Source organism: Streptomyces sp. NPDC046821, assembly GCF_040645335.1.
Lineage (GTDB): Bacteria > Actinomycetota > Actinomycetes > Streptomycetales > Streptomycetaceae > Streptomyces.
On record NZ_JBEYYB010000020.1, the window covers coordinates 1 to 57,211 of the forward strand.

At 70.6% G+C, this 57,211-nt stretch carries 51 protein-coding genes, 2 tRNA genes and 1 pseudogene (1 of these 54 cut by a window edge); 13 read left to right on the top strand and 41 right to left on the bottom strand.

The features are described from left to right. Positions 1-448 precede the first annotated feature (448 nt). The gene (locus tag ABZ893_RS32425; protein ID WP_361411221.1) at positions 449-1,831 is read right to left on the bottom strand and encodes a glycine--tRNA ligase; all 1,383 of its coding nucleotides are present in this window, start codon (positions 1,829-1,831) and stop codon (positions 449-451) included. A 201-nt stretch (positions 1,832-2,032) separates the two neighbouring features. Between ABZ893_RS32425 and ABZ893_RS32430 the strand changes: the two genes are divergently transcribed. The 4 genes from ABZ893_RS32430 to ABZ893_RS32445 are packed head-to-tail and all read left to right on the top strand — an operon-like array spanning position 2,033 to position 5,160. Continuing rightward, positions 2,033-2,989 carry a metal ABC transporter substrate-binding protein gene (locus tag ABZ893_RS32430; protein ID WP_361411223.1) on the top strand — a complete coding sequence of 319 codons (957 nt, stop codon included), beginning with the start codon at positions 2,033-2,035 and terminating at the stop codon, positions 2,987-2,989. 26 nt (positions 2,990-3,015) lie between these two features. Next, a complete protein-coding gene (locus ABZ893_RS32435; RefSeq protein WP_361411225.1) occupies positions 3,016-3,798 on the top strand; it encodes a metal ABC transporter ATP-binding protein in 783 nt (260 codons plus the stop codon). Between the two features lies 1 nt (position 3,799). Then, positions 3,800-4,696 carry a metal ABC transporter permease gene (locus ABZ893_RS32440; RefSeq protein ID WP_361411227.1) on the top strand — a complete coding sequence of 299 codons (897 nt, stop codon included), beginning with the start codon at positions 3,800-3,802 and terminating at the stop codon, positions 4,694-4,696. Between the two features lie 59 nt (positions 4,697-4,755). Further along, a complete protein-coding gene (locus ABZ893_RS32445) occupies positions 4,756-5,160 on the top strand; it encodes a transcriptional repressor (RefSeq protein WP_361411229.1) in 405 nt (134 codons plus the stop codon). Between the two features lie 91 nt (positions 5,161-5,251). On the opposite strand, the gene ABZ893_RS32450 is transcribed toward ABZ893_RS32445, so the two are convergent. The 6 genes and pseudogenes from ABZ893_RS32450 to leuA form a co-directional block, all read right to left on the bottom strand. Continuing rightward, positions 5,252-6,085 (bottom strand): isoprenyl transferase, encoded by an 834-nt coding sequence (locus tag ABZ893_RS32450; RefSeq protein WP_361411231.1) that lies wholly within the window; start codon positions 6,083-6,085, stop codon positions 5,252-5,254. 23 nt (positions 6,086-6,108) lie between these two features. Next, entirely contained in the window at positions 6,109-6,858 is a 750-nt protein-coding gene (gene recO, locus ABZ893_RS32455) for a DNA repair protein RecO (protein ID WP_361411233.1), read from the bottom strand. 53 nt (positions 6,859-6,911) lie between these two features. Next, a pseudogene (locus ABZ893_RS32460) lies at positions 6,912-6,986 on the bottom strand (DNA repair protein RecO); the annotation flags it as partial. A 42-nt stretch (positions 6,987-7,028) separates the two neighbouring features. After that, positions 7,029-7,244 carry a hypothetical protein gene (locus ABZ893_RS32465; RefSeq protein ID WP_361411235.1) on the bottom strand — a complete coding sequence of 72 codons (216 nt, stop codon included), beginning with the start codon at positions 7,242-7,244 and terminating at the stop codon, positions 7,029-7,031. 490 nt (positions 7,245-7,734) lie between these two features. Beyond that, positions 7,735-8,394 carry a TerB family tellurite resistance protein gene (locus ABZ893_RS32470; protein ID WP_361411383.1) on the bottom strand — a complete coding sequence of 220 codons (660 nt, stop codon included), beginning with the start codon at positions 8,392-8,394 and terminating at the stop codon, positions 7,735-7,737. 251 nt (positions 8,395-8,645) lie between these two features. Then, entirely contained in the window at positions 8,646-10,364 is a 1,719-nt protein-coding gene (gene leuA / locus ABZ893_RS32475) for a 2-isopropylmalate synthase (RefSeq protein ID WP_361411237.1), read from the bottom strand. A gap of 291 nt (positions 10,365-10,655) precedes the next feature. Between leuA and ABZ893_RS32480 the strand changes: the two genes are divergently transcribed. The 4 genes from ABZ893_RS32480 to ABZ893_RS32495 all read left to right on the top strand — a co-directional run bounded on the left by ABZ893_RS32480 (position 10,656) and on the right by ABZ893_RS32495 (position 14,723). Then, positions 10,656-11,729, top strand: a complete 1,074-nt coding sequence (locus ABZ893_RS32480; protein ID WP_361411239.1) for a M4 family metallopeptidase — start codon at positions 10,656-10,658, stop codon at positions 11,727-11,729. Positions 11,730-11,798: 69 nt separating this feature from the next. Then, positions 11,799-12,065 (top strand): protealysin inhibitor emfourin, encoded by a 267-nt coding sequence (locus tag ABZ893_RS32485; protein ID WP_361411241.1) that lies wholly within the window; start codon positions 11,799-11,801, stop codon positions 12,063-12,065. A 70-nt stretch (positions 12,066-12,135) separates the two neighbouring features. Continuing rightward, positions 12,136-13,476: a GH1 family beta-glucosidase gene (locus ABZ893_RS32490; RefSeq protein WP_361411243.1), complete on the top strand. Its 1,341-nt coding sequence runs from the start codon at positions 12,136-12,138 to the stop codon at positions 13,474-13,476. Further along, positions 13,473-14,723: an MFS transporter gene (locus ABZ893_RS32495; RefSeq protein ID WP_361411245.1), complete on the top strand. Its 1,251-nt coding sequence runs from the start codon at positions 13,473-13,475 to the stop codon at positions 14,721-14,723. Before ABZ893_RS32490 ends, ABZ893_RS32495 begins: the two co-directional genes overlap by 4 nt. Before the next feature lie 66 nt (positions 14,724-14,789). Here the strand turns inward: ABZ893_RS32495 and era are convergent, their stop codons facing one another. The 7 genes from era to ABZ893_RS32530 all read right to left on the bottom strand — a co-directional run bounded on the left by era (position 14,790) and on the right by ABZ893_RS32530 (position 20,704). Further along, positions 14,790-15,752 carry a GTPase Era gene (gene era / locus ABZ893_RS32500; RefSeq protein ID WP_361411247.1) on the bottom strand — a complete coding sequence of 321 codons (963 nt, stop codon included), beginning with the start codon at positions 15,750-15,752 and terminating at the stop codon, positions 14,790-14,792. 151 nt (positions 15,753-15,903) lie between these two features. After that, a complete protein-coding gene (locus ABZ893_RS32505; protein ID WP_361411249.1) occupies positions 15,904-16,254 on the bottom strand; it encodes a cytidine deaminase in 351 nt (116 codons plus the stop codon). A gap of 36 nt (positions 16,255-16,290) precedes the next feature. After that, positions 16,291-16,644, bottom strand: a complete 354-nt coding sequence (locus tag ABZ893_RS32510; protein ID WP_361411251.1) for an MmcQ/YjbR family DNA-binding protein — start codon at positions 16,642-16,644, stop codon at positions 16,291-16,293. Continuing rightward, positions 16,641-17,933, bottom strand: a complete 1,293-nt coding sequence (locus ABZ893_RS32515) for a hemolysin family protein (protein ID WP_361411253.1) — start codon at positions 17,931-17,933, stop codon at positions 16,641-16,643. Before ABZ893_RS32515 ends, ABZ893_RS32510 begins: the two co-directional genes overlap by 4 nt. Beyond that, a complete protein-coding gene (gene ybeY, locus ABZ893_RS32520; protein WP_361411255.1) occupies positions 17,930-18,427 on the bottom strand; it encodes an rRNA maturation RNase YbeY in 498 nt (165 codons plus the stop codon). The genes ABZ893_RS32515 and ybeY overlap by 4 nt, the downstream gene beginning before the upstream one ends. Before the next feature lie 10 nt (positions 18,428-18,437). Then, the gene (locus ABZ893_RS32525) at positions 18,438-19,472 is read right to left on the bottom strand and encodes a PhoH family protein (protein ID WP_361411257.1); all 1,035 of its coding nucleotides are present in this window, start codon (positions 19,470-19,472) and stop codon (positions 18,438-18,440) included. Positions 19,473-19,612: 140 nt separating this feature from the next. Further along, entirely contained in the window at positions 19,613-20,704 is a 1,092-nt protein-coding gene (locus ABZ893_RS32530) for a PfkB family carbohydrate kinase (protein ID WP_361411259.1), read from the bottom strand. 447 nt (positions 20,705-21,151) lie between these two features. On the opposite strand from ABZ893_RS32530, the gene ABZ893_RS32535 reads away from it, so the two are divergent. Then, positions 21,152-22,561 (top strand): MFS transporter, encoded by a 1,410-nt coding sequence (locus tag ABZ893_RS32535; protein WP_361411261.1) that lies wholly within the window; start codon positions 21,152-21,154, stop codon positions 22,559-22,561. Here the strand turns inward: ABZ893_RS32535 and ABZ893_RS32540 are convergent. The 8 genes from ABZ893_RS32540 to hrcA form a co-directional block, all read right to left on the bottom strand. Further along, positions 22,522-23,526 carry an adenosine deaminase gene (locus ABZ893_RS32540; protein ID WP_361411263.1) on the bottom strand — a complete coding sequence of 335 codons (1,005 nt, stop codon included), beginning with the start codon at positions 23,524-23,526 and terminating at the stop codon, positions 22,522-22,524. The two genes, ABZ893_RS32535 and ABZ893_RS32540, sit on opposite strands and share 40 nt — an antisense overlap. A gap of 21 nt (positions 23,527-23,547) precedes the next feature. Next, positions 23,548-24,456, bottom strand: a complete 909-nt coding sequence (locus ABZ893_RS32545) for a ribonuclease Z (protein WP_361411265.1) — start codon at positions 24,454-24,456, stop codon at positions 23,548-23,550. Positions 24,457-24,475: 19 nt separating this feature from the next. Further along, the gene (locus tag ABZ893_RS32550; RefSeq protein ID WP_361411267.1) at positions 24,476-24,829 is read right to left on the bottom strand and encodes a histidine triad nucleotide-binding protein; all 354 of its coding nucleotides are present in this window, start codon (positions 24,827-24,829) and stop codon (positions 24,476-24,478) included. Between the two features lie 66 nt (positions 24,830-24,895). Next, entirely contained in the window at positions 24,896-25,288 is a 393-nt protein-coding gene (locus tag ABZ893_RS32555; RefSeq protein ID WP_361411269.1) for a VOC family protein, read from the bottom strand. Between the two features lie 20 nt (positions 25,289-25,308). Next, the gene (locus ABZ893_RS32560; protein WP_361411271.1) at positions 25,309-26,052 is read right to left on the bottom strand and encodes a 16S rRNA (uracil(1498)-N(3))-methyltransferase; all 744 of its coding nucleotides are present in this window, start codon (positions 26,050-26,052) and stop codon (positions 25,309-25,311) included. Further along, positions 26,049-27,122, bottom strand: coding sequence for a nitronate monooxygenase (locus ABZ893_RS32565; RefSeq protein ID WP_361411273.1), 1,074 nt, complete (start codon positions 27,120-27,122; stop codon positions 26,049-26,051). The genes ABZ893_RS32560 and ABZ893_RS32565 overlap by 4 nt, the downstream gene beginning before the upstream one ends. A gap of 194 nt (positions 27,123-27,316) precedes the next feature. After that, complete coding sequence (dnaJ, locus tag ABZ893_RS32570) at positions 27,317-28,453, bottom strand: molecular chaperone DnaJ (protein WP_361411275.1); 1,137 nt, start codon at positions 28,451-28,453, stop codon at positions 27,317-27,319. Beyond that, positions 28,454-29,470 (bottom strand): heat-inducible transcriptional repressor HrcA, encoded by a 1,017-nt coding sequence (gene hrcA / locus ABZ893_RS32575; RefSeq protein WP_361411277.1) that lies wholly within the window; start codon positions 29,468-29,470, stop codon positions 28,454-28,456. 134 nt (positions 29,471-29,604) lie between these two features. Between hrcA and ABZ893_RS32580 the strand changes: the two genes are divergently transcribed. Both ABZ893_RS32580 and ABZ893_RS32585 read left to right on the top strand, forming a co-directional pair. Then, on the top strand, positions 29,605-30,336 hold the full coding sequence (locus ABZ893_RS32580) for an MBL fold metallo-hydrolase (RefSeq protein WP_361411279.1): 732 nt from the start codon (positions 29,605-29,607) through the stop codon (positions 30,334-30,336). Positions 30,337-30,371: 35 nt separating this feature from the next. Then, the gene (locus ABZ893_RS32585; RefSeq protein WP_361411281.1) at positions 30,372-31,244 is read left to right on the top strand and encodes a DUF3097 domain-containing protein; all 873 of its coding nucleotides are present in this window, start codon (positions 30,372-30,374) and stop codon (positions 31,242-31,244) included. Between the two features lie 74 nt (positions 31,245-31,318). Here ABZ893_RS32585 and hemW read toward each other — a convergent pair whose 3' ends face one another. From hemW to lepA, 4 genes are all read right to left on the bottom strand, one after another. Continuing rightward, entirely contained in the window at positions 31,319-32,551 is a 1,233-nt protein-coding gene (gene hemW / locus ABZ893_RS32590; protein WP_361411283.1) for a radical SAM family heme chaperone HemW, read from the bottom strand. A 721-nt stretch (positions 32,552-33,272) separates the two neighbouring features. Continuing rightward, complete coding sequence (locus ABZ893_RS32595) at positions 33,273-35,117, bottom strand: SpoIIE family protein phosphatase (protein ID WP_361411385.1); 1,845 nt, start codon at positions 35,115-35,117, stop codon at positions 33,273-33,275. 459 nt (positions 35,118-35,576) lie between these two features. Then, the gene (locus ABZ893_RS32600; RefSeq protein WP_361411285.1) at positions 35,577-37,466 is read right to left on the bottom strand and encodes an AMP-binding protein; all 1,890 of its coding nucleotides are present in this window, start codon (positions 37,464-37,466) and stop codon (positions 35,577-35,579) included. Between the two features lie 398 nt (positions 37,467-37,864). Beyond that, on the bottom strand, positions 37,865-39,730 hold the full coding sequence (gene lepA, locus ABZ893_RS32605) for a translation elongation factor 4 (RefSeq protein WP_361411287.1): 1,866 nt from the start codon (positions 39,728-39,730) through the stop codon (positions 37,865-37,867). Positions 39,731-39,983: 253 nt separating this feature from the next. Here lepA and rpsT point away from each other — a divergent pair, with 253 nt between their 5' ends. Next, the gene (gene rpsT / locus ABZ893_RS32610) at positions 39,984-40,250 is read left to right on the top strand and encodes a 30S ribosomal protein S20 (protein ID WP_361411289.1); all 267 of its coding nucleotides are present in this window, start codon (positions 39,984-39,986) and stop codon (positions 40,248-40,250) included. A 444-nt stretch (positions 40,251-40,694) separates the two neighbouring features. Here rpsT and holA read toward each other — a convergent pair whose 3' ends face one another. Continuing rightward, complete coding sequence (gene holA, locus ABZ893_RS32615; protein ID WP_361411291.1) at positions 40,695-41,681, bottom strand: DNA polymerase III subunit delta; 987 nt, start codon at positions 41,679-41,681, stop codon at positions 40,695-40,697. Positions 41,682-41,738: 57 nt separating this feature from the next. On the opposite strand from holA, the gene ABZ893_RS32620 reads away from it, so the two are divergent. Continuing rightward, positions 41,739-41,984, top strand: a complete 246-nt coding sequence (locus tag ABZ893_RS32620) for a hypothetical protein (protein ID WP_361411293.1) — start codon at positions 41,739-41,741, stop codon at positions 41,982-41,984. A gap of 83 nt (positions 41,985-42,067) precedes the next feature. On the opposite strand, the gene ABZ893_RS32625 is transcribed toward ABZ893_RS32620, so the two are convergent. The 14 genes from ABZ893_RS32625 to ABZ893_RS32690 form a co-directional block, all read right to left on the bottom strand. Then, positions 42,068-42,949, bottom strand: coding sequence for a YceI family protein (locus tag ABZ893_RS32625; protein ID WP_361411295.1), 882 nt, complete (start codon positions 42,947-42,949; stop codon positions 42,068-42,070). A gap of 422 nt (positions 42,950-43,371) precedes the next feature. Next, a complete protein-coding gene (locus ABZ893_RS32630; RefSeq protein ID WP_361411297.1) occupies positions 43,372-46,020 on the bottom strand; it encodes a ComEC/Rec2 family competence protein in 2,649 nt (882 codons plus the stop codon). Further along, a complete protein-coding gene (locus tag ABZ893_RS32635; protein WP_361411387.1) occupies positions 46,017-47,096 on the bottom strand; it encodes a ComEA family DNA-binding protein in 1,080 nt (359 codons plus the stop codon). Before ABZ893_RS32635 ends, ABZ893_RS32630 begins: the two co-directional genes overlap by 4 nt. 252 nt (positions 47,097-47,348) lie before the next feature. After that, entirely contained in the window at positions 47,349-48,194 is an 846-nt protein-coding gene (locus ABZ893_RS32640) for a DegV family protein (protein ID WP_361411299.1), read from the bottom strand. A gap of 63 nt (positions 48,195-48,257) precedes the next feature. Continuing rightward, positions 48,258-48,935 carry a hypothetical protein gene (locus ABZ893_RS32645; protein WP_361411389.1) on the bottom strand — a complete coding sequence of 226 codons (678 nt, stop codon included), beginning with the start codon at positions 48,933-48,935 and terminating at the stop codon, positions 48,258-48,260. A gap of 229 nt (positions 48,936-49,164) precedes the next feature. Further along, positions 49,165-52,047, bottom strand: coding sequence for a leucine--tRNA ligase (gene leuS, locus ABZ893_RS32650; protein WP_361411301.1), 2,883 nt, complete (start codon positions 52,045-52,047; stop codon positions 49,165-49,167). A 266-nt stretch (positions 52,048-52,313) separates the two neighbouring features. Beyond that, positions 52,314-52,386: transfer RNA gene (locus ABZ893_RS32655), tRNA-Ala, on the bottom strand. 163 nt (positions 52,387-52,549) lie between these two features. Beyond that, positions 52,550-52,783, bottom strand: coding sequence for a hypothetical protein (locus ABZ893_RS32660; RefSeq protein ID WP_361411303.1), 234 nt, complete (start codon positions 52,781-52,783; stop codon positions 52,550-52,552). A gap of 340 nt (positions 52,784-53,123) precedes the next feature. After that, positions 53,124-53,196 (bottom strand) — tRNA-Ala (locus tag ABZ893_RS32665). A 99-nt stretch (positions 53,197-53,295) separates the two neighbouring features. After that, entirely contained in the window at positions 53,296-53,949 is a 654-nt protein-coding gene (locus ABZ893_RS32670) for a histidine phosphatase family protein (RefSeq protein WP_361411305.1), read from the bottom strand. Continuing rightward, positions 53,946-54,404, bottom strand: a complete 459-nt coding sequence (gene rsfS / locus ABZ893_RS32675; RefSeq protein ID WP_361411307.1) for a ribosome silencing factor — start codon at positions 54,402-54,404, stop codon at positions 53,946-53,948. Before rsfS ends, ABZ893_RS32670 begins: the two co-directional genes overlap by 4 nt. Positions 54,405-54,556: 152 nt before the next feature. Continuing rightward, positions 54,557-56,329: a LytR C-terminal domain-containing protein gene (locus ABZ893_RS32680; protein WP_361411309.1), complete on the bottom strand. Its 1,773-nt coding sequence runs from the start codon at positions 56,327-56,329 to the stop codon at positions 54,557-54,559. A gap of 16 nt (positions 56,330-56,345) precedes the next feature. Beyond that, positions 56,346-57,008 (bottom strand): nicotinate-nucleotide adenylyltransferase, encoded by a 663-nt coding sequence (gene nadD, locus ABZ893_RS32685; protein ID WP_361411311.1) that lies wholly within the window; start codon positions 57,006-57,008, stop codon positions 56,346-56,348. A 49-nt stretch (positions 57,009-57,057) separates the two neighbouring features. After that, positions 57,058-57,211, bottom strand: partial view of a hypothetical protein gene (locus ABZ893_RS32690; RefSeq protein WP_189492240.1) — the 3' portion only. The gene runs 11 nt beyond the window's last position; only the last 154 of its 165 coding nucleotides appear in the window; the start codon falls outside the window, past its right edge; it ends in the stop codon at positions 57,058-57,060.

The following is a 57,211-nucleotide window of genomic DNA, read 5'->3' on the forward strand; positions in this document are numbered from 1 at the left end:
CTTTCAGGTTTCCGCTCCGGCCTTTCGGCTTTCGCGTTTCCCTTTCCGGCGGTTCCGACTCTATCAGATCCTTTCGGGCCTGATTCCCAGTCGGTCGGGTTTGTCTTTCCGGCTGTTGGGCCGTTCCGACGTCCCAAACATTAGCGGAACTTCCCGGCGGTTCCTAATCGGGCCGCCACCTCCACCGTGAATTGAATTCGGGCACGCCGAATTCACTCCCGGAGGGAGAGAGTGCTGCTTGGTTGGGTGCCGCTTCAGCGGCGGAGGTGCTGTCACGGGGCCGAACGGCCGGGTGACAACTCGGAGGACTCTAGAGAGGTAGCGGCCCCATGTCAATTCGGGTCGGCGCGGGCCCCGCGCCGTCCCCCGGGAGACGCCGAAGCGGCCCGGGAGCGTGGTGTTCACGCTCCCGGGCCGCTTCTGTTTGGTGCGGGTCCCCTAGGGGAGATCAGCAGCCGATGAGGCGCGCGGCCAGGTAGCCCTCGATCTGGTCGAGGGAGACGCGCTCCTGCTTCATGGTGTCGCGCTCGCGGACGGTCACGGCGTTGTCCTCGAGGGTGTCGAAGTCGACCGTGACGCAGAACGGCGTACCGATCTCGTCCTGGCGGCGGTAGCGGCGGCCGATGGCGCCGGCGTCGTCGAAGTCGATGTTCCAGTTCTGGCGCAGCGCCGCGGCCAGACCCTTCGCCTTCGGGGACAGCTCCGGGTTGCGGGACAGGGGGAGGACCGCGACCTTGACCGGGGCGAGGCGGTGGTCGAAGCGCATGACCGTGCGCTTCTCCATCTTGCCCTTGGCGTTCGGGGCCTCGTCCTCGACGTACGCGTCGAGCATGAAGGCGAGCATCGAGCGGCCGACGCCGGCCGCGGGCTCGATGACGTACGGGGTGTAGCGCTCGCCGGCTTCCTGGTCGAAGTAGGAGAGGTCCTGGCCCGACGCCTTGGAGTGCGCGGACAGGTCGTAGTCCGTGCGGTTGGCGACGCCCTCGAGCTCGCCCCACTCGCTGCCGCCGAAGCGGAAGCGGTACTCGATGTCAGCGGTGCGCTTCGAGTAGTGGGAGAGCTTCTCCTTCGGGTGCTCGAACCAGCGCATGTTCTCCTCGCGCATACCGAGGCCGGTGTACCAGTTCCAGCGCTGCTCCATCCAGTACTCCTGCCACTTCTCGTCCTCGCCCGGCTTGACGAAGAATTCCATCTCCATCTGCTCGAACTCGCGGGTGCGGAAGATGAAGTTGCCCGGCGTGATCTCGTTGCGGAACGACTTGCCCATCTGGGCGATGCCGAACGGCGGCTTGCGGCGCGAGGTCTGCTGGACGCTGGCGAAGTTGGTGAAGATGCCCTGGGCGGTCTCGGGGCGCAGGTAGGCGATGGAGCCGCTGTCCTGCGTGGGGCCGAGGTGCGTGGAGAGCAGGCCCGAGAACTGCTTGGGCTCGGTGAACGTGCCCTTGTTGCCGCAGTTGGGGCAGTTGAGGTCGGTGAGGCCGTTCTCCGGCAGCTTGCCGTGCTTGGCCTCGTACGCCTCCTCCAGGTGGTCGGCGCGGTAGCGCTTGTGGCAGGAGGTGCACTCGGTCAGCGGGTCGGTGAAGGTGGCGACGTGGCCGGAGGCCTGCCACACCTCGGTCGCCAGGATCACCGACGAGTCGATGCCGACGACGTCCTCGCGCGAGGTGACCATGTAGCGCCACCACTGGCGCTTGAGGTTCTCCTTCAGCTCGACGCCCAGCGGCCCGTAGTCCCAGGCGGCGCGCTGACCGCCATAGATCTCGCTGCACGGGTAGACGAAGCCACGGCGCTTGCTCAGGCTGACGATGGTGTCGATCTTGTCGGCGGCCACGGTGCTCTCTTCATTACGACGACGACGAAGCGGATGCTGCTTCAGAGCGAAATGCGAATGCTTCAGGTTACCGGCGGCCTGGGGGCCCGGATCAAATCGGTTAGGGGTCCGGATGCCGCGGTGGGGTGGGATGCCCGTTTCGATGTGATCGTGGCGACGGCTTGTTGACAATCGTTTCCATCTTTGTTGAAAATGACTGTCATGAACGTACGCCGACTCATACCCACCGCCGCCGTCGCCACCGTCACCGCGCTCGGCCTCGCGGCCCTCACCGGCTGCTCGACAGCCTCGGGTGACGGCAGGAACAGCGACGGCAAGCTCGCGGTCGTGGCGTCGTTCTATCCGATGCAGTACCTCGCCGAGCAGATAGGCGGCGACCACGTCGCCGTAACCAATCTGACCAAGCCCGGCGTGGAGCCGCACGATCTGGAGCTCAGTGGCCGGCAGACCGCGCGGATGCAGGACGCGGGCGTCGCCCTCTATCTCAAGGGTCTCCAGCCGGCCGTCGACGACGCGATCGCCCAGTCGTCCATCAAGACCAAGGTCGACGTGGCGTCGCTGACGCATCTCGAGGAGCACGGCACCGAGGTCGGCGGGCACGCCGCGGAGCACGACCACGAGCAGGGCGGGGCCGCGGGGCGGGACCCGCACATCTGGCTGGACCCGGTGAAGTACGCCGAGGTCGCCGAGGGTGTGGGCAAGGCCTTCGAGAAGGCGGACCCGAAGAACGCGGCCACGTACGAGAAGAACACCGCCGCTCTCGTGAAGAAGCTCGACGCGTTGAACACGCGGTACGAGAACGGGCTGAAGAACACCCGGTCGAAGGTGTTCATCACCACCCATGCGGCCTTCGGCTATCTCGCCGAACGGTACGGGCTCACCGAGGAGGCCATCAGCGGCCTCGACCCCGAGGGCGAGCCGAGCGCGGCCCGCGTCAAGGACCTCCAGAGCATGGCGAAGGCCGACGGGGTGACCACGGTCTTCTACGAGACGCTCGTCAGCGACCGGACGGCGAAGACCCTCGCGGGCGACACGGGTCTGCGGACCGACGTGCTCGACCCGCTCGAAGGCATCACGCCCAAGTCCAGGGGCGGCGACTACATCCAGGTCATGGACTCCAACCTCAAGGCGCTGCAGCAGGCGCTGGGTGCCAAGTGACCGGCGTGACGAAGGAGTTGAGCGGCATGGACGCTTCGGCAGGGGCCGGCGAGCCCGTCATCGCCCTGCGCGGGGTCACCGCCGAGCTCGGGTCCCGTCCCGTGCTGCGCGGCATCGATCTGACGGTGCGGCGCGGTGAGGTGGTGGCCCTGCTCGGCGCGAACGGCTCGGGCAAGTCCACGGCCGTCCGTACGGTCATCGGGCAGGTGCCCGTGAGCGGCGGCGAGGTCGAGATCTTCGGTACGCCTCGGCGGCGCTTCCGGGACTGGAAGCGGGTCGGGTACGTGCCGCAGCGGACGACCGCCGCGGGCGGGGTGCCGGCCACGGTGACCGAGGTCGTGTCCTCGGGCCGGCTGTCGCGGGCCCGGTTCGGCGTGCTGCGCAAGGCGGACCGGGAGGCGGTACGCCGGGCTCTCGCGCTGGTCGGGCTTGCCGACCGGGCGAAGGACTCGGTGGACGCGCTCTCGGGCGGTCAGCACCAGCGGGTACTCATCGCGCGCGCCCTGGCCTCCGAGCCGGAGCTGCTGATCATGGACGAGCCGATGGCGGGCGTCGACCTCGCGAGCCAGGAAATCCTGGCGGAGACGCTCCGCGCGCAGGTCGCGGCGGGCGCGTCCGTACTGCTCGTCCTGCACGAACTCGGGCCACTGGAGCCGTTGATCGACCGCGCGGTCGTGCTGCGTGACGGCTGTGTGCTGCACGACGGGCCGCCCCCGGAGGCGGTCGGCCAGCACGCGCTGCCCGGCCACGACCACGTACACCCACACACTTCGGACATCACGCCCGTACGCACAGGACTGCTGAGCTGACATGGAATTTCTCGACTCCGCCTTCATGCAGCGGGCGCTGCTCGCCGCGGTTCTCGTCGGCATCACGGCTCCCGCGATCGGCATCTATCTGGTGCAGCGCCGGCAGGCCCTGATGGGCGACGGCATCGGCCATGTCGCGATGACGGGTGTGGGCCTCGGCTTCCTGCTCTCCACGTCACCCGTGTGGATGGCGATGGCCGTCTCCGTCGTCGGCGTGGTGATCATGGAACTGATCCGCTGGTACGGGAAGACGCGCGGCGACATCGCGCTCGCGATGCTGTTCTACGGGGGTATGGCGGGCGGCGTGATGCTGATCAGCCTGGCGCCCGGCGGCTCGACGGCCAATCTGCAGAGTTATCTCTTCGGTTCGCTGTCGACGGTGTCGCAGAGCGACCTCGTGGCGATCTGTGTGCTCGCCGGGTTCGTCGCCCTTGTGACGATCGGGCTGCGCCGGCAGCTGTTCGCGATCAGCCAGGACGAGGAGTTCGCGCGGGTCACGGGGCTTCCGGTGCGGGTGCTGAACCTGCTGGTCGCGGTGACGGCGGCGGCCACGGTCACGGTCGCGATGCGCGTCGTGGGCCTGCTGCTCGTATCAGCGCTGATGGTGGTTCCGGTGGCGGCGGCGCAGCAGCTGACGCGGAGTTTCGCGGCGACGTTCGCGATCGCCGTGGCCATCGGTGTCACGACGACGCTGAGCGGCACGATCACCAACTACTACGTGGAGATCCCGCCGGGCGCGACGATCGTGCTGCTGACCATCGCCACGTTCATCGTGTTCGCCCTGATCGCGACACCGCTCGCGAAGCGCCGGGCGCGGGCCGCGGTGAACGCCGAGGGTGATCCGGCGCAGTGCCCGATTCCGGCGCAGATCCCGGGGCAGGCCGGGGCCGAGGTCTGACTCGCGCGGGGCGCGGGCTGGCACAATGGGCCACCAGCAGTAAACCCGAGGAGGCAACAGTGGGAGCCCCGGTTCGAGGCAGGTCGACCCGCCAGCGTGCGGCCGTCGCGGCGGCGCTCGACGAGGTGGACGAGTTCCGCAGTGCCCAGGAGCTCCACGACGTCCTCAAGCACAAGGGTGACTCGGTGGGTCTGACGACCGTCTACCGCACCCTGCAGTCGCTCGCCGACGCGGGCGAGGTCGATGTGCTGCGCACGTCGGAGGGCGAGGCGGTTTACCGGCGGTGCTCCAGCGGTGAGCATCACCATCACTTGGTGTGCCGGGTGTGTGGGAAGGCCGTTGAGGTCGAGGGTCCGGCCGTGGAGAAGTGGGCTGAGGCGATCGCCGCGGAGCACGGGTACGTGAATGTTGCTCATACGGTGGAGATTTTTGGGACCTGTGCGGAGTGTGCTGCCGCGGAGTAGGTGTCGGGTGCGGGTGCGTTGTGGCTGGTCGCGCAGTTCCCCGCGCCCCTGAAATGCTTGCGCTGCGCGCAGCATTCAGGGGCGCGTTCTGCTACTTGCCGCTGTTCTCCAGCTGCGCAAGCACCTCGTTAGGCGTCGCCCCGCCAAAGCGGCGGTCTCGGGAGGCGTATTCGACGCAGGCTCGCCAGAGGTCGCGGCGGTCGAAGTCGGGCCACAGGACGTCCTGGAAGACCATTTCGGCGTACGCGCTCTGCCACAGCAGGTAGTTGGACGTGCGCTGTTCGCCGCTGGGGCGGAGGAACAGGTCGACGTCCGGCATGTCCGGGTAGTAGAGGTACTTCGCGAAGGTCTTCTCGCTGACCTTGGACGGGTCGAGGCGGCCCGCCTTCACGTCCTCGGCGAGGGCCTGCGCGGCGTCGGCGATCTCGGCGCGGCCGCCGTAGTTCATGCAGAAGTACAGGGTCAGCTTGTCGTTGCCCTTGGTCTGCTCCTGGGAGATCTCCAGCTCGTGGGCGACCGACTTCCACAGCTTGGGCATCCGGCCCACCCAGCGGACCCGGATGCCCAGCTCGTCGAGCTGGTCGCGGGTCTTGCGGATGAAGTCGCGGTTGAAGTTCATGAGGAAGCGGACCTCGTCGGGCGAGCGCTTCCAGTTCTCCGTGGAGAAGGCGTAGAGCGAGATCGCACCGACGCCCATCTCGATCGCGCCCTGGAGGACGTCGAGGACGCGCTCGGCGCCGACCTTGTGGCCCTCCGTGCGCGGCAGTCCGCGGTCCTTCGCCCACCGGCCGTTGCCGTCCATCACGATGGCGACGTGCTCCGGCACCAGCTCGCCCGGGATCTTCGGCGGCCGCGCGCCCGACGGGTGCGGCTCGGGCGTCTTGTACTCACGGCGGGACCGTCCGAGAATTCCGCGGCGTGCCATGTGGGCTCTCCCCTAGCTCAGTTCTAGCTTTTCTCTACGTAACGCAGGGAGCGCAGTCCGCGCTCCAGATGCCAGTGCAGGTAGGCCGACACCAGCCCGCTGCCCTCTCTGACGAAGCGTGCCTCGCACGCGTCGGCCGTCTCCCAGTCGCCGGTCAGCAGCGCGCCGAGGAGGGTGAGGGCCTGCGGTGAGGGTACGACGCTGCCCGCTACCCGGCAGTCGGCGCAAACCGAGCCGCCCGCGCCGACGGAGAAGAACCGGTTGGGGCCGGGAAGCCCGCACTTGGCGCAGTCGCCGAAACTCGGGGCGTAACCGTTGACCGCGAGGGAGCGGAGCAGGAAGGCGTCGAGGACGAGGTGGGGTTCGTGCTCGCCGCGGGCGAGGGTGCGCAGTCCGCCGACGAGGAGCAGGTACTGCTGGACCGCCGGTTCGCCCTCGTGGTCCGTGAAGCGTTCCGCGGTCTCCAGCATGGCCGTGCCGGCGGTGTAGCGGGCGTAGTCGGTGACGATGCCGCCGCCGTACGCGGCGATGGTCTCGCTCTGCGTGCACAGCGGGAGCCCGCGCCCGATCAGTTCGCTGCCGCGGGCGAAGAACTGCACGTCGACGTGGGAGAAGGGCTCGAGCCTGGCCCCGAACTTGGACTTGGTCCGCCGCACGCCGCGCGCCACGGCCCGTACGCGCCCGTGACCGCGAGTGAGGAGCGTGATGATGCGATCCGCCTCGCCGAGTTTCTGAGTGCGGAGCACGATGCCGTCGTCACGGAAAAGGCTCATCGCACGCCCCCACGTGTCTCCGGCTGGGGGTACGGGGGTCGTCCCCCGGGAGAAAGCAGCATGATCCTGTCCGCCTCGCCCAGCTTCTGGGTGCGCAGCACGATGCCGTCGTCGCGGAACAGACTCATGTGCCCATTCTCGCCTACGCGGGCGGGCCGGAGTTACCCGCGTTAAGGGACCTCGCCCCGGCTCCTGGCGTTCGCGTAGGCGGTGGCCGCGCGCAGCCGCTCGGAGGTCGTCGCCTCGCGCACCGTCTCGGGGGCGCAGTCCCATTCGCGTCCGCCGCCGAAGGGCCGGAGCTGTACGTACGGACCCTCGTGCCCCATGACCCTGCCCACCTGTCCGGTGCTGAGGTCGACGGCGTAAGAACCGATTGGCGGCTTCATCGGCGGTGACTCCTGTCCATACGTTCCGTGCGCGGGCGGCAGCGTCAACCGCAACAACGTCACCATTCCACGAGCGGACACGGGACATGGCGCACGAGCGTCATCGGGGTAACCGGAGAGTCGAATTCCCAAGGGCCGGAACGGGAAATTCCCGGGTGTCTTCCCGGACCCCTTCCCATACCTCCGATCGCGCGCCCGACCGGCCCTTCCTCCCACGTCAGGTGGCTCCCCGCCGCCGTCGGATTTCACGCTTCCGCCCCCGGGAGCGCGGCCCGCCAATTAGAGTTGGGGGACCTTTGGCTCTCTGCGCCGAGGGCACCGGGGGCGAATTCGAACATGCCATGGAGAAATGGCATGGATCAAGAAAAGATATGTCCGACAGCGGCGGGTCAGGAATTCCGGGCGCGCCACATTGTGCGTCCACCGCCGGAATGCGCAGCGTTCACGAACAGGCCTGCCGGCGCTGACCCGGGCAGGACAGTGGCCACCCTCAGGACGGCGTACGCGCCGCTTCCAGGAGCTGGGCGACCTCGTCCGTGCACATCGTCAGCGCGGCGCCCGCCGTACTGAGGACGTCCCGCTCGGCGGGCGTGTACGGGCCGTCGGCGAGAGCGATCCGCGCACCCTGGAGCAGGATCGACTCGCGGCCGGCGGGAGCGAGGTGCGGGGCGAGCGGGTCGAGGGCCTCGTGGAGCTCGATGGCGAGTCCGGCGCCCGGTCCGCAGTTCTCGGCAGCGCGGCCGACGTCCGCGTGCAACGCCTCGACGAGTGCGGCGAGCCGGACCTCCGTACAGTCCTCGAAGCCCGCGCAGCGCAGCGTCGTCGCGGCGGTCTCCAGGGCGGGGCGGGAGGTGGCGTCGCCGGCGGACAGGACGGCGAGGGCGACCGTGTGGACGGCGTCGCGCAGCATCGCGGAGAAACGGTTGGTCGTGGGGTGGTCGAGGACGTCGACGGCGAAGCGGTCCTCGCAGGCCGCGCACTCGACGACGGGCCCGGTGGCGCCGCGCGGGACGAGGGGGACGCCGAGGAACACGAAGCGCCGACGGCCGGTACGGCGGCGGTAGTTGCGGTCGCCGCCGCAGCCGGGGCAGAAGAACTCCCCGTCGCCGACGGTGGTCCACGAGGTGCGGACGCCGACGAGGCGTGGCAGCCGGGTACCGGGTCGCGGCGCACCGCCGTTGCGGCCTTGCTGGACGTCATGGCCGTTTCGAGCGGTTCGTCCCCGATTCGTCAGCACTGGCACACCTCCATAACAACCCGGCAACATCGCAGGGTTGGGCGTGATGTTAGCCACACTTTGGATGTGGCGTCAGTACCTTGTCCCGGTCCGTGGCCGGTATACGACGCGGCCCCGCCTGCCACGAGGGCGGGCGGGGCCGGTGGAAAAGCCGGTGACCTGGGTCAGCGGGCGGAGCGGTTGACCGCGGAGACGACGGCCTTCAGGGAGGCGCGTGTCGTATTCGCGTCGATGCCGATGCCCCACAGGACCTTGTCGCCGATCGCGCACTCGATGTACGAGGCGGCCTGCGCGGAGGCACCCTCGCTCATGGTGTGCTCCTGGTAGTCCAGCAGGCGGGCGTCGATGCCGACGGCCTGCAGGGCGTCGAAGAACGCGGAGATCGGTCCGTTGCCCGTGCCGGTCAGGACGGTGGCCTGGCCGTCGACGTCGGCCGAGACGGTCAGCGTGTCCACGCCGTCCGTGTCGGTCGTGCTCTGGCCGTTCCTGACCTGGATACGGCCCCAGGGGTTCTCGGCGTTGGGCAGGTACTCGTCCTCGAAGACCGACCAGATCTCCTTCGGCGTGACCTCGCCGCCCTCGGCGTCCGTCTTCGCCTGGATGATCTTCGAGAACTCGATCTGCATCCGGCGCGGCAGGTCCAGCTTGTGGTCGTTCTTCAGGACGTACGCGATACCGCCCTTGCCGGACTGCGAGTTGACGCGGATGACGGCCTCGTAGGAGCGGCCGACGTCCTTGGGGTCGATGGGCAGGTACGGGACCGCCCACTCGATGTCGTCGACGGTCTTGCCGGCGGCCTTGGCGCGCGCCTCCATCGCCTCGAAGCCCTTCTTGATGGCGTCCTGGTGGGAGCCGGAGAAGGACGTGTAGACCAGGTCGCCCGCGTAGGGGTGGCGCGGGTGGACCTCCATCTGGTTGCAGTACTCGGCGGTGCGGCGGATCTCGTCGATGTCGGAGAAGTCGATCTGGGGGTCGACGCCCTGCGAGAACAGGTTCATGCCCAGGGTGACCAGGTCGACGTTGCCGGTGCGCTCGCCCTGGCCGAACAGGCAGCCCTCGATGCGGTCGGCGCCGGCCATCAGGGCCAGCTCGGCGGCGGCGACGGCGGTGCCGCGGTCGTTGTGCGGGTGCACGGACAGGCAGACGTACTCGCGGTTCGACAGGTTGCGGTGCATCCACTCGAAGCGGTCCGCGTGCGTGGACGGGGTCGAACGCTCCACCGTGGCAGGCAGGTTGAGGATGATCTCGCGGCCGGGGCCCGGCTTCCAGACCGCCATGACCGCCTCGCAGACCTCCAGCGCGAAGTCCAGCTCGGTGTCGGTGAAGATCTCGGGGCTGTACTGGTAGCCGAAGGTCGTCTCCGGGCCCAGGATCTTCTCGGCGTAGTCCATGACGTGCTGCGTGCCGTCGATGGCGATCTGCTTGATCTGCTCCTTGGTGCCGCGGAAGACGACCTCGCGGAACGTGGGCGCCGTCGCGTTGTACAGGTGCACCGTGGCGCGCTTGGCGCCCTTCAGGGACTCGACGGTGCGCTCGATCAGCTCTTCACGCGCCTGCGTCAGCACGGAGATCGTCACGTCGTCCGGGATCGCGCCCTCTTCGATGATCGACCGTACGAACGCGAAGTCGGTCTCGCCGGAGGCGGGGAAGCCGACCTCGATCTCCTTGTAGCCCATGCGGACCAGCAGGTCGAACATCTCGCGCTTGCGCGCGGGGGACATGGGGTCGATCAGCGCCTGGTTGCCGTCGCGCAGGTCGGTGGAGAGCCAGCGGGGGGCGGTGGTGACGCGCTTCTGCGGCCACGTGCGGTCGGGGATGTCGACCTGCTCGTACTGTCCGTACTTGTGGACCGGCATGGACGTGGGGCGCTGGAAGTTCGGCATGTGCGGGGCTCCTCGGGTGTGTCCTGAAGGACGGCCGACGGTCTAAGCGCAACACCGAACTCCGCGGGGAGGGGGTCGGCCTCGACTACAGGCCCTCGCCGCGGCAGCTAAGGAGAAGCAGCCCGAAACGCATGATGCGTCGCAGCCTAGCTCAGCTGCGTGGAGGACGAGGGGTCGTATCAGTATGCGGGACTGCGATGAGGTAACGGGCAAGAGGTGACGAACACCTCTATTTCATTAATCTCGGTCGCTTCCCGTGACAGCGGCGTGACTCAGTGCCACAGTGCCACGATGACTGCCATTCGCACAGGCCACGAACCCGTCTTCTGCACCATCGTTCCCCCGCACATCCTCGACAGAGCGGCTCAGGCCGAAGACTCCGCACTGGCAGCACTGGCCCGCCGCACCCTGGAACGCGACGCGATGGAGCGCACCCGGCGCCGGCTGACCACGGTGGTCGGCGCCGCCGCGGTGACCCGCCCCGCGGACGCCCCCGCCGACAAGCCCCAGCGCACGGTCTACGACACCGCCCACACCACCGAGCTGCCCGGCACGAAGGTGCGCGGCGAGGGTGACCCGGCGGGCCAGGACGCGACCGTCAACCGCGCGTACGCGGGCCTCGGCTCGACGTTCGAGCTGTATCTGAAGGCGTACGGCCGGAACTCGATCGACGGCAGCGGGCTTCCGCTGGACGCGACCGTGCACTACGACCGCGACTACAACAACGCGTTCTGGAACGGCGAGCAGATGGTGTTCGGCGACGGGGACGGGCAGATCTTCCTCGACTTCACCATCCCGGTCGACGTCATCGGGCACGAGCTGACGCACGGCGTCACGCAGCACACGGCGAACCTCGACTACTTCGGGCAGAGCGGCGCCCTGAACGAGTCGGTGTCGGACGTCTTCGGCTCGCTCATCAAGCAGTACGCGCTCGGCCAGAGCGCCACCGAGGCCGACTGGCTGATCGGCGCGGGCCTGCTCGCGCCGCGCGTCACGGGCCAGGCGCTGCGTTCCATGAAGGCGCCCGGCACGGCGTACGACGACGACGTGCTCGGCAAGGACCCGCAGCCCGCCGACATGGCGCACTACGTGCAGACCAGTAGTGACAACGGCGGTGTGCACCTCAACTCCGGCATCCCCAACCACGCCTTCTACCTGCTGGCCACCGCGCTCGGCGGCAACGCGTGGGAGCGGGCCGGGCAGATCTGGTACGACACCCTGACCGGCGGCGAGCTGGCGAAGGACGCTGACTTCGCGGCCTTCGCGAAGCTCACGGTGAAGGTCGCGCGCGACCGCTACCAGGACGGCGCCGAGCTGGACGCGGTCCTGAAGGCTTGGCAGCAGGTCGGGGTCGCGACGCAGTAAAGGGACTCCTAGGTGACTCCGACGACCGTCCGGCTGCGCGCCGGGCGGCCGTTGGAGTACACAGGTCCCATGCGTATTCAGGTCACCCGCAGCGGAGGATTCGCCGGGATCGAGCGGCGCGCCGAGGTCGACACCTCAGGCCGCGCCGACGCCCACGAGTGGCACGCGCTGGCCGAGCGGGCGCTGGCCGACGGCCACGGTTCGCCGCCGGCGGGGGTGCCGGACGGGTTCAGCTACGCGATCACGGTGGACGGGCGGACCGTGTACTGCGCGGATCCACGGCTCACGGAGGGGCTGCGCGGGCTGATCTCGCGGGTGCTGAAGGAAGGGGCGTAACGGCCTCTCGCCGCACAGGAGTAACAGCCTCTCGCTGCAAGGGCGTTGACTTCTGTTACCGGCGGTAAGGATGATCACGCGCATGGCAGCGAGCGAACCTGTACCCCCGTTCCCGCACGACTTCCTGTGGGGTGTTTCCACCTCGGCCCACCAGATCGAGGGCGCCGTCGACGAGCGCGTCCCGTCGGTGTGGGACGCCTTCACCGAGCAGCCCGGCCGGGTGAAGGACGGCTCGACGGCCGTCGTCGCCTGCGACCACTACCACCGCTACCGCGAGGACGTGGCCCTCATCGCCGGCCTCGGCGTCGGCGCGTACCGCTTCTCCATCTCGTGGCCGCGGGTCCTGTCACCGGGCGGCCTCGACTTCTACGACCGGCTCGTCGACGAGCTGCGCGGGGCGGGCGTACGGCCCGTGCCGACGCTGTTCCACTGGGACCTGCCGCTGTCCGTGGAGGACGAGGGCGGCTGGCTGAAGCGGGACACCGCGTCGCGCTTCGCGGAGTACACGGCGCAAGTCGCGGACCGGCTCGGTGACCGCGTCGACAAGTGGATCACCCTCAACGAACCCGCCGAGCACACACTCCTCGGCCACGCGCTCGGCCAGCACGCGCCCGGCAAGGAGCTGCTGTTCGACGCGCTGCCGGTGGCCCACCACCAGCTCCTCGCGCACGGTCTCGGCGTACAGGCGTTGCGCGCGGCCGGGGCCACGGACATCGGGATCGCGAACTCTCACGGCCCGACCTGGCCCGCGTCCGACGAGCCCGCCGACCGCGAGGCCGCCGACTTCTACGACGTGCTCCTGAACCGGCTCTTCGCCGACCCGCTGCTTCTGGGCCAGTACCCGGAGGGCATCGGGGACCTGATGCCGGGCGACGTCGAGGCCGACCTGAAGGTGATCTCGGCGCCCATCGACTGGTACGGGATGAACTTCTACCAGCCGACCAAGGTGGGCGCGCCCCTCCCCGCCGGCGGCGCCACCGAGTTCTCCGGGCTCACGCTCCCGCCCGAACTCCCCTTCTCACCAAGGGAGATCGAGGGCTATCCGGTCACCGACTTCGGCTGGCCGGTGGTCCCCGAGGCACTGACCGAGCTGCTGCTCGCCTTCCGCGACCGCTACGGCGACCGGCTGCCGCCCGTCGTCATCACCGAGAACGGCTGCAGCTACGAGGGCATCGACGACCAGGAGCGCATCACCTACCTGGACGGCCATCTGCGGGCGCTGCACCGGGCCATGGAGGCCGGTGTCGACGTACGCGGCTACTTCGTGTGGTCGCTGATGGACAACTTCGAGTGGGCCGAGGGGTACGCGCGCCGCTTCGGCCTCGTCCACGTCGACTACGCGACGCAGAAGCGCACGCCGAAGGCCTCGTACCACTGGCTGCGTGACGTGCTCCGGGCGCAGGGCAGATGACGACCGCCACCACGACGGCGCTCGACGAGCCGGTCGAGCGGGTCGGGCGCGGCTGGACGGCCAGTCTGTCGCTGGCCAACGGTGCGATCTGGGTGGGCTGGTACGGGCCTCTGCAGATCCTGCTCGCGCTCCAGGCCGCGGACTTCGCGCCCGGCACGGGCATGTCCAAGGAGAGCGTGCTGGCCTGGGTGACCGGGGCCGGCGCGGTGGTGTCGCTCGCCGCGAACCCGTTCTTCGGCGCGCTGTCCGACCGTACGGTGTCGCGGTTCGGGCGGCGTACGCCGTGGATCGTGGCCGGGACGGGCGGCGGCGCCCTCTCGCTGCTCCTGCTGGCCGGGGCCGGGTCGGTGTGGACGATGGCGGTGGGCTGGTGCCTGGTGCAGCTCACGCTGAACGCGGCGTTCGCGGCGGTGACGGCGGCCGTGCCCGACCGGGTGCCGCGGCTCCAGCGGGGCGCGGTGGGCGGCTGGCTCGGCGCCGCGCAGATCCTGGGCGTCGTCGTGGGCACGGGGCTCGCGACGGTCGTGGGCGGGGTCGCCGGCGGGTACACGGCCTGTGCCGTGTTCACGGTGGCGGGGGTCCTGCCGTACGTGCTGCGGCATCCGGACCTGCGGCTCGCGCCGGCGGACCGGCCGGAGTGGGACTGGCGGGCGTTCCTGGCGGGCTTCTGGCTGAGCCCGCGCCGCCACCCGGACCTCGCGTGGGCCTGGCTGACCCGCTTCCTGATCAACCTCGGCAACGCGCTGGTGCTGCTGTATCTCCTGTACTACCTGCGCGACCAGCTGCACTACGCCGACCCGGACACGGGCGTGCTGATCCTGACGGCGGTGAACGGGGTGACGCTGCTCGCCACCGTCGTCGTCTCCGGTATCGCGTCGGACCGGGTGGGGCGACGGAAACCGTTCGTGATCTGGTCGGGCGTCCTGATGGCGGTGGCGACCGCGGCGCTCGCCGGGTGGCAGACGTGGCCCGGGGCGATCGTCGCGGCGGCGCTCCTCGGCATCGGCTTCGGCGTCTTCACGTCGGTCGACTTCGCCCTGATGACGGACGTCCTGCCCCGGGCACTGGACCGGGGCAAGGACCTGGGCGTCATCAACATCGCGAACTCGCTACCGCAGGTGGCAGCGCCAGTGCTGGCCGCACCGATCGTGACGTACTTGGGCGGATACCGGGTGCTGTATCTGGTTGCGGCGGGGGTGGGACTGGTGGGGGCGTTGCTGGTGACGCGGATCAGGGGCGTCGAGTGAGGCGCCCTGAAAGGGGCGCGGGGAACTGCGCGACCAGCCCCCACCGACCCGCAGCCAAAAACCCGCTCAGAACCCGAGCTTACGAAGCTGCCTAGGATCCCGCTGCCAGTCCTTGGCCACCTTGACGTGCAGGTCAAGAAATACCGGCGTCCCCAGCAACGCTTCAATCTGCTTACGGGACTTGATCCCCACGTCCTTCAGCCGCTTGCCCTTGGGACCGATGATGATCCCCTTCTGGCTGGGCCGCTCGATGTAGACGAACGCGTGAATGTCGAGCAGCGGCTTGTCCTCGGGCCGGTCAGGCCGAGGCAGCATCTCCTCGACGACCACGGCGATGGAGTGCGGCAGCTCGTCCCGCACACCTTCGAGCGCCGCCTCGCGGATCAGCTCGGCCACCATGACCTGCTCCGGCTCGTCCGTGAGGTCACCCTCGGGGTAGAGCGCCGGGCCCTCGGGCAGCAGCGGCACGAGGAGGTCGCCGAGCAGGCCGACCTGCTTGTCGGCGACGGCCGAGACCGGCACGATCTGCGCCCACTCGAAGCCCAGCTCCTTGCCGAGCTGATCGATGGCGATGAGCTGCTCGGCGAGCGCCTTGCTGTCGACGAGGTCGGTCTTGGTGACGATCGCGATCTTCGGCGTCTTCTTGATGGAGGCGAGCTCCTTGGCGATGAAGCGGTCGCCGGGGCCGATCTTCTCGTTCGCCGGGAGGCAGAAGCCGATCACGTCGACCTCGGCCCACGTGGTGCGCACCACGTCGTTGAGCCGCTGGCCGAGCAGCGTGCGCGGCTTGTGCAGCCCGGGGGTGTCCACCAGGATCAGCTGGGCGTCGGGCCGGTGCACGATGCCGCGCACCGTGTGCCGCGTGGTCTGCGGCTGGTCCGCGGTGATCGCCACCTTCTTGCCGACCAGAGCATTCGTGAGGGTGGACTTGCCCGCGTTGGGGCGGCCGACGAAGCAGGCGAAGCCGGCGCGGTGGGTTGCTTCCCCGGACGGCTCGGATGACTGGGTACGAACGCTCATGGCGCCCATTGTCCCTGATACGCGGGGGGCTGCCGCACCGCGTGCGTGGACCCCCGGTTTTTCTCCCCCAGCCCGCCCCTTCCCGAAAGTCCTGGGGCTCCGCCCCAGACCCCGGTCCTCAAACGCCGGACGGGCTGGATTTGCCCGACTACCTGGACGATCAGGCCTCGACCGTAGACCTGACCGTTCCGTCCGGGCCCGCCAAGATCACCGGCGTACCGATGCCGCCCAGGTCCAGGACCGCCGCCACGTCCTCCGGCGTCACGGCCTCCGCTCCCGACACCACCGCCGCCGCCTCCAGCGACTCCGCGCCCGAGGCCACCGCCATGGCCACCGCCGTGCGCAGGGCGGAGAGCTTCAGGGAGTTGAGGGCGACGGTGCCGGCTACGTACGTGCGGCCCGTTTCGTCGCGTACAGCGGCTCCCTCGGGGACGCCGTTGCGGGCCCGGGCGCTGCGGGCCAGGGTGACGATCTTGCGGTCCTCGGGGGTGAGGTCGGTGCTCTCAGTCATGGGGTGAGCATAAGGAACGCCGGCCGGGCCGCCCCGTCAGGGCCTGTCGAGCTTGAGCCGCTCCGCGCGCGGTAGGCCCGCCACCACCAGGTCGTAGGAGTCCTCGACGAGTTCCCGGACCATGCGGTCGGGGAGTTCGCCGACGGTCACCGTGTTCCAGTGGCGCTTGTTCATGTGCCAGCCGGGGACGATCGCGTCGTACTCGGAGCGCAGGCGCACCGCGTCGTCGGGGTCGCACTTGAGGTTGACGGTCAGCGGCCGCGCGTCCAGGGTCGACAGGGCGAACATCTTCCCGAGCACCTTGAAGACCGAGGTCTCCGCGTTGAAGGGGAAGTCCTCGACCGCCGCGTTGAACGACAGGCACAGGGCGCGCAGCTGCTGAGGGGTCACGACGTCACATCCCCGTCCTTGGCCACCGGCTCGACGAGCACCGTCACGATCTTGTTCCGCCGGCCCGCGGCAGCCTCGGCGGTGAGCCGCAGTTCGCGCTCGTCGGGCAGTTCGACGACGGACGAGGCGCCCGCGATCGGTACGCGCCCGAGCGCCTTGGCGAGGAGTCCGCCGACGGTCTCGACGTCCTCGTCGTCGAACTCCTCGATCCCGTACAGCTCGCCGAGGTCGCCGATGTCGAGGCGGGCCGTCACGCGGTACCGGCCGTCGCCGAGGTCCTGCACGGGCGCGATTTCCTGGTCGTACTCGTCGGTGATCTCGCCGACGATCTCTTCGAGGATGTCCTCGATGGTGACGATGCCCGCGGTGCCGCCGTACTCGTCGATCACGACGGCCACGTGGTTACGGAGCTGCTGCATCTCGCGCAGCAGGTCGCCCGCGTTCTTCGTGTCGGGCACGAAGGCGGCGGGGCGCATCGCGGTCGAGACGAGCTCGCTCTCGGCCTCCCGGCTGATGTGCGTCTTCCGGACCAGGTCCTTGAGGTACACGATGCCGACGACGTCGTCCTCGTTCTCGCCGGTGACCGGGATGCGCGAGAACCCGGACCGCAGGGCGAGGGTGAGGGCCTGCCGGATCGTCTTGTACCGCTCGATGACGACCAAGTCGGTGCGGGGCACCATGACTTCGCGGACGAGGGTGTCGCCCAGCTCGAAGACGGAGTGCACCATGCGGCGCTCCTCGTCCTCGATGAGGGACTCCTTCTCGGCGAGGTCGACCATGGCGCGCAGCTCGGCCTCGGAGGCGAACGGCCCGCGCCGGAAGCCCTTGCCGGGGGTGAGGGCGTTGCCGATGAGGATGAGCAGCGGCGGGATGGGGCCCATGACGCGGGCGAGCGGCAGCAGCACGTAGGCGGCGGCCGTGGCCGTGTTCAGGGGGTGCTGGCGTCCGATGGTGCGCGGCGAGACGCCGACGGCCACGTACGAGACGAGCACCATGACGGCGATGGCGACGGCCAGTGCCTGCCAGGTCTTGTCGAACTCCTGGAGGCAGGCGTACGTGACGAGGGCGGCGGCGGCCATCTCGCAGGCGACCCTGACGAGCAGGGCGACGTTGAGATAGCGCGTGGGGTCGGCCGTGACCTGGACGAGCCGGTCGCTGCCGCGCCGCCCGGACCGTACGGCCTCTTCGGCGCGGAAGCTGGAGATGCGGGCGATGCCGGCCTCGGCGCAGGCCGCGAGCCACGCGACCACGACGAGGGCGACAGCGCCCGCGACAAGGGAAAAGCTCATGACACGGTGGGCGCCGGGGACGGGCCGGTCAGGCCCTTGTCACCGCGCCACCCGTCCACGATGGCCGCCTGGAGGCCGAACATCTCGGCCTTCTCGTCGGGCTCCTCGTGGTCGTAACCGAGCAGGTGCAGCACTCCGTGGACGGTGAGGAGCTGGAGCTCCTCGTCCATGGAGTGCTGCGTGGGGGCGTCCTCGCCCTGCTTCTTGGCGACCTCGGGGCAGAGCACGATGTCGCCGAGCAGGCCCTGCGGGGGCTCCTCGTCGTCCTTCGACGGCGGGCGCAGCTCGTCCATCGGGAAGGACATGACGTCCGTGGGCCCCGGCAGGTCCATCCACTGGATGTGGAGCTGCTCCATGGCGTCTTCGTCCACGACGATCACCGAGAGTTCGGAGAGCGGGTGGATGCGCATCCGCGCGAGCGCGTAGCGGGCGATGTCGAGGATCGCCTGCTCGTCGACCTCGGTTCCGGACTCGTTGTTGACGTCGATCGACATGCGGTGCTTGCTACTTCCCTCTGCCGCGGCTCTTCTGCGAGCCGTTCTCCGTGCCGTGCTGGCTGTCGTACTTCTCGTACGCGTCGACGATACGGCCGACGAGCTTGTGCCGGACGACATCCTGGGACGTGAGCCGCGAGAAGTGGACGTCGTCGACGCCCTCCAGGATCTCCTGGACCTGGCGCAGACCGCTCTTCGTGCCGCTCGGCAGGTCGACCTGCGTCACGTCACCGGTGATGACGATCTTCGAGTCGAAGCCGAGCCGCGTGAGGAACATCTTCATCTGCTCGGGGCTCGTGTTCTGCGCCTCGTCGAGGATGATGAACGCGTCGTTCAGGGTCCTGCCACGCATGTACGCCAGCGGCGCCACCTCGATCGTCCCACTGGCCATCAGCTTGGGGATGGAGTCGGGGTCGAGCATGTCGTGCAGCGCGTCGTACAGGGGGCGCAGGTACGGGTCGATCTTCTCGTAGAGCGTGCCCGGCAGGAAGCCGAGGCGTTCGCCCGCCTCGACGGCCGGCCGCGTCAGGATGATGCGGTTGACCTGCTTGGACTGGAGGGCCTGCACCGCCTTGGCCATGGCGAGGTACGTCTTGCCCGTACCGGCGGGGCCGATGCCGAAGACGACGGTGTGCTTGTCGATGGCGTCGACGTACCGCTTCTGGTTCAGGGTCTTGGGGCGGATGGTGCGGCCCCGCGAGCTCAGGATGTTCTGAGTGAGAACCTCGGCCGGAGTCTCCTCCGGACCCTCCCCGTTCTCGCTCGCCTTGAGCATGGCGATCGAGCGTTCCACTGCGTCCTCCGTCATCGGCTGACCGGTGCGGAGCACCAGCATCATCTCGTCGAACACGCGCTGGATCAGGGCGACTTCCCGGGCGTCGCCCACGGCGCTGATCTCATTGCCCCGGACATGGATGTCGGCCTCCGGGAAAGCCGTCTCGATCACGCGAAGAAGCGCGTCACCGGATCCGAGGACGGTCACCATCGGATGGTTCGCCGGGACAGTGAAATGCGCTCGCGCCTGAGCGGTGGGTGTCTGAGTCATGGGCCGGCACTGAAGGCCTGCTCATCCTCCTTGTGCGGGGGCTCGCGCCCGCGTCGACAGCCTTGCACTGCCAAGGGTACGACGGTGCACCGACAACGCCGTAGGCCTTTTCCGGGGGCCCGCGGCAGACGGGTACGGATCTATACGGACCGTCCGAAACCGATCGTCGGGACCGCCCGGCGCAGCGGCCAGGGTCTGGTCACCTCGGGCAGCAGCTGCTCCAGGAAGGCGTACCGGCGCAGGGCCGCGGGTTCCTGGTCGTCGTAGGCCTGCACGTGCCGCCACCAGGCCGCGGTCTCCGACCAGCCGGGCGCGGACAGGGAGCCGCCGAACTCCTGGACGGACAGCGCGGAGGTCAGCCCGGCGAACGCGAGCCGGTCCGCGAGCGGCCACCCGGCGAGCGTCCCGGTCACGAACCCGGCGACGAACACGTCACCGGCCCCCGTGGGGTCCATGGCCTCGACCTTGATCGCCGGGACGGACGCGGTCTCGCCGCTGCCCGCGTCGACGGCGTACGCGCCCTCGGCGCCCAGGGTGACGACGGCCACCGGCACATGTTCGGCGAGGGCGTGGGCGGCGGCCTTGGGGCAGTCGGTGCGGGTGTAGCGCATGGCCTCCTCGGCGTTCGGGAGGAAGGCCTCGCAGCGGGACAGGTCGGCGAGGGCGCCCAGGTCCCAGTGGCCGGTGTCGTCCCATCCGACGTCGCCGAAGATGCGCGTCCCCTGGTCCGCGGCGCTGGCGATCCAGGGCTCGGTCACGCCGGGGGCGAGCGAAGCGACGGCTGCGCGGGCGCGCGGCGGGCACGCGGGCGCGGGCTCCTCCGGCGGCGGCTCGTGACCGTGGCTGACCATGGTCCGCTCCCCCTCGTACGCCATGGAGACGGTGACGGGCGAGTGCCAGCCGGCCACGGTCCGCGAGGAGCTGAGGTCGATGCCCTCGCCCTGCTCCAGGGTGTCCCAGCAGTACTCGCCGTAGTGGTCGTCGCCGAACGCGGCGGCCAGCGACGTCCGCAGCCCGAGCCGCGCCAGGGCGGTGGCCATGTTGGCGACGCCGCCGGGGCTCGACCCCATCCCGCGCGCCCAGGACTCGGTCCCCCGCACGGGGGCGCTGTCCAGCCCCGTGAAGATGATGTCCAGGAAGACGGTCCCCGTCAGAAAGACGTCGCAGGGCGGGTCGTCGGGGGTGCGCAGCGGAGCGAGCGGATCCACGTGCGCCGGGTCGATGGAGTTCACGGTGGGCTCCCCAAGGTGGTGAGGGTCCGCACAGTGTGCCTGATGCCCCCCGGCCAACACGCGTAGCGCGGGCGGCCGGCGGCGTGCGGGACGGGGCTCGCGGTCACGCCGGGACGGGGCCGCGGTCACGCCGGGACGGGGCCGCGGTCACGCCGGGGCGGGGGCGGGCGGGTCGCTCAGGGACGGGTGCGGTCGGGGCGTTCGGGGATGGGCGCCGAGGCCGCCCGGGACGGGCGGAAAAGGCCGCTCACCTCCCTCTTTACCCCTGTGAAAAAGCAGCACGCCTACCCGGGGGTCCCCCCACCAAACAAAACGTGCCCCAGATCACACCGCTCCGGCTTTTTCGGCGCTCCCCCCGCTTGATACAAATTGGCCGCGCCCCCTCGTGTCACGAGCCCTGGTGCACCCCAAAAAACTCTTGCCTTCTCTGGCATACCCGCATTTCGCATGTCCTCGTCCCGTACATCCGCACGCCTTGGAACGCCCGTGTCCCGCCGCATCCCCCGGCCCCTTGTCGCCCTCTTCACCGCCGGTTACCTCGCGCCGTATCTGCTGCCCACCATCGTGGGCCGGCTCGGCGACAGTCTTCATCTCCCGCCGGCCCAGGCGGGCGTCATCGGCAGTGCGCTGCTGATGAGTTCGGCCGCGGCGGGCTTCACGTTCGCCGGCCGCGTGGACCGCATCGGTCCCCGCACTCTGGCCCGCTGCGGTCTACTGCTCGCGGCCCTCGGGTACGGCACCGCGGCGGCCACTTCGTGGGTGCCGCTGGTGGTGCTCGGGGCGATGGCGGGCGGTTTCGGCTCGGGTACGGCGACCACGGTGGCCGCGACGGGCATCGCCGCGCAGCGTGACCCGCACCGGGCGTCGACGCTCGGCCTGCTCAGCGTCTCGGCGCTGGCCGGCGCGCTGTATCTGACGCTGCCTCATCTCGGCCCGGGTCATGCGCTGCCGTTCGCGGCGATCGCGCTGACGGCCCTCGCGACCTGGCCGGCGACGGCCTCGCTCGGGCAGGTCGTGCGGCCGGGCGCGGTCGAGGCGGAGTCGTCCGCGCCGGCCACCCCACTGCCGTACCGCCGCACGGGGCTCGTGCTCGCCGGGTCGATGGTGTGTTGGTCGATGGCGCAGAACTCGCTGTGGGGAGTCAGCAGCCGGATCGGGACGGACCAGGCGGGTCTGACGGAGGTCACTGTCGGCGCGGTGTTCGCGGTGGCGCTCGGCACGGCGCTCGTGGGCGTCCTCGGTGCCGGTGCGCTCGGCACGCGGCTCGGCCGTGCGGTGCCGATCGGCGCGGGTACGGCGCTCATCGCGTGCTGCATCGTGCTGAGCGCCCGCGCGGACGGGCTCGCGTCGTTCGCGACCGGTGAGATCGCGTGGAACACGTTTTACCCGGTGGTCCTGTCGTACCTGATAGGTCTCGCCGCGTCCCTGGACCCGCGCGGCCGCTGGGCGGTGCTCGTCGGTTCGGCGTCGTCGCTCGGTACGGCCTGCGGCCCGCTCACCGGCAGCGTCCTGTCCCAGACGGCGGGCTACCCGGCGATGGGCACGACCCTCGCCGTGCTGCTCCTCGTCCTGGCGCTGCCGCTCACCGCCGTCGCCCTGCACACGAGTGGCCGTCTGCTGCTGCCCGGCACGATCCGGCGCCGGGGTGTCGCACCCGCCGCTCTCGTGGCCGGTGTGACGGGTGCTCAGGCGGGCGCGGTCCCGCAGCCGGGCACCGTGGAGCAGCCGGTCGTGGAGATCACGGTCAGCACGCCCCAACCGGTCCCGACGCAGGACGAGTTCTCCACTGCGGGACCGCGGGGCGGGTCCGCCCTCGGTCAGTCGTCGAACGCGAACGCGTCGACCTCGGCGAGGTAGCGGGCGCGCAGTTCCTCGTCGTCCTCGAGGAACGAGGCCACGAACGAGTTCCGGGCGAGCTCCCGCAGCCGCTCGGGCTCGAGGGCCAGCGCCTCGCGAACGGCGTGGAAGGTGTCACCGACGTAGCCGCCGAAGTAGGCGGGGTCGTCGGAGTTCACCGTGCAGACCAGTCCGGCGTCCATCATGCGGCTCAGCGGGTGGTCCTCCAGGACGTCGATGGCGCGCAGCCGGACATTCGACAGCGGGCACAGCGTGAGGGGGATCCGGTCGCGGACGAGGCGCTCGACGAGCTTCGGGTCCTCCATGCTGCGGAGGCCGTGGTCGACGCGCTCGACGCCGAGGATGTCGAGCGCCTCCCAGATGTACGAGGGGTCGCCCTCCTCGCCCGCGTGCGCGACCTTGCGCAGCCCGAGCGCGCCCGCCGCCTCGTACACCTCGCGGAACTTCGAGGCGGGGTTGCCGACCTCGGCGGAGTCGAGGCCGACGCCCACGATCTTGTCGAGGTACGGCTTCGCCGCCTCCAGGGTCTGCATCGCGGACTCGGCGGACTGGTCGCGCAGGAAGCACATGATGAGCCGGGTCGAGACGCCGTGCCGCTCCACGCTGCGCGAGAGGGCGGCGTGCAGCCCGTTCACGACGGTCCCCATCGGCACGCCCCGGGCGATGTGGGCCTGCGGGTCGAAGAAGATCTCGGCGTGCCGGACGCCCTGCGCGGCGGCGCGGGCGAGGTACGCGTCGGCCAGCCGCTCGAAGTCGTCCTCGGTGAGCAGGACGGCCATCAGGCCGTAGTACAGGTCGAGGAAGGACTGCAGGTCCTCGAAGAGGTAGGCCTTGCGGAGTTCCTCGGTGTCGGCGTACGGGAGCTGTACGCCGTTGCGGGCCGCGAGTTCGAAGGCCAGCTCGGGTTCGAGGGTGCCTTCGATGTGCAGGTGCAGTTCGGCTTTGGGCAGCGAAGCGAGGGGCATCGGAGCATCGTACGCCCCGGTTTATCTGCGTTTGGGTACCTGCACCCGGTCCAGGTCGCGTGCCACCGTCAGCTCCCCGGTGAACCCGGCGGCGCGGGCCTGGCGCTCGAACTCGGCGGGGTCGGAGTAGCGCTGGCTGAAGTGCGTGAGCACGAGGTGCCGTACGCCGCCCTCGACGGCGACCTTCGCGGCCTGGCCTGCCGTCAAGTGGCCGTGGTCCGAAGCGAGTTGATGATCCTCGTCGAGGAACGTCGACTCGATGACGAGCAGGTCGCACCCCTCGGCCAGTTCCCGCACCCCGCCGCAGAGCCGGGTGTCCATGACGAACGCGAACCGCTGCCCGCGCCGCACCTCGCTCACGTCGTCGAGGGTGACCCCGCGCAGGCTCCCCTCCCTCTGGAGGACCCCCACGTCGGGCCCCGAGACGCCGTGCCGGGCGAGCAGTGCGGGCAGCATCCGCCGCCCGTCGGGCTCGACGAGCCGGTAGCCGTAGGACTCGACGGGGTGTGAGAGGCGGCGCGCCTCCAGCGTGTACGAAGACGTCTCCGCGAGGACACCGCCGTCCCCGCTCACCGGTTCCTGGGCGAGCGAGACGGTCTCGTGGTACGCGGTCGCGTACCGCAGCCGGTCGAAGAAGCGCTGCCCGGAGCGCGGGTAGTGCGCGGTGACGGGGTGCGGCACGCGGTCCAGGTTGATGCGCTGGATGACCCCGGCGAGGCCGAGGGAGTGGTCGCCGTGGAAGTGGGTGACGCACAGCCGGTTGATGTCGTGCGCGGCGACGCCGGCCCGGAGCATCTGGCGCTGCGTGCCCTCGCCGGGATCGAAGAGGATGCCCTCTCCGTCCCAGCGCAGCAGGTAGCCGTTGTGATTGCGATGCCGGGTGGGCACCTGGCTCGCGGTGCCGAGCACCACCAATTCCCGTACGGACACGGCGTGTTGAACGCTCCCGCTAGCCGGGGGGCCACTGGAGGCCGCGGCCTCCGAGGACGTGGGCGTGGGCGTGGAAGACGGTCTGGCCGGCGCCGCTGCCCGTGTTGAAGACGATGCGGTGGCTCTCGAGCCCGTCGTGAGCTGCGACCTCGCCCGCCTCACGCAGTATGTCGGCGGCGATCCCCGGCTCGGCGGCGGCGAGGGACGCGGCGTCGGGGTGGTGGACGCGCGGGATGACGAGGACGTGGGTGGGCGCCTGCGGGTTGATGTCCCTGAAGGCGACGGTGGTCTCGGTCTCCCGCACCACGGTGGCCGGCACCTCCCCCGCGACGATCTTGCAGAACAGGCAGTCGGCCTGCGGCTCTCCGGCCACGATCACGTCTCCTCACACCGTCCGGTCCCTACGCCGGGCATGTTATCCGGCCGGCACCTTCGGGTGTCACCCGCGCAACAGCAGCCACTCCTGGAGCTCGACGATGTTGCCCTCGGGGTCCTTGAGGTGGGCGACCCGCATCCGGTCGGTCATCGGCGCGGGCCCCCGCACGATCTCGGCGCCCCGCGCGACGATCTGCTCGCAGTACCGGTCGAGGTCGTCCACGCGCAGCACGACGAGCGAGCGGTGCCCGTTCGCCGCCTTCCCCAGCTCCCCGATGACCTGGGCCATCATCGACCGGTCCTCGATCGCGATGCCCGCGGACCCGGTCGCGGGGCTGAACTTCTCATACGGCCCGTCCTGCGCGCCCGACTGCGGCTTGAGGCCGAGCACGTCGGCGTAGAAGCGGTAGCAGGCACGGAAGTCCGAGACGAGGAGCCTGACCTGGGCGAGTTCCACGCGTCCCCCTCGGGGTCTGTTCAGGACCAGCGGCCGGTGCGGCCGAGGAGCAGCGCCGTCGCGGCGGTGCCCGCGGTCGACGTACGCAGCACGCTACGCCCGAGCCGGTACGGACGCGCCCCCGCTGCGGCGAATGCCGCGAGCTCGTCGGGCGAGACGCCGCCTTCCGGCCCCACGACGAGGACGATGTCCCCGGACGCGGGCAGTTCCACGGTGGCGAGGGCGCCGCTGTCGCAGTCGCGGTCCTCGTGCAGTACGGCGGCGAAGTCGGCGCCGGCGAGAAGGGCGGCGACCTGCTTGGTCGTCGCGGCCTCGGCGACCTCGGGGAAGCGGACCCGGCGGGACTGCTTGCCGGCCTCGCGTGCGGTGGCCCGCCACTTGGCGAGGGCCTTGGCGCCCCGGTCGCCCTTCCACTGCGTGATGCAGCGGGCGGCCTGCCAGGGCACGATCGCGTCGACGCCGGTCTCGGTCATGGTCTCGACGGCCAGCTCGCCCCGGTCCCCCTTGGGCAGGGCCTGTACGACGGTGATCCTGGGCGCCTGCTCGGGCTCCTCCTGGACCGGGCCGGCCGTCACGACGAGCCGGTCCTTTCCTTCGGCGGACTCCACGACGGCCTCCGTCCAGCGCCCGCGCCCGTCGGTCAGGACGACGTCCTCACCGGCGCGCAGCCGCTTCACGGAGACGGCGTGCCGCCCCTCGGGCCCGCCGAGCACGAACGCTCCGGGGCCCGGCACCTCGTCGACGACGAACACCGGCGCGGTCATGCGGCACCCTCCGAGCACAACGCGTCCTTGGCCTCGGCGAGTTCGGCCGCGAGCACCTCGACGAGCTGCCCGGCCGGCAGCTCGCGGGCGAGCCGGTGGCCCTGCCCGGCCCAGAGCGCCATTCCTTGCGCGTCCCCGGCCTTGGCGGCGGCCTTGCGGAGCGTCGATGTCATGTGGTGGACCTCGGGGTAGGCGGCGGGCGCGTACGGGCCGTGCTCGCGCATGAAACGGTTGACGAGACCGCGCGCGGGGCGTCCGGAGAAGGCCCGGGTCAGCTCGGTCCGTACGAACAGCGGGTTGGTCATGGCCTGCTTGTGCAGGGCGTGCGCGCCAGACTCGGGGCAGACCAGGAAGGCCGTGCCGAACTGTCCGGCGTCCGCGCCCGCGGCGAGCACGGCGGCGAGCTGCGCGCCGCGCATGAGGCCGCCGGCGGCGATGATCGGGAGCTGGACGGCCTCGCGGATCCGGGCGATCAGCGCGAGGAGTCCGATGCCGGCGCCGTCGGTCTCGGGGTTGTCCCGGTGGGTGCCCTGGTGGCCGCCGGCCTCGACACCCTGCACGCAGAGCGCGTCGGCGCCGGCCTGTTGGGCGGCCTCCGCCTCCTGAGGGGTGGTCACGGTGACGGCGGTGAGGGTGCCGGCGCGGGCGAGCGAGTCGAACACCTCACGGCTCGGGCAGCCGAACGTGAAGGTGACGACCGGTACGGGTTCGTCGAGCAGGACCGCGAGCTTCGCGTCGTAACCGTCGTCCCGGCCGGAGTCCGGGTCGCCGAGCTGCGTCTCGTACCAGGCGGCCTCGCCGGCGAGCTGGCTTGCGTAGACGGAGACGGCCGCGGCGTCCGCGTACTCGGGCTGCGGCATGAAGACGTTGACGCCGAACGGCTGGTTGGTCAGGCCCCTCAGCTGCTTGATCTCCTGGTACATCCCGTCGGCGGTCTTGTACCCGGCGGCGAGAAACCCGAGCCCGCCGGCCTCCGAAACAGCGGCGGCGAGCGCCGGACAGGACCCACCACCCGCCATGGGCGCCTGCACGATCGGATACTGGCAGAGATCGGTGAGCTTGGGGGACATGACGGCATGGTGCCACGTCCTCCGGACAGGACCGAATCTAGCCTTCCGGTACAGGTATTTACATGCGAAACCGCTGTGGGCAGGCGTTCCGCAGGGCGATGGGGGTCCCCCCGCTCGAGCGAAGCCGAGAGTGGGGGAGGGTGGGCACAGCCCCAAGTGCCGGGCAACAGCACTCGGGGGCTGCCCACTAAGGCCTAGCGACCGTTGAACGCATCCTTGAGCCGCGAGAAAAGCCCCTGCTGCCCCGGCTGGAACTGCCCCGTAGGCCGCTCCTCCCCCCGCATCTTCGCCAGCTCCCGCAGCACCCGCTCCTGCTCAGGATCCAGCTTCGAAGGCGTGAGCACCTCGACATGCACGATGAGATCCCCGCGCCCGCCACCCCGCAGATGCGTGATGCCACGGCCGTGCAGCGGAACGGACTGCCCGGACTGCGTGCCCGGCCGGATGTCGATCTCCTCGAGCCCGTCGAGCGTCTCGAGCGGCACCTTCGTGCCGAGCGCCGCCGCCGTCATCGGAATGGTGACGGTGCAGTGCAGATCGTCGCCACGCCGCTGGAACACGGGGTGCGGCAGCTCGTGGATCTCGACGTACAGGTCACCGGCGGGACCGCCGCCGGGGCCGACCTCGCCCTCGCCCGCGAGCTGGATCCGCGTGCCGTTGTCGACACCTGCGGGGATCTTCACGGTGAGCGTGCGCCGCGAGCGGATGCGGCCGTCGCCGGCGCACTCCGGGCACGGCGTCGGCACGACGGTGCCGAAGCCCTGGCACTGCGGGCAGGGCCGCGACGTCATGACCTGGCCGAGGAAGGACCGCGTGACCTGCGAGACCTCGCCGCGGCCGCGGCACATGTCACAGGTCTGCGCGGACGTACCCGGCGCGGCGCCTTCGCCGCTGCAGGTCGTACAGACGATGGCCGTGTCGACCTGGATGTCCTTGGTGGTCCCGAAGGCGGCCTCGTCCAGCTCGATCTCGAGCCGGATCATGGCGTCCTGGCCGCGGCGCGTGCGCGACCGGGGACCACGCTGGGACGCCGTCCCGAAGAACGCGTCCATGATGTCGGAGAAGTTCCCGAAGCCACCGGCGCCGAAGCCGCCGGCCCCGCCTCCGCCCGACTGCGAGAGGGGGTCGCCCCCGAGGTCGTAGACCTGCTTCTTCTGCGGGTCCGACAACACCTCGTAGGCGGCGTTGATCTCCTTGAACCGCTCCTGCGTCTTCGGGTCCGGATTCACGTCCGGGTGAAGCTCGCGGGCAAGCCTGCGGAAGGCCTTCTTGATCTCGTCCTGGGAGGCGTCGCGGCGCACGCCGAGTACGGCGTAGTAGTCCGTGGCCACTTACGACTCCGCCAGGATCTGTCCGACGTAACGTGCCACTGCGCGTACTGCTCCCATCGTTCCCGGGTAATCCATGCGTGTCGGTCCGACGACGCCGAGCTTGGCTACTGCCTCGCCGCCCGAACCGTAGCCGACCGACACCACGGACGTGGAGTTGAGTCCCTCATGGGCGTTCTCGTGACCGATCCGTACGGCCATGCCCGAATCATTGACCTCACCGAGGAGCTTGAGGAGCACGACCTGCTCTTCGAGCGCTTCCAGAACGGGCCGGATGGTGAGGGGAAAGTCATGTCCGAAGCGGGTGAGATTGGCGGTGCCGCCGATCATCAGCCGTTCCTCGGTCTCCTCGACGAGCGTCTCCAGGAGGGTGGAGAGCACCGTCGAGACCGTGCCGCGGTCCTCCGTGTCGAAGGACTCCGGAAGATCCTGCACGAGCTGCGGCACGTCCGCGAAGCGGCGTCCCGCGACCCTGCTGTTGAGCCTGGCCCGCAGATCGGCGAGGGAGGTCTCGCCGAAGGGCGCCGGGCAGTCGATCATCCGCTGCTCGACGCGCCCGGTGTCCGTGATCAGTACGAGCATCAGGCGGGCGGCGGCGAGCGAGAGCAGTTCCACATGGCGCACGGTGGAGCGCGTCAGGGAGGGGTACTGCACCACGGCGACCTGCCGGGTCAGCTGCGCGAGCAGCCGCACGGTCCGGCCGACGACGTCGTCGAGGTCGACGGCTCCGTCGAGGAAGTTCTGGATGGCGCGGCGCTCGGGCCCCGTCATCGGCTTGACCGCCGTGAGCTTGTCCACGAACAGGCGGTAGCCCTTGTCGGTGGGGATGCGCCCGGCGCTGGTGTGAGGCTGGGCGATGAAGCCCTCCTCCTCCAGCGCCGCCATGTCGTTGCGCACCGTCGCCGGTGAGACGCCGAGGCTGTGCCGCTCGGTGAGCGCCTTGGAGCCGACCGGCTCCTCGGTCCCCACGTAGTCCTGGACGATCGCGCGCAGCACTTCGAGCCGGCGTTCACTGAGCATCGCGCGCACCTCCAGCTGTCTCGTCCTGCGGCTTCGCCTTGCGGTTGGCACTCGACGCGGTTGAGTGCCAATGGTCTCCGGATCAGTGTACGGCCGCCGGGTACGGGCCCGGCAAGGGCGCTAGCGTCAAGGTCATGGGTGACCTGGACTGGAATGTCGTGGGGTGGGAGGAGCTGTCCTCTCGGGTGGGGCGGGTCCGGCTGCCGGGCTGGGACTGCACGACGGGCCTCGTGGTGGGCGAGGACGGGGCGCTGCTCGTCGACGCGGGTTCATCACTTCGTGAGGGCGCGGCGCTGCGGGCGGCCACCCGGCGCCTGCTCGGTCCGCACGCGCGCGTGACGCATATCGCTCTGACGCACCCCCATTTCGATCATGTTCTCGGCGCGGCGGCGTTCGCCGGGGTCGAGGTGTACGGGGCCGCCGGCATCGACACGGTGCTCGCGCGGGGGCGGGACGAGTTGCGGGCCGACGCGGTCGCGCACGGGGTGCCGCCCGGGGAGGCCGCGGGGGCGGCGGACGTGCTCGTCGTGCCGCACCACCGCGTGTCCGGCGAGTGGACCCTCAGCCTGGGCGGCGGTCTCCGGGTGCTGCTGGCGAACGTGGGCCCTGGGCACACCGCGCACGACCTGGCGGTCCTGGTGCCGGGTACGCCGGAGATCGTGTTCTGCGGTGATCTCGTGGAGGAGTCGGGCGAGCCGCAGGCGGGGCCGGACGCGATACCGCGCCACTGGCCGGCCGCGCTCGACCGGCTGCTCGAACTCGGCGGTGAGGACGCCGTGTACGTGCCCGGACACGGAGCCGCGGTGAATGCGGAGTTTGTCCGGGCCCAGCGTGCCGAGCTGGCCGCACGCTTCGGCGTGTCGTAACCGCACGGCCGTTCGCCCTTCCTATCGTCAGCCGAATGCTCCCACCCGTCTCCCGCCACCGCCCCTCCAACGAGGGCCCTTCGGGCCCGCAGCGCCGTCTGTACTCCCCCGACCTCACCCCGCCCTGGAAGAAGCAGCAGGCCGCCCCCGAGGTGGCCGCGGACGTGGACCTCGTGGTCGAGGAGGTCACGACCGGGTTCTGCGGGGCGGTCGTCCGCTGCGAGAAGACGGCCCAGGGCCTGACGGTCACCCTGGAGGACCGCTTCGGCAAGCACCGCGTGTTCCCCATGGACCCGCGCGGCTTCCTGCTCGAAGGCCGGGTCGTCACCCTCGTACGCCCCACGGCCGCCGCGCCCGTACGGCCCACCCGCACGGCCTCCGGGTCGGTCGCGGTGCCGGGCGCGCGGGCGCGCGTGGCGCGGGCCGGGCGGATCTACGTGGAGGGCCGGCACGACGCGGAGCTGGTGGAACGGGTCTGGGGCGACGACCTGCGCATCGAGGGCGTCGTCGTGGAGTACCTGGAGGGCATCGACGACCTGCCCGCGATCGTCGCCGAGTTCGCCCCGGGCCCTGACGCACGCCTCGGGGTCCTGGTCGATCACCTGGTCCCCGGCTCGAAGGAGTCACGCATCGCGGCCCAGGTCACCGGCGAGCACGCGCTGGTCGTCGGCCATCCCTACATCGACGTGTGGGAGGCCGTGAAGCCGTCCTCCGTGGGCATCCGCGCCTGGCCGACGGTGCCGCGCGGCCAGGACTGGAAGACGGGCGTGTGCCGGGCGCTGCGCTGGCCTGAAAACACCGGTGCGGCGTGGCAGCACATTCTGTCGCGGGTCCACTCGTACAAGGACCTGGAGCCGGAGCTTCTGGGCAGGGTCGAGGAATTGATCGACTTCGTGACGCTGCCGTAGGGGGTGCGGCGCGCCCCCTTAAGGGGCGCGGGGAACTGCGCGAGCAACCCCCACCAACCCGCGGCTTCGCCCCCTCAGTCCACCAAATCCCGGACCACCGCGTCAGCGAGAAGGCGGCCGCGCAGGGTGAGTACGGCGTGGCCCGCCTCGAACGGGTCCCGTTCGAGAAGCCCCTCAGCCAGCGCGCGATCGGCGGCGGCCCGGCCCGCGGGCTTGAGCAGCGTGAGCGGGCAGCCCTCCCGGAGCCGTAGCTCCAGCAGGATGCGCTCGACGCGCCGGTCCTCGTCCGAAAGCAGCTCACGCCCCGCGCCCGGCGACTTCCCGCCGGCCAGCGCGGCCGCGTACGCGCCCGGGTGCTTCACGTTCCACCAGCGGACCCCGCCGACGTGGCTGTGGGCGCCGGGGCCCGCGCCCCACCAGTCGGCGCCGCGCCAGTACAGCTCGTTGTGCAGGCAGCGCCCGGCCTCGGTGGTGGCCCAGTTCGACACCTCGTACCAGTCGAAACCGGCCCCGCCGAGGATCTCGTCCGCGATGAGGTAACGGTCCGCGTGGACGTCGTCGTCCGTCATCGGGACCTCGCCGCGGCGGATGCGCCGGGCGAGCTGCGTGCCCTCCTCGACGATCAGGGCGTACGCGGACACGTGGTCGGGCCCGGCGCCGATCGCGGCGTCGAGGGAGGCACGCCAGTCGTCGTCGCTCTCGCCGGGGGTGCCGTAGATCAGGTCGAGGTTGACGTGGTCGAAACCGGCGGCACGGGCCTCGGCGACGCAGGCCTCGGGCCGGCCGGGGGTGTGGGTGCGGTCGAGGATCTTCAGGACGTGCTGGCGGGCGCTCTGCATACCGAAGGAGATGCGGTTGAAGCCGCCGGCGCGGAGGGTCTCCAGGTAGGCGGGGCCGACGGACTCGGGGTTGGCCTCGGTCGTCACCTCGGCGTCCGGGGCGAGCCCGAACTCGTCACGGATCGCGCCGAGCATCCGCACGAGGTCGTCGGCCGCGAGAAGGGTCGGGGTACCGCCACCGACGAAGACGGTGCGCACGGGGCGCGGGTCGTCCCCGAGAACCTTGCGGGCGAGCCGGACCTCGTCGGTCAAGGTGTCCGCGTAGTTGTCCCGGGAGGCGAGCACCCCGCCGGAACCGCGCAGCTCGGTCGCGGTGTACGTGTTGAAGTCGCAGTAGCCGCAGCGCGTGGCGCAGTACGGAACGTGCAGATAGAACCCGAGCGGCCGGTCCGCCGCCCCGGCCAGAGCATGGGCGGGCAGCACACCGTCATCGGGGACGGGCTCACCGTCGGGAAGTGCGGAAGGCATGGGGCCATTGTCCCGCAGGCTCGGGATTGCCTTGCCGGGCAGGCTGTGGGGGGGGGCGGGGGTGGGTGGGCTGAGGGGTGCGCTTGGCTTGGGGCGCCGGGGTGGGGGTGGGCTGGGGGGCGCGCTGGGCTTGGGGCGCCGGGGTGGGGGTGGGCTGAGGGGCGCGCTGGGCTAGGGGCGCCGAGCGGCGGGTCTGCGGGGCACGCTGGACTTGGCGCGGCTCTGCCCCGCTCGGAGGGTGCGGCTCGGCGGCGCGGAGCGCAAGGGTTACGGGGACCAGGCCCGCGGGAGCACGGCTCACCAGGCCTGACGGCGTGGCTCAGCGGATACGGAGGTCGCGCCCCAGGCCAGGCCGTCCCGGCGCGGCTGGCCCGGACTGCGCGACGCACGCGGCGCCGGTGACTCCGGATGGGGCGGCGGCCCTCCAGCCGTGCGGACACGCCCCAGCGACCCCGACCCGGCAACCACCGGCCAGCACCGCCACATCGCCCCCGCCACACCGCCCCGGCCCCGGCCAGGCCATCCCGGCGCGGCTCGCCCGGACTGCGCGACGCACGCGGCGCCGGTGGCGCCGGATGGGGCGGCCCTCCAGCCCGGCGGACACGACTCAGCGCCCCCGGCCCGCCAACCATGGCCCGCACCGCAACACCGCCCGGCCCGGCCCGGCCCCGGCCCAGCCCAGCCCAGCCCAGCCCCGATAAGCCCCGATAAGCACCCACCCTCACCGCGCCTGCAGCACCAGCAACGCCAAGTCGTCATCCGGTGGGTTCTCCGAGAATTCGTGGACCAGGCGCCTGATGCGCTCCGCCAGCAGTGGAGCCGTGAGACCCGCACAGCCCGCGAGGGCCTCGGCCAGGCCGTCGCCGTCGTCGAACTGGCGGTGGCCCGCCCGGCGTTCCGTCACGCCGTCCGTGACGCACAGCAGCGTGTCGCCCGCGTGGAGGACGAGGCTCTCGCTGAGGTATCCGGGGTCTTCGACGACCCCGAGGAGCACCTGGGGCTGCGCGGCCGGTTCGACCGGGCCGCCGGGACGCATCAGCAGCGGCAGAGGGTGCCCCGCCGAGGCCAGCGTGCAGCGCGTGCCGTGCTCGGTCGGGATCAGCTCCCCGTAGAGCAGCGAGAGGAAGCGGGGCCCGCCCTCGGGTGCGAGGCCGTCGCTGCCCGCCGCGGCGAGCGCCCGGGCCGCCGCGTCCGCCGCCTCCGTCGCGTCGTCGAGGAGGAGCCGGTTGAGCCGGTCGAGGACCTCGGCGACCTTGTACCCCTCGCGGGCGAGCAACCGCAGCCAGGGCCGGGCCAGGCCGATGACGACGGCCGCCTCCGGCCCCTTCCCCTGGACGTCGCCCAGCGCGAAGCACCAGCGGCCGTCCCCCGCCGGGAACACGTCGTAGAAGTCACCGCCGGGCCCGCCCGCGTCCCGCGGCTCGTACACCAGCGCGGACTCGATCCCGGGGATCTCCGCGACGGCGGACGGCAGCAGTCCGCGCTGGAGGATGCGGCTGATCGTGGCCTGGCGGGTGTAGCGGCGGGCGGCGCTGACCGCGAGGGCCACGCGCCGGGCGAAGTCCTCGACGAGCCCGGTGACCTCGTCCGGGAACCGGTCCAGGCCCGCCCGTCCGATGAGCAGCGTGCCGACGGCACGGCCGCCCGCGGTGAGCCGGTACGCGAGCGCGGCGCCCGCCGGGTCGCCACCGTGGCTCTCGAACGGCCACGGCACGGAGTCGGCCGCGCTGCGGGCCGCGTCGGGCGGCTGCGGCGGGTCCTTCTCCAGGATCCGGGCCAGCTCCTCGACGCGGTTCTCGTTGCGGTGCCAGACGCGGGCGAGCCGGGACGTGGCGAGCGCGCCCTCGGCGGCGCCCCGGTCGGGCCTGCCGTCCTCGTCGTCGAGCCAGACGGCGCACCAGTCGGCGAGGCGCGGCACGAGGAGCTGTCCGGCGAGCGAGGCCACCCGGTCCTCGTCGAGCTGCCCCGCGAGGAGGTCGGAGGCCTCGGCCAGGAAGGAGAGGGCACCCCGGTTCACCCAGTCCTCGTCGGGCGGCAGGGGGCGCGGCGTGGGGGCCGGTACGGCGCGCGGCCCGCGCCGCAGACTCCTGGCGGCGAAATACTCGTCGGGGTGGTCGCCGCGCGGCTCGACGCCGTCGACGGGGATACGGGCCCACACCGTCTTGGTGCCGGGCTGGTACGTGATGCCCCAGGCGTCGGAGAGGGCGGCGACGAGCCGCAGCCCGCGCCCGCACTCGGGCGTGTCGGGGCCGGCTTCGACCCGGTCGCTGCGGACCGCGCGGGCGGGGTGGTGATCGGAGACCTCGATGACGAGCGCGGCGGGCGGGCACGCGCCCTCGGGCTCGTCCGGGTCGCCGCCTTCGAGGCGGCACAGCAGCTCGACGTTGGTGCCCGCGTGGACGACGGCGTTCGTGACGAGTTCGCTGAGGACGACCACTGCGTCGCCGCCGAGCCGGTCGCCGTCCTCGGCGGACAGGCCGAGCTCCGCCCAGTCGGCGAGCGCGGCCCGCACGAACCGGCGGGCGGCGGCGGGCGCCAGCGGGTTTCCGGGCAGGGAGGTACGCACGACGGCCGGGGTTCCCGCGGGGCGGGACGGCTCGTCGTCGGCGTGAAAGGTGGTCTCCCGTTGCAACGGAATGGGCCCCACGGTGCGGCTCCTGAGCAGTTCGGGCAAAGACGCCTCAGGCGACACGCACAGGGTGACAGACCGGGGCCACCCATAAGCACCGAGTTACCGAACTCGACCACGAGGAGCGAGTTCGGTGCTACGTGTGACTGGTGTGTTCGAAATCGGGGCCGGATCTGTCGGGGAAGGGATCACCGGGGAGCCGGATCTGTCGGGCGAGGGATCGCCGAGGCCCGGATCTGTCGGGCGAGGGATCGCCGAGGCCCGGATCTGTCGGCGGAGGGGTCGCCGGGGGCCGGATCTGTCAACAGAGGGGTCGCCGGGGGCCGAGTCCGACCGCCCCTGAGAACTCGCGCGCGGCGCGCGGCCCACCCGAACCACGCGCCGCCCGAGCGGGTGTCACGCCTCCCGCGTCCCCGCGTACATCTCGTCGATCAGGTGCCCGTACTCGCGCTCGACGACCGGGCGCTTCAGCTTGAGGCTCGGGGTCAGTTCGCCGTGCTCGATGTCGAGGTCGCGCGGCAGGAGCTTGAACTTCTTGATGGTCTGCCACTTCTGGAGGCCCTGGTTGAGCTCCGTGACGTATCCGTTGACGAGTTCGACCGTGGCGGGGGCGGCGACCACCTCCGCGTACGACTTGCCCTCCAGGCCGTTCTCCTTGGCCCAGGCGAGGATGGACGGCTCGTCGAGGGCGATGAGGGCCGTGCAGAAGTTCCGGTCGGCGCCGTGCACGAGGATGTTCGAGACGTACGGGCACACGGCCTTGAACTGGCCCTCGACCTCGGCGGGCGCGATGTACTTGCCGCCGGAGGTCTTGATCAGGTCCTTCTTGCGGTCGGTGATCCGCAGGTACCCGTCGACGGACAGCTCGCCGATGTCGCCGGTGTGGAACCAGCCGTCGGACTCCAGGACCTCGGTCGTCTTCTCGGGCAGCCCGTGGTAGCCCTCCATGATGCCGGGGCCGCGCAGCAGGATCTCGTTGTCGTCCGCGATCCGCACCTCGGTGCCGGGCAGCGGCTTGCCGACCGTGCCGGTGCGGTACGCCTCCCCGGGGTTGACGAAGGACGCGGCGGAGGACTCGGTCAGGCCGTAGCCCTCCAGGATGTGCACGCCGGCGCCGGCGAAGAAGTAGCCGATCTCGGGGGCGAGCGCCGCCGAGCCGGAGACGCAGGCGCGAAGCCGGCCGCCGAACGCCTCGCGCAGCTTGGAGTAGACGAGCGCGTCGGCGACCTTGTGCTTGGCGGCGAGCCCGAACGGCACCGCGGCCGAACCGGTCCTGCGGAAGTTTTCCTGGCTGGCCTTCGCGTACTCGCGCGCGACCTCGGCGGCCCACTGGAAGATCTTGTACTTGGCCCCGCCGCCGGCCCGCGCCTTGGCCGCGACGCCGTTGTAGACCTTCTCGAAGATGCGCGGGACGGCCGCCATGTACGTGGGCTGCACGACCGGCAGGTTCTCGATGATCTTGTCCACGCGGCCGTCGACGGCGGTGACGTGACCGACCTCGATCTGGCCGGAGGTCAGCACCTTGCCGAACACGTGGGCGAGCGGCAGCCACAGGTACTGCACGTCGTCCGGGCCGACGAGCCCGGTCGCGGCGATGGCCTTGGCCATGTACGACCAGTTGTCCTGCGGAAGGCGCACGCCCTTGGGGCGGCCGGTGGTGCCGGAGGTGTAGATAAGGGTCGCGAGCTGGTCCGACGTGATCGCGCCGACCTTCTCCTTGATCAGGTCCGGGTTCTGCTCCAGGTGGGCGGCGCCGCGCTTCTCCAGGTCGGCGAGCGTGAGCAGCCAGCCCTCGGGGTCGGCGGCGTCCGGCTCGACACCGGCCTCGTCGATGACGACGACATGGGCGAGGTCCGGCAGGTCGGCGCGGTGCTCACGGGCCTTGGCCAGCTGCGCCGCGTCCTCGGCGATCAGGACCTTGCTGTCCGAGTCCGCGAGGATGAACGCCGACTCGTCGGCGTTGGTCGACGGGTACACGGTGGTCGTGGCGGCGCCGGCGCACAGGATGCCGAGGTCCGCGAGGATCCATTCGACGCGCGTGGACGACGCGAGCGCGACCCTCTCCTCCGGCTGGACGCCGAGCTCGATCAGACCGGCCGCGATGGCGTAGACACGGGTCGAGGCCTGCGCCCAGCTCAGCGACTTCCAGTCGTCGGGACCCTCCCCGGACGCCGCCGGCACCGGATAGCGATAGGCCTCGGTGTCCGGCGTGGCCGCCACGCGCTCGAGGAAGAGAGCCGCCACGGACGGCGGACGGTTCTCGATCAGGGTCTGTGTGTCGCTCACGACGTCCTCCGGGGGGCCCGCTTCAGCGCGGCGAGACCGAGCGCGGCCGGCTGTTGGCGGCTGTTATTAACTGGCGAGTAACTACCGAGCAGTGATCAGAGTAGAGCGCGGTCGCCCGGTACGTAAGGGGAGGCCGCCTCTCACTTGCCGACGACGGCCGCCGTACACACGGCCCCCACAAATGGCAGGCACAACGATTCCGGGACGGTCCGGTCAACGACGCCGAGACCGTCCGGTCCACGACGCCCGGACCACCGGTCCACGACGCCCGGACCGCCCGGTCCACGATGCCCGGACCGCCCGGTCCACGATGCCGGGAAAAGCGGAAGGCCCGCCGCACTGACGCGCGACGGGCCCGAGACCGCTGCCCCAGCCGGCCGTATGTGTTTGTGTGTCCGCTACTTCTTCTTGCCGCCACTGTCGTCGCTGGAGAGCACCGCGATGAAGGCTTCCTGCGGCACCTCGACGGAGCCGACCATCTTCATGCGCTTCTTGCCCTCCTTCTGCTTCTCGAGCAGCTTGCGCTTACGGGAGATGTCACCGCCGTAGCACTTCGCGAGGACGTCCTTGCGGATGGCGCGGATCGTCTCGCGGGCGATGACCCGGGAGCCGATGGCGGCCTGGATCGGCACCTCGAAGGCCTGCCGCGGGATCAGCTCGCGCAGCTTGGCCACGAGCCGCACGCCGTACGCGTAGGCCGCGTCCCGGTGCGTGATCGCGGAGAAGGCGTCGACCTTGTCGCCGTGGAGCAGGATGTCGACCTTCACGAGGTTCGCCGTCTGCTCACCGGTGGGCTCGTAGTCGAGCGACGCGTAACCGCGGGTCTTGGACTTCAGCTGGTCGAAGAAGTCGAAGACGATCTCGGCGAGCGGCAGCGTGTACCGGATCTCGACCCGGTCCTCGGAGAGGTAGTCCATGCCGAGCAGCACACCGCGCCGGGTCTGGCACAGCTCCATGATCGAGCCGATGAACTCCGACGGCGCGAGGATCGTGGCGCGCACGACCGGCTCGTAGACCTTGTCGATCTTGCCTTCGGGGAACTCGCTCGGGTTGGTGACGACGTGCTCGCTGCCGTCCTCCATGTCGACGCGGTAGACCACGTTCGGAGCGGTGGCGATCAGGTCGAGGCCGAACTCGCGCTCGAGCCGCTCACGGATCACGTCGAGGTGCAGCAGGCCGAGGAAACCGACGCGGAAGCCGAAGCCGAGCGCCGCCGAGGTCTCCGGCTCGTAGACCAGCGCCGCGTCGTTCAGCTGGAGCTTGTCGAGGGCGTCGCGCAGCTCGGGGTAGTCCGAGCCGTCGAGCGGATACAGACCCGAGAAGACCATGGGCTTGGGGTCCTTGTAGCCCCCGAGCGCCTCGGTCGCCCCGTTGTGCAGGGAGGTGATCGTGTCACCGACCTTGGACTGGCGGACGTCCTTCACACCGGTGATGAGGTAGCCCACCTCACCGACGCCGAGGCCGTCGGCCGGGGTCATCTCCGGCGAGGAGACGCCGATCTCGAGGAGCTCGTGGGTGGCGCCGGTGGACATCATCCGGATCCGCTCACGCTTGTTGAGCTTGCCGTCGACGACTCGTACGTACGTCACGACGCCGCGGTAGGAGTCGTAGACCGAGTCGAAGATCATCGCGCGGGCGGGCGCGTCGGCGACACCGACCGGGGCCGGGATCTCGGCGACGACCTTGTCGAGCAGCGCCTCGACGCCCATGCCGGTCTTCGCGGAGACCTTCAGCACGTCCTCCGGGTCACAGCCGATGAGGTTCGCGAGTTCCTCGGAGAACTTCTCGGGCTGGGCGGCCGGCAGGTCGATCTTGTTGAGAACGGGGATGATCTTGAGGTCGTTCTCCATCGCCAGGTACAGGTTGGCGAGGGTCTGCGCCTCGATGCCCTGGGCCGCGTCGACGAGCAGGACCGTGCCCTCACAGGCGGCGAGCGAACGCGAGACCTCGTAGGTGAAGTCCACGTGGCCCGGGGTGTCGATCATGTTGAGGATGTGGGTACTGCCCTGGTCGGGCCCCACGGTGGGGGCCCAGGGCAGACGCACCGCCTGGGACTTGATCGTGATGCCGCGCTCGCGCTCGATGTCCATCCGGTCGAGGTACTGAGCACGCATCTGCCGCTGCTCGACCACTCCGGTCAGCTGGAGCATCCGGTCGGCGAGCGTGGACTTGCCGTGGTCGATGTGCGCGATGATGCAGAAATTGCGGATCAGAGCCGGGTCGGTACGGCTCGGCTCGGGCACATTGTTAGGGGTCGCGGGCACGCAGGGTCCTGTCTCTTGAGGCGCCGTATGCCTCAGGTCGGCCTCGGTGGGGATCGATACGTAGGTTCCATGGTCCCACGGACGCGGGACTGCGACCGGTTTGGGCCGCTCGGAGCACGGTTTGGGCCGCTCGGAGCTCGGCTGGTAACGTTGACAGCTGTGTCTCATGCCCTCTCAGCACGAGGCACTCTCAGTAGAAATCACCGGCACGTGGGCGTGAGCTCGCGTGCCTGAACCTGAAAAGGCTCATTTCGTGGCGAACATCAAGTCCCAGATCAAGCGGATCAAGACCAACGAGAAGGCTCGTCAGCGCAACAAGGCTGTCAAGTCCTCCCTGAAGACCGCGATCCGCAAGGCCCGCGAGGCCGTTGCCGCGGGTGACCTCGAGAAGGCCACCGTCGCCACGCGCGAGGCTTCGCGCAAGCTCGACAAGGCCGTCTCGAAGGGCGTCATCCACAAGAACCAGGCCGCCAACAAGAAGTCGGCGCTTGCTTCCAAGGTCGCGACCCTCAAGGGCTGAACCACCTTTTGATGTGACCGCCGGAAGGACCCAGAGCGGGCCCTCTCTCATCCGCTCCCAACCGGCCCCCGAGCCCACGCGCGACCTGCGTTCGCCACGCGGGCGTGGGCTCACAGTTTGAATTGAGCTGAACCCGAGTGCCCCTGCTTCCGCGAGGAAGCGGGGGCGCTTGGCGTTTGGGGTGGTCTTCGGGGGCTTTGGGGTGGGCTTTGGGGGGTGGCGTCGCGTTTGTTCTTCGGGGGCGGGCTTGCGCTTGCGCTTACAGGCGCGTCCGGCGCGTGTTTGTTCTTTTCAGCCCGTCCGGCGTTTGAGGACGAGGCCGAAGGCCGACAAGCGGGGGTCTGAGGGCGCAGCCCCCAGGGACGGGAAGGGTAGGGGCGGCGGGGGCGACTCCCCCGGTGGCACGCCACGACGCACCCGCACCCGCTCCCCGAAGGGGAAGGGCTAGCGCCCCCTAGACCGCGCAGCCCGCGCAATCACCACAACGGCCTTCTCCAACGCGTACTCAGGATCATCCCCGCCCCCCTTGACCCCCGCGTCAGCCTCGGCGACAGCCCTCAGCGCAACGGCCACGCCATCCGGCGTCCACCCCCGCATCTGCTGCCGCACCCGATCAATCTTCCAAGGCGGCATCCCCAACTCACGAGCAAGATCCGCCGGCCGCCCCCCACGCGCAGACGACAACTTCCCGATCGCCCGCACCCCTTGCGCCAGCGCACTCGTGATCAGCACAGGCGCCACCCCCGTGGACAACGACCACCGCAACGCCTCCAACGCCTCCGCCGCCCGCCCCTCGACGGCCCGGTCGGCAACGGTGAAGCTGGAAGCCTCCGCCCGCCCCGTGTAGTACCGGGCGACGACCGCCTCATCGATCGTCCCCTCGACATCCGCAGCAAGCTGCGTCACGGCGGACGCCAACTCCCGCAGATCACTGCCGATCGAATCGACCAGCGCCTGGCACGCCTCCGGCGTCGCCGACCGCCCGACCGCCCGGAACTCGGCCCGCACGAACGCCAGCCGATCCGCCGGCTTCGTCATCTTGGGGCAGGCGACCTCACGGGCCCCCGCCTTACGGGCCGCGTCGAGCAGCCCCTTGCCCTTGGCCCCGCCGGCGTGCAGCAGCACGAGCGTGATCTCCTCGGCGGGCGCCGAGAGATAGCCCTTCACGTCCTTGACCGTGTCGGCCGACAGATCCTGCGCATTACGCACGACCACGACCTTGCGCTCGGCGAAAAGCGACGGGCTGGTCAGCTCGGCGAGCGTGCCGGGCTGGAGCTGGTCCGGCGTGAGGTCACGCACATCCGTGTCCGCGTCGGCGGCCCGGGCGGCGGCCACCACCTGCTGCACGGCGCGGTCGAGCAGCAGGTCCTCCTGCCCCACGGCGAGGGTGACAGGGGCGAGCGGGTCGTCTGTTGCAGTCTTCCTGGCCATCGCGGTCAAGCATCCCACGCGGCACTGACAACCCCCGCCGTGCCGGAGAATGACCGGGTGACCGACGCGCGACATGTACTGGTGCTGCCCGACCGCGACGCCGCGGAGGCGGTGGCCGAAGAGCTTCCCGACCGCTTCGGCGTCACCGAGGAGCCCCAGCTCGTACGGGACGCGCTGGCCGGCGAGGACGACGCCGAGGACGCCCAGTGGCTCGTGGTGATCGAGGACCCCGACGGCCGTCTGGACGCCGCGTCCCTGGACGAATTCGCCGCGGAACACGAGGGCTGGCTCGAAGCGCCGTAGGCGCACGCAGGTACGCGGCAGTACCTACGCCTCAGTGCGCGGACCGGCACACAACGCCCCGACGGGAAGCGGAGCTGCCGGCGTCAGCCCTTCGGGACGATCTGGATATCCAGCTCGATCTTCACGCTGGAACCGATCGCCGCGATCCCGCGGGCCAGCATCGTCTGCCAGTTGACCGTGAAGTCGTCGCGGTGCAGCTCGGTGGTGGCGCGGCAAGCGGCGCGAGTCTCGCCCTCCATGCCATTGCCCACCCCCAGGTACTCGGTGTCGAGCGTGACCGTGCGGGTCACGCCGTGCAGCGACAGCGCGCCGGTGATCGCCCAGCGGCTGCCACCCTTGTGCACGAAACGGTCGCTGTAGAACTCGAGCGTCGGGAACTGGTCCACGTCGAGGAAATCGGCCGACCGAAGATGGTCGTCACGCATCTTCACGGCAGTGTCGATGGAGGACGCGTCGATGACGACGTGCATCGCGGACCGCTCGACCTGTTCAGCTATGCGCAGCGCGCCCGCGAACGTGTTGAACCGGCCGTGGATCCGGGCGAGCCCGATGTGCCGCGCCGTGAACGCGATCGACGAGTGCATCGGCTCGATCTCCCAGTCCCCCGCCTCGGGCAGCGGGGGCTGCGGAGCGACCTGGAGCGTGACATCGCCGAGCGGGGAGTGCGTGCTCTCCGAGACCGAGGCGTTCCCCCGGAACGGCGTGTACCCCTCCGCCGTGACCGCGAGCCGGTACTCACCGGCGGGCACGGTCGCGACGAACGACCCGAACGGGTCCGCCCCGCCACTCACGACCGTCCGCCCCATCGCATCACTCACCGCGAACTCGGCGCCCCGCACGGGTTCCTTGACGGGGTCGAGCGCCCGGCAGCTGAGGACGCCCGCACCGGGCGGCACGCTCACACCTGCGAGAGGATTTGCCCGTTGAGCCCGGTTCGTACGGTTTCCCACCCAGCGGCCGAACATGCGCAAGACACCCCGTGAAGACTTGACACCACCATCAACGAAGACGCATTCGACCACCGTTGGGGCATTCGAGGCAACACGGGACCACATCGCGGGAATGGCACAAACTGCCATCCCTTGCGTCGAGTTGCCTGAATTAGACGTTCCACTTCCCGTTTCAGCAGCCCAGCGGCATTTCTACCAATGAGTAATGTCACGGTGCGCACGCGAGCCGAAGCGGTGGGCGACGCATCGCAGTTGCACACCACACAACGTCACACGTCGCGCTCGCGCCGCCCCGCGACACCTCCCCCTTCCCCGGAACCCCATTTTCCGCGCTGCGGAACGCTCCCTTCAGGGTTCGATACGCGCCAATGGTGAACGGCTCAGCGGTGGCCGCCCCTTGCCGCACGGCACCGCCCGGAGCGGGCACCCGGCGCCGGTCACGCCCCGCTCACGACGACGCCGAGCCCGGGTTGGCCTCCCTGTCTCACCCCCGTCCGGCCCCCCGCCCCCACCCCCTCCCCCGCCCTCTCACTTGGCCCGGCCCCGGGCCCGCCTCCAGGTCCGGCTCCGGATCCGGTGACCGCCAACGCCCCGTCCACGTCCGTCCTGAGGACCGTCGCTCCCCCGGCCCGCAGCGCCGCGACCGTGCGAGCCGATGGATGCCCGTACGGGTTGTCCTCGCCGCACGAGATGAGCGCCAGCCGGGGCGCGACTCGCCTCAGGAGTAACGGGTCCTGGTACGCCGAGCCGTGATGGGCCACCTTGAGAACGTCCACCGGTGGCAACCGCGCCCCGGCCGGCGATCTCAACAGGGCTCTCTGCGCAGGCGGTTCGAGGTCTCCCAGAAGTAGGAAGGTCAAGCCGGCGGTACGGACGAGCAGGGTGACGCTCGCGTCGTTCGGGCCGTCCGGGTCGGGCGCGGGTCTCGGTGGCGGCCACAGCACCTGCCAGTCGAGCGGCCCCGTCCTGCGCCGCTCCCCCGCGACCGCCCTGGTCAGCGCGACGTGCCGGGCAGCCGCCACCCTCTCCACGAATCGCACCTGATCAGGCGGCTCGTCGAACCCCGTCGTCTCGATCGCCCCCACCTCACGCCCCCGCAACACCCCTTCCAGGCCGGCGACATGATCCGCATGAAAATGGGTCAACAGGACGAGCGGAACCCGAGTGATCCCGAGCGAACTCAGACAACGGTCCACGAGCACCGGGTCCGGCCCCGCGTCGACCACCACCCCCTCACCGTGACCCGCCGCGAGCACCAGCGCGTCCCCCTGCCCCACGTCACACATCACCATCCGCCACCCCTGTGGCGGCCAGCCCGTGATCACCCGGGTGAGAGGCCTCGGCTGCGTGACCACGAGCAGCAGGAGCAGCACGCACCCTCCCGTCATCCACGGGGACTTGAGCACACGGCGGCCCGCCAGAACCACGCCCAGAGTGACCACCCCGAGCAGCAGCCCGCCAAGCAGACCACCGGGCCAGTCCACCCCACCGCCCGGCAGCGACGCACCCGCCCGCGCGATGTCCGCGATCCATCCGGCAGGCCAACTCGCGCACCACGCAAACACCTTCGCCACCGGCATGGCCCACGGCGCCGTAGCCAGGGCCGCGAACCCGAGCACCGTGGCCGGCGCAACCGCGAACTCCGCCAGCAGATTGCACGGCACCGCCACCAGACTCACCCGGGAGGCAATGACAGCGACCACCGGCGCACACACAGCCTGCGCCGCGGCAGCGGCCCCCAGCGCCTCCGCCAGACGCGGCGGACACCTCCGTCGCCTCAGTGCCGCACTCCAGCGCGGCGCAATGGTCAGCAGCGCCCCGGTGGCCAGGACCGACAGCAGGAACCCGTAACTCCGGGCCAGCCAGGGGTCGTACAGCACCAGGAGCAGGACGACCGTGGCCAGGGCCGGGATCAGGGATCTGCGGCGGCCGGTGGCGATGGCGAGCAGTGCGACGAGGCCGCACGCCGCCGCCCTCACCACGCTGGGCTCCGGTCTGCACACCGTCACGAAGCCGAGCGTGAGGGCTCCGCCGAGTAGCGCGGTCGCCCGCAGGGGGATGCCCAGGCGTGGTGCGAGGCCGCGCCGCTCGGAACGGTGTGCGGTGCCGGGCGGGCCGATGAGCAGCGCGAGCAGGATCGTGAAGTTCGCCCCGCTGACCGCCGTCAGGTGCAACAGGTCGGTGGCCTCGAACGCCTCGTGCAACTCGGCCGGCACCCGCGACGTGTCCCCGACGACAAGTCCGGGCAGCAGCGCGCGAGCATCCGCCGGCAGCCCGTCGGTCGCCTCCCGCAACCCGCTCCGCAGTCTCCCCGCGAACCGCTGAGCCGTGGACGGCCCTCCCACGATCCGCGGGCTCTCGTCGTGCCCTACACGGAGCACCGCCGCAACCTTGCCTCCGCCCGCCTGCGCGGGCGCGAGCCCTCCCTTCACGACCAGCCGCGTACTGGGCAGCAACGACAGCCAGGGCGATGGCCCCTCGCGCTCGCGGCCCACGTCGACGAGGACCAGAACCGGCGTCAGCACCCGCGTCCCGGGTCCCGTACCTCTGCTGACTCGCCGCACATCGGCGGCGATGACGACGGACGAGGGCGCCGAGTGGTCGCCCTTGACCCGGGGCCGCGTGAGCCGTGGGTCTGCCGTCGCCTCCAACTCGACGGTCACCCGCGCGTATTGCCGGGCGAGCCCGGGGACAGGGCCGCGCGTCAGATCCGCGCCGTGCAACGCGGCGGAGGCCGCGGACGCGGCAACACACAGCAGGACCGCTGCCACGGACATACGGCGCATCGGCCCGGACGGAGACGTAAGCAGGCCGGCCGACTGCTCCGAGGTAGCCGACGGCAACGACTCCGTCCCGCCCCTCCTCCCTCTGGCCGACCCGCTCACCAGCAGCAACACCCCCGCCACCGCCACACACACCACTGCCAGGACCGTCACCCACACCGCCGGGGCGTCCAGGGTCAGCGCCGCCGTGCCCCAGGCGGCGAGTGCCGGCGGGACGAGGCGGAGGTCGCTCGGGCCCTCACGCCGAGGGTTCACGTCGTCCAAGGGCCTCGCGGGCAGTGGCTCAACTCCCGTGCGCCTCATGGCCGTACAAGATTCTGGAGGTCGGAGAAGCGCCGGTCTCCGATGCCGTTGACCTCACGCAGCTCGTCGACGGAGCGGAAGCCTCCGTGCTCGGTGCGGTAGTCGATGATGTGCTGGGCCAGCACGGGCCCGACACCTGGCAACGTGTCGAGTTGGTCGACGGTGGCGGTGTTGAGGCCGATCGGCCCTGCGGGCGCGGCCCCGGTTCCAGCGGCTCCCGCAGCTCCGGCCCCCGCCCCGCCAGGTGCCGCCGGGGCGCCTACGACCACCTGCTCTCCGTCGGCCAGCAGGCGCGCACGGTTGATTCCCGTGGGGTCGACCCCCGGGCGGATCCCACCGGCGGCGCGCAACGCGTCAGCGACCCTGGAGCCGGCCGGCAATCGAAGGATGCCAGGGCTCCGAACCTTCCCGCTGACGTCCACAACGATCTCCGCCCCTGCGGAAGCGGCAACCCCAGTGGGACCTGCCGGGGGCTGCGACGCCTCAGCCGGCTCAGGCGGACCGGCCGCCTCCTCAGGCGCCGCCGAACGCACCACCTCAGGCGCCCGCACCGGCTGAGCCCGCCCGGTCCAGAAGTGGTGCACGGCGAAACCGGCCGCAGCCACCAGCACCACGACCAGGGCGACCACACTCCGCCGCTCCAGCCCGCACCGCGTCTGCATCCACAGCGGCATCCGCTCCCGCACGGCGAACGCAGCGCGCTCCCGCCACGCAGCCGCCGGCGCCACCCCGGGTTCCGCCCCCTCACCGGGCACCCCGTCACGCAGACGACCCGTCACTTCCCCCTGAAGCCCAGCCGTCAGCGCATCCGTCACCCCACCCCGAACACTCCTCGCCGCCCCCGGCGACAACCCACCCCGGACCTCACCAGCCACCCCGTCCTCATCCAGATCGGAGCGAGCCCACCGCGGGAGTGGTCGAGACGCCGAACGCACTCGCCGAGCCTGAGCCGACGAACCCCCCTGCCGACCCCCATGCCGCTGAGCAAACAGCGCCTCCGCCCGCAGCCTCAACGCCTCGGCGGACTCCTGCCGATAACGCCGCCGCAAGCGCCCACGCCGATACCGGGTCCCCACACCCGACGCCGCCGGAGACCCCGACGCCCCCGGCGCCAGCCCTCGCGCTGCCTGACCTGTCTGCGAAAGTGATGATCCAAGTGCCATGCACAAGACGCTAGGCACTCCACCGAATCGGCGATGATCTTGCTCAATTCCCGGGGACAACCCACCAGTTGTGGGTAACTCCGTCACCCACAGGAGTGCACCCCCGGCCCACCCACCTCACCGCAGCAAACGCACCGCAGCAAACCCACCGCAGCGGCAGCAAACTCACCGCGGAGAAACAACCGCCCCCAACAACCCCGGACCCGTATGCGCCCCGATCACCGCGCCGACCTCACTGACATGCAGGTCCCGCAGCCCAGGCACCCCCTCCCGGAGCCGCTCCGCGAACGCCTCGGCCCGGTCCGGCGCGGCCAGATGATGCACCGCGATGTCGACCTCACTCGACCCCGCGCGCTCGGTGACGATTTCCTGGAGCCGGGCGATGGCCTTCGACGACGTGCGCACCTTCTCCAGCAAGTCGATACGCCCGCTGTCCAGCTGCAAAAGCGGCTTCACAGCGAGCGCCGAGCCGAGCAGGGCCTGCGCGGCGCCGATGCGCCCGCCACGGCGGAGATAGTCCAGCGTGTCGACGTAGAAGTAGGCGGAAGTAGCGGCGGCCCGCTTCTCCGCCGCGGCCACGGCCTCGTCGACCGTTCCGCCCGCGTCCGCCACCTCGGCGGCCGTGAGCGCGCAGAACCCGAGGGCCATCGCGACCATGCCCGTGTCCACGACCCGCACGGGCACGGGCGCCTCGCGCGCCGCGAGGACCGCCGCGTCGTACGTCCCGGAGAGTTCGGACGACAGATGGAGCGAGATGATGCTGGTCGCGCCCGCCTCGGCCACCCTGCGGTAGGTGGCGGCGAAGAGCTCGGGGCTGGGCCGGGACGTGGTCACCGGCCGGCGCTTCTGGAGGGCCTCGGCGAGCGAGCGGGTGGAGATCTCGGCGCCCTCTTCGAGAGCCTGGTCGCCGAGGACCACGGTCAGGGGAACGGCAGTGATGCCGTGGCGCTCCATCGTCCGCTGCGGCAGATAGGCCGTGGAATCCGTGACGATCGCGACATGGCGGGACATGAGCTGGAGATTACCTGCCCGAGCTAGAGGACGGCAGCCCGGCCCCGGGGGCCCCGGAACGCGTCAAGTCGTGCTCTCTGGGCGGGCTTTCTTCTGCCAAGGATAGGTCGGGCGGGGGCCGGTCGGCGTGATCGCGGGCCTGTCGGGCTCCTGAGTCGAGCGCGACGTCCCCACGTCACCCGGCGAAGAAGCAGCCCCCGACGAAGGCGCGGCCCCCGGCGCCGGCTCGGTCGTCCAGTGCCGCAGCGCCCCCGCCTCCACGTCGATCTGCGCGCTCAGGTTCTCCAGGTCGTCGTCCGCGAGCCGGTGCGCGCGGTCATGGGCCGCCCTCCGCAGGGAGTCGGCCGAGCCGGTGATCCGTTCCGTCCGCCGCCGCAGGTCGGGCAGGAGCTCGGCCAGATGCGCCTTGTCCGGCTCGGTCTCCAGCCGCTTGAGATCGTCGTCCAGCTCACGGCCGTGCACGCTGAGCCGGCCGAACAGGTCGAGGGACTCCTTCAGCGAGGGATCGTCCGCCACGTGCGCGTGGAGCGCGTCCTGGGTGGATCTCATCGACGTACGCAGCTTGAGACGCAGCTGGGCCAGCTCGCCCGCCGCGCCCGGCTGGGCGAACGACTTCGCCTTGAGCGTGGTGTCCTCCACCGACCGGCGGGCCTGCGCGACGGTGCGGTCCACCCCGCGCCTGGCGGCGCCGAAGATCTTGACCGTCACGTATCCGCCGAGGACCAGGAACAGTACGAACATGAGCGCCACGATCGCGATCACTGCCTCTCCCACGACGCACCTCCCGACAGCGGCGGCGGTCCGTCCGCCTCTTCCACCGTAAACGGAAAAGGCAGGTCGGAGGTTCCAGCGGAACCCCCAACCTGCCCGTAGGGAAAAACCCTGATCCGGCCACCCGGCCACGGCCTACGCAGCCCACCCGGCCACCAGCCACGCCGGCCGCCCAGAACCCCCGCCTACGCGGAGAGCGCTACGCCGGAACGATGTTCACCAGCTTCGGCGCCCGCACGATCACCTTGCGGATACCCGCCCCGTCCAGCGCCGCGACGACCCGCTCGTCGGCCAGAGCGACCCGCTCCAGCTCCTCGTCGGAGATCGACGGGGAGACCTCCAGGCGCGCCTTGACCTTGCCCTTGATCTGCACGACGCAGGTCACGGACTCGTCCACGACGTACGCGGGGTCGGCGGCCGGGAAGTCCTGGTGGACGACCGAGTCGGTGTGGCCCAGCTTGCGCCACAGCTCCTCGGCGACGTGCGGGGCCAGCGGCGCGACCAGCAGCACCAGACGGTCGGCCACGCTGCGGGCCAGCGGCCCGCCCACCTTGGTCAGGTGGTTGTTCAGCTCGGTGACCTTGGCGATCGCGGTGTTGAAGCGCATCCCCTCCAGGTCCTGGCGGACGCCGTCGATCGCCTTGTGCAGGGCACGCAGCGTGTCCACGTCGATGTCGGACTCGGCGGTGTCGACGACGGTGACCTCACCGGTCGTCTCGTCGACGACGTTGCGCCACAGGCGCTGCAGCAGGCGGAACTGGCCCACCACCGCGCGCGTGTCCCACGGCCGCGAGACGTCCAGGGGACCCATCGCCATCTCGTACAGGCGCAGGGTGTCCGCGCCGTACTCGGCGCAGATCTCGTCCGGCGTGACGGCGTTCTTCAGGGACTTGCCCATCTTGCCCAGGAGCCGGGAGACCTTCTCGCCCTCGTAGTAGTAAGCGCCGTCGCGCTCCTCCACCTCGGCGGCCGGTACGGCGATACCGCGCGCGTCCCGGTAGACGTACGCCTGGATCATGCCCTGGTTGTACAGCTTGTGGAACGGCTCGGCGGACGAGATGTGGCCCAGGTCGAACAGCATCTTCGACCAGAAGCGCGCGTACAGCAGGTGCAGCACGGCGTGCTCGGCGCCGCCGACGTACAGGTCGACGCCACCGGTGGGCTGGCCCTCGCGGGGGCCCATCCAGTACTGCTCGATGGCCGGGTCGACCAGCTTCTCGCTGTTGTGCGGGTCCAGGTAGCGCAGCTCGTACCAGCACGAACCCGCCCAGTTGGGCATGGTGTTGGTCTCGCGGCGGTACTTCTTGGGGCCGTCGCCCAGGTCCAGGGTGACGTTGACCCAGTCCTCGTTGCGGGACAGCGGGGTCTCCGGCGAGGTGTCGGCGTCGTCCGGGTCGAAAGTGCGCGGGGTGTAGTCCTCGACCTCCGGCAGCTCCAGCGGCAGCATCGACGCGGGCAGCGAGTGCGCGACGCCGTCCTCGTCGTAGACGATCGGGAAGGGCTCGCCCCAGTAGCGCTGGCGGCTGAACAGCCAGTCGCGCAGGCGGAAGTTGACGGTGCCGCGGCCGATGCCGGTGCGCTCCAGCCACTCCGTCATCCGGGCCTTGGCGTCGGTGACGCCCAGGCCGTCCAGGGAGATCTCCTCGCTCGCCGAGTTGACCAGGCGGGCCTCGTAGGAGGCGAACGCGTCGTCCCACGTGGTCGTGTCGGTGCCGCGGTCGTCGGAGGGCTGCACGACGCAGCGCATCGGCAGCTCGAAGGCGCGCGCGAACGCGAAGTCGCGGGTGTCGTGCGCGGGGACGGCCATGATCGCGCCGGTGCCGTAGCCCATCAGGACGTAGTCGGCGATGAAGACGGGGACCTGGTCGCCGCTGACCGGGTTGGTCGCGTACGCGCCGGTGAAGACGCCGGTCTTGTCCTTGGCCTCGGCCTGGCGCTCGACATCGGACTTCGAGGCGGCCTGCTTGCGGTAGGCGGCGACGGCCTCGGCGGGGGTCGCGTGACCGCCCGTCCAGACGTCGTGGGTGCCCTCGGGCCAGGCGGCGGGCACGATCCGGTCCACCAGGTCGTGCTCGGGCGCCAGGACCATGTACGTGGCGCCGAACAGGGTGTCCTGACGGGTGGTGAAGACGGTGATGGCCTCGTCGCCGACGGCGAAGTCGACGCGGGCGCCCTCGGAGCGGCCGATCCAGTTGCGCTGCTGCAGCTTGATGGCCTCGGGCCAGTCCAGGGCGTCCAGGTCGTCCAGCAGGCGGTCCGCGTAGGCGGTGATGCGCATGTTCCACTGGCGCAGCTTGGCCTTGAAGACGGGGTAGTTGCCGCGCTCGGAGCGACCGTCGGAGGTGACCTCTTCGTTGGCCAGGACGGTGCCCAGGCCGGGGCACCAGTTGACGGGCGCCTCGGAGGCGTACGCCAGGCGGTACTCGCTCAGGACGTCGGCCCGCTCGGCGGCGGTCAGCTCGTGCCACGCGCGCGTGGAGCCCGGTACGGCGCGCTCACCGCTCTCGAACTGGGCGATCAGCTGGTCGATCGGGCGGGCCTTCTTCGCCTCGTCGTCGTACCAGGAGTTGAAGATCTGGACGAAGATCCACTGCGTCCACTTGTAGTACTCGGCGTCGATCGTGGCGAACGAGCGGCGCTTGTCGTGGCCCAGGCCCAGGCGGCGCAGCTGCGCCTTCATGTTGACCATGTTGGCCTCGGTCGACGTGCGCGGGTGGGTGCCCGTCTGCACGGCGTACTGCTCGGCCGGCAGGCCGAAGGCGTCGAAGCCCAGGGTGTGCAGGACGTTGTGCCCGTTCATGCGCTGGAAGCGCGCGAAGACGTCCGTGGCGATGTAGCCCAGCGGGTGCCCGACGTGCAGGCCCGCACCCGAGGGGTACGGGAACATGTCCATGATGAACTTCTTGGGGCGGGACGCGATCTCGGGGTCACCGGCCAGGTCACCGCTCGGGTTCGGCGCCTCGTACGTGCCGTCGGCGTCCCAGATGTCCTGCCAGCGTGCCTCGATGTCGGCAGCCATCGCCGCGGTGTAGCGGTGCGGCGCGGCCACCTCGGAAGCGGCAGCGGAATTCGTCTCGCTCATGGTCCTCAAAGCTCCATCGATCGTCTCTGCTCACGGCTGACCGCGCTGGTCAAACAAAAATGCCCCTCGCACAGGAGGGGGCGCCGCGCCGATCCCGGTCCGCGATTCGTCAGCGGTCGGGACTGATCAGCGCGGCTCGCTAAGCAGAAGGCGTACGGCACGCATGGCGTCAGGGTACCGCAGGGCCCGTTCGAGCCGCGACGGCGTTCCGGCATACGAAAGCGGGCCACCCTGTCCGGGTGGCCCGCTTTACTTTCCATCTACTGTGGAGCTAAGGAGAATTGAACTCCTGACCTCCTGCATGCCATGCAGGCGCTCTACCAACTGAGCTATAGCCCCTTGTTTCGTTCCGCCCGGTTTCCCCGGCGGCGACGCCAACATTACACGGTCCACGGGGTGCTTCACCAAATCGCTTCCGCTCTGCACCGTTGTGCCCGAAAAGTACCTTCCCGGGCCCTGCTGTCGGGCCACCGAATCAGGCCCGCCACCAGCGCAAGCGCCGTCACGCCGTCGCGAACGAGTAGAACCGCTTCAGCGTGCAGTGCTCGTCGAGCAGCCGCCCGTAGATCGGCTCGCCCTCCAGCTCCCGGTACGTCTCGATCGGGTCGCCTTTTATGACCAGCGCCCGCGCGCACTCCTCGCACCAGTACTGGTACTCGGGGTTGACGGGTTCCATGTCCCGGACGATGGGCGTGCCGCTGCCGCACCAGTCGCACTTCCGCCTGTGTGCACCCATCGATCAGCTCCGGCCGTGATGGCCGTGGGCGGTGCACACGCGGGGGCGGGGGGAACGGGTAGCTTCGGCCGGTCTCACTGTCACGCCGACGGGGCGATCGGCCCCATCGGTGATGCGCGCGGGCATCGCGTTCTCCCTCCCGTCGGGCCGCTCTTCGTCGAACGGACGCGGCCCTCTACCGGCCGTCCGATTCTGCCACGGCCGAAGCGTCACGGTCAGCGACGCATGGGTACCGGTCCGGACACGGCCGCAGGTCAAGGCAGTTGGGGAATGCTGACCGGGCAACAAAAAATCCCGCCCTGTCCGGGCGGGATCTTTGTGAAGCCGATGCTTCTTACTGTGGAGCTAAGGAGAATTGAACTCCTGACCTCCTGCATGCCATGCAGGCGCTCTACCAACTGAGCTATAGCCCCTTGCGTTCTCCCCGCTCTGCGCGGCTGCGAACAAGAAGAACTCTAGCCTGTGACCTGCCAGAAAGTGAAATCCGGCCGTCCGGCCCCTGAGGGAGGGGCTCAGTCGTCGTCGCCGAGCACCGGCTCGGGCAGCGTGCCCGCGTTGTGCTCGAGCAGCCGCCAGCCGCGCGCGCCCTGGCCGAGGACCGACCAGCAGCAGTTGGAGAGGCCGCCGAGGCTTTCCCAGTGGCGGGGCTCCAGACCGAGGAGACGGCCGATGGTGGTGCGGATCGTGCCGCCGTGGCTGACCACGACGAGCGTGCCGTCCGCCGGCAGCTTCTCGGCGTGCCGCAGGACGACGGGGGCTGCGCGGTCGGCGACCTCCGTCTCCAGCTCGCCGCCGCCGCGGCGCACCTGCTCGCCGCGCTTCCACGCGGCGTACTGCTCGCCGTACTTGGCGATGATCTCGTCATGCGTGAGGCCCTGCCACACGCCGGCGTAGGTCTCGCGCAGGCCCTCGTCGTGGGTGATGTCGAGGCCCGTGAGGGTGGCGAGCTCGCCGGCCGTGGCGGCGGCCCTGCTGAGGTCGGACGCGACGATGGCGTCCGGCTTCAGCGAGGCGAGCAGCCGGGCGGCCCGGCGGGCCTGGGCGACACCGGTGTCGGTGAGGCCGATGTCCGTGGAGCCCTGGAAGCGGCGCTCCAGGTTCCACGAGGTCTGGCCGTGCCGCCACAGGATGACGCGGCGCCCGCGGTACGGGCCCGCGGCGGTCAACGCAGTTCTCCGCCCAGCGTGCGGAGCTCCCCCGCCTCCTCAGCGGCCTGCGTGGCCTGGGCGTGCTCCTCGGCCTTGCCGCGGGTGGCCTTGGCGTCCTCGGGCAGCTCCAGCTCGGGGCAGTCCTTCCACAGACGCTCGAGGGCGTAGAAGACGCGCTCCTCGCTGTGCTGGACGTGGACGACGATGTCGACGTAGTCGAGGAGGATCCAGCGGGCGTCGCGGTCGCCCTCGCGGCGGACCGGCTTGGCGCCGAGCTCCTTGTTCAGGCGCTCCTCGATCTCGTCGACGATCGACTTGACCTGGCGGTCGTTGGGCGCGGAGGCCAGCAGGAAGGCGTCGGTGATCGACAGCACGTCGCTGACGTCGTACGCGATGATGTCGTGCGCGAGCTTGTCGGCGGCCGCCTGTGCGGCGGTGGTGATGAGCTCGAGGGAACGGTCAGTGGCGGTCACTACAAGGCTTTCGGTAGGCGGGTGATGGGTCCCCTGGGGGATACCCCAAGGGTCTCACGGTCCGCCGACGCCCCTTACGGGATTACCCGGCCCCGGGAGCGAACGCCCCCGGGGCCGGGCCCGTGCCTGCTGTCTGCCGGTGTGGTCCTTACCTACTGTCCGCCGGTGTAGTCCTGGCCGAGGACCACGGACACGTCCGCGTTCGCCACGGTCTTGCCTTGGCGGACCGCGCTCGTCGGCAGGCCCAGGGTCTTGGCGACCTCGACGGCGTCCTGCTTGCGGCCGGCGTCGGAGTACGTGACCTGCGACGCGGCCTGGGGCACGGCTCCGGTTCCGGCGTCGACGAACGTGTAGCCGCCGTTGATCAGGGTGACCCTGGCCTTACCCGTACGGTCCTTCACACCGGTGGCGTTCCTGATGCCGACGCGGACCGCGGCGTCCTTGCCGGGGCTCTTGACCGTGCCGCCGAGGACGTCCTTGACGACGCTGTCGGTGGCCTGCTCGGACAGGGTGCCGTCCTGCTGCACGGGCAGGAGCGCGGTCTTGTAGTCGCCGCCCTTGGCCCGGTCGGCGAGCTTGGCGAGGAAGGCGCCGAGGTCCTTCTCGCCCAGCGACGGGTCGAGGATCTGGGCGAGAGACTGCACGGTGACGGTGGCGGCCTGCGGGTCGGACGAGATCTTGCGCAGGACACCCTGCATGACCTGGCCGAACCGCATGAGCTGCGCGGTCTCGCCCTCGCCGGGCGCGCGGTACGTGGCGTAGGCCACGGCCATCGGGCCGCTGAGCGTCTGCTGCTCGCCCTTGTGGACCAGGGGGCCCGTGCTCTTGCCCTTCTTGCCGGACTTCGCGGCCGGGTCGGGCACGTCGGTGTTCGTGTTGATGTCGATGTTGCCGACGAGCTCGACGAGGTTGTTGAGGTACGGGGTGTCGAGCCGCCAGGTGCCTTCGACGTCCGTGCCGAGGACGGTGTCGATCGCGTCACGCGTGCCGGAGGACCCGTCGGCGCTCACGGACTTGCCGAGGGTCGTCGGGCTGCCCTCGTCGTCCGTCATGGCGAGGGAGTTGGGGAGCAGGACGGTGGTGCCCTGCTTGGTGGTGGTGTTGTTCACGAGCAGGGCCGTGGAGGTGCCGCCGCCCTTGGTGTTGTGCAGGTGGACGATGATCACGTCGCGGTTCTGCGGGCCCGCGGTGTCGGCGGCGCCCTTGGCCGCGTCGGAGGACCCGAAGCCGGGGAGCTTGCCCGCGTACCAGAGGTAGCCGACGCCGCCGGTCACGCAGAGGACGAGGGTGACTACCAGGGCGACGATCCGGCTGCGGCCGCGGCGGCGGGCCTCCTCCCGGCGCTCGGTGCGCGACTCCGTGAACTTCAGCCAGTCGATGACGTCTTCGGAGTTCTCGTCCGGCTCCTCCACGAAGGAGAACTGCTCGGTCCGGTACTCGGGTGCCACGTCGTGCTCGGGCGGCGGGGGCTCGGCCCGGGGAGCGGGCTGGGCCGGGATGTGCGCGGTCGCCGTCGGATCCTCGACCCGCGGCTGCTGCGCCGTCCCCGGGGCCGCCCCGTAGGGGTCGTGGGCGGGGGCGTGTCCGGGCGCGGGAGGCATGGGCTGCGTTCCCGGCTGCGCGTGGGCGCCCGCCCCGTAGGGGTCGTACGTGTCGTACGCCGATGAGCCCCCGTCGTAGCCGGACGGGCCGTAGGACGGCTGGTCGTAAGTGGGTGCCTGTTGCTGCTGCCCGGCGGCGTACGGGTCGTAGCCGTAGCCCTGGTCGGGGTTCTGCTGCGGGTACCCGTACTGGGGAGCCTGCTGGGGCGCCTGCCGGTACACGGGCTGCCCGAACTCGTCGTAGCCGACGAGTTCGTACTGGTCGGACGTGTGGGACGCGTCCCCCGAGTAATTGCCCGAGTAACGGTCGTATCGGTCGTTCACCGGTGCCCCTCTTGGCTCACTCGCCGCGGTACAGCTCTCGCTTGTCGATGTAGCGCACCACACCGTCCGGGACGAGATACCAGACGGGGTCACCCTTGGCGACCCGCGCGCGGCAGTCCGTGGACGAGATGGCGAGGGCCGGCACCTCGACGAGCGAGACACCGCCCTCGGGCAGACCGGGGTCGGTCAGCGGGTGTCCCGGCCGGGTGACCCCGATGAAGTGCGCGAGGGAGAACAGTTCTTCCGTGTACCGCCAGGTGAGGATCTGGCCGAGGGCGTCGGCGCCCGTGATGAAGAAGAGATCCGTGTCCGGATTGAGCGCGCGCAGATCGCGCAGCGTGTCCGTGGTGTACGTCGGTCCGCCGCGGTCGATGTCGATGCGGCTGACCGAGAACTGCGGGTTCTCGGCGGTCGCGATGACCGTCATCAGGTAGCGGTCCTCGGCCGGGGTGACCCGGCGGTCGGTCTTCTGCCACGGCTGGCCGGTCGGCACGAAGACGACCTCGTCGAGGTGGAACTGCGCGGCGACCTCGCTGGCGGCCACCAGGTGTCCGTGGTGGATCGGGTCAAACGTTCCGCCCATGACGCCGAGGCGCCGCTTGGCGGTGCTGATCCGTGCCCGGTCCGGGCCGCCGGCCGGGCCGTTCACCGGGCCGGTAGGCATGTCCTGCTCTCCCATGCGTGCAGAGCCTACTGGCCCGGTCGGGTTGCCTTCGTCGGCAGGGGGTCTAGCGGTCCCGGTTGAAGCGGGTCGTGATCCAGAGCAGCAGAAGCAGCACGAACAGGGCGCCGCCGCCGGTGAGGTAGGGGCTGAGGCTCGGGTGGTTGCCGCCGTGCTCGCCGCCCTCGGCGGCGAGGGTGGCCAGCTGGGCAGCGGTGCTG

Coding starts and splice junctions, on each gene's coding strand:
- ABZ893_RS32465 (WP_361411235.1), bottom strand. CDS start 7,244: ATGAAGCCGCCAATCGGTTCTTACGCCGTCGACCTCAGCACCGGACAG.
- ybeY (WP_361411255.1), bottom strand. CDS start 18,427: ATGTCGATCGACGTCAACAACGAGTCCGGAACCGAGGTCGACGAGCAG.
- ABZ893_RS32515 (WP_361411253.1), bottom strand. CDS start 17,933: ATGAGCTTTTCCCTTGTCGCGGGCGCTGTCGCCCTCGTCGTGGTCGCG.
- ABZ893_RS32580 (WP_361411279.1), top strand. CDS start 29,605: ATGGGTGACCTGGACTGGAATGTCGTGGGGTGGGAGGAGCTGTCCTCT.
- holA (WP_361411291.1), bottom strand. CDS start 41,681: ATGGCCAGGAAGACTGCAACAGACGACCCGCTCGCCCCTGTCACCCTC.
- recO (WP_361411233.1), bottom strand. CDS start 6,858: ATGAGCCTTTTCCGTGACGACGGCATCGTGCTCCGCACTCAGAAACTC.
- ABZ893_RS32495 (WP_361411245.1), top strand. CDS start 13,473: ATGACGACCGCCACCACGACGGCGCTCGACGAGCCGGTCGAGCGGGTC.
- ABZ893_RS32435 (WP_361411225.1), top strand. CDS start 3,016: ATGGACGCTTCGGCAGGGGCCGGCGAGCCCGTCATCGCCCTGCGCGGG.
- ABZ893_RS32630 (WP_361411297.1), bottom strand. CDS start 46,020: ATGAGGCGCACGGGAGTTGAGCCACTGCCCGCGAGGCCCTTGGACGAC.
- leuS (WP_361411301.1), bottom strand. CDS start 52,047: ATGAGCGAGACGAATTCCGCTGCCGCTTCCGAGGTGGCCGCGCCGCAC.
- ABZ893_RS32505 (WP_361411249.1), bottom strand. CDS start 16,254: ATGACTGAGAGCACCGACCTCACCCCCGAGGACCGCAAGATCGTCACC.
- ABZ893_RS32430 (WP_361411223.1), top strand. CDS start 2,033: ATGAACGTACGCCGACTCATACCCACCGCCGCCGTCGCCACCGTCACC.
- ABZ893_RS32660 (WP_361411303.1), bottom strand. CDS start 52,783: ATGGGTGCACACAGGCGGAAGTGCGACTGGTGCGGCAGCGGCACGCCC.
- ABZ893_RS32560 (WP_361411271.1), bottom strand. CDS start 26,052: ATGACCGCGCCGGTGTTCGTCGTCGACGAGGTGCCGGGCCCCGGAGCG.
- ABZ893_RS32640 (WP_361411299.1), bottom strand. CDS start 48,194: ATGTCCCGCCATGTCGCGATCGTCACGGATTCCACGGCCTATCTGCCG.
- hrcA (WP_361411277.1), bottom strand. CDS start 29,470: ATGCTCAGTGAACGCCGGCTCGAAGTGCTGCGCGCGATCGTCCAGGAC.
- ABZ893_RS32485 (WP_361411241.1), top strand. CDS start 11,799: ATGCGTATTCAGGTCACCCGCAGCGGAGGATTCGCCGGGATCGAGCGG.
- ABZ893_RS32440 (WP_361411227.1), top strand. CDS start 3,800: ATGGAATTTCTCGACTCCGCCTTCATGCAGCGGGCGCTGCTCGCCGCG.
- ABZ893_RS32450 (WP_361411231.1), bottom strand. CDS start 6,085: ATGGCACGCCGCGGAATTCTCGGACGGTCCCGCCGTGAGTACAAGACG.
- ABZ893_RS32480 (WP_361411239.1), top strand. CDS start 10,656: ATGACTGCCATTCGCACAGGCCACGAACCCGTCTTCTGCACCATCGTT.
- ABZ893_RS32525 (WP_361411257.1), bottom strand. CDS start 19,472: ATGACTCAGACACCCACCGCTCAGGCGCGAGCGCATTTCACTGTCCCG.
- ABZ893_RS32565 (WP_361411273.1), bottom strand. CDS start 27,122: ATGTCCCCCAAGCTCACCGATCTCTGCCAGTATCCGATCGTGCAGGCG.
- leuA (WP_361411237.1), bottom strand. CDS start 10,364: ATGCCGAACTTCCAGCGCCCCACGTCCATGCCGGTCCACAAGTACGGA.
- ABZ893_RS32540 (WP_361411263.1), bottom strand. CDS start 23,526: ATGCCCCTCGCTTCGCTGCCCAAAGCCGAACTGCACCTGCACATCGAA.
- hemW (WP_361411283.1), bottom strand. CDS start 32,551: ATGCCTTCCGCACTTCCCGACGGTGAGCCCGTCCCCGATGACGGTGTG.
- nadD (WP_361411311.1), bottom strand. CDS start 57,008: ATGGGAGAGCAGGACATGCCTACCGGCCCGGTGAACGGCCCGGCCGGC.
- era (WP_361411247.1), bottom strand. CDS start 15,752: ATGGGCGCCATGAGCGTTCGTACCCAGTCATCCGAGCCGTCCGGGGAA.
- ABZ893_RS32490 (WP_361411243.1), top strand. CDS start 12,136: ATGATCACGCGCATGGCAGCGAGCGAACCTGTACCCCCGTTCCCGCAC.
- ABZ893_RS32585 (WP_361411281.1), top strand. CDS start 30,372: ATGCTCCCACCCGTCTCCCGCCACCGCCCCTCCAACGAGGGCCCTTCG.
- ABZ893_RS32645 (WP_361411389.1), bottom strand. CDS start 48,935: ATGTTCGTACTGTTCCTGGTCCTCGGCGGATACGTGACGGTCAAGATC.
- ABZ893_RS32535 (WP_361411261.1), top strand. CDS start 21,152: ATGTCCTCGTCCCGTACATCCGCACGCCTTGGAACGCCCGTGTCCCGC.
- ABZ893_RS32625 (WP_361411295.1), bottom strand. CDS start 42,949: ATGTTCGGCCGCTGGGTGGGAAACCGTACGAACCGGGCTCAACGGGCA.